The organism is Pseudomonas sp. B21-015, from assembly GCF_024749285.1.
Taxonomy (GTDB): domain Bacteria; phylum Pseudomonadota; class Gammaproteobacteria; order Pseudomonadales; family Pseudomonadaceae; genus Aquipseudomonas.
In genome coordinates, this window is sequence record NZ_CP087196.1 from 629896 (window position 1) to 687247 (window position 57352).

The following is a 57352-nucleotide window of genomic DNA, read 5'->3' on the forward strand; positions in this document are numbered from 1 at the left end:
CGAGCACGACCTGACCGAGAACATCATCCACCTGGTACTGGCCAAACTGCCGGATGCGCCAGCGGGACCGAAGGGTATTTCGCTGTTCCTGGTGCCGAAGTTCCTGGTCAATGCCGATGGTAGCCTCGGTGCGCGCAACCCGGCGACCTGTGGTTCGATCGAACACAAGATGGGCATCCAGGCGTCCGCGACCTGCGTGATGAACTTCGACGAAGCCTTGGGTTACCTGGTCGGCGAGCCGAATAAAGGTTTGGCGGCGATGTTCACCATGATGAACTACGAGCGTCTGGGTGTCGGCATCCAGGGCCTGGCCACTGGCGAGCGCTCCTACCAGAACGCGATCGAATACGCTCGTGACCGTCTGCAGAGCCGTTCGCCGACCGGCGCGCAGAACAAGGACAAAGTGGCTGACCCGATCATCGTCCACCCGGACGTGCGTCGCATGCTGCTGACCATGAAAGCCTCGAACGAAGGCGGTCGTGCCTTCTCCACTTATGTGGCAATGCAACTGGACACCGCCAAGTTCAGCGAAGACGGCACTACCCGCAAGCGCGCAGAAGATCTGGTCGCACTGCTGACCCCTGTGGCCAAGGCATTCCTGACCGACCTGGGGCTGGAAACCACTGTTCACGGCCAGCAGATTTTTGGCGGCCACGGCTACATCCGTGAGTGGGGCCAGGAACAACTGGTTCGAGACGTGCGCATTACCCAGATCTACGAAGGCACCAACGGCATTCAGGCGCTGGACCTTGTAGGACGCAAGATCGTTGGCAGCGGCGGGGCGTTCTACAAACTGTTCGCTGACGAGATTCGTCATTTCACCGCGACGGCCAGTGCTGACCTGGCGGAGTTCACCAAGCCGCTGAATGACGCGGTGGACACTCTCGACGAACTGACTGCGTGGTTGCTGGACCGTGCAAAAAACAACCCGAACGAAATCGGCGCTGCTTCGGTCGAGTATCTACAAGCATTCGGTTACACGGCTTACGCCTACATGTGGGCTCTGATGGCCAAGGCAGCTTTCGGTAAAGAAGCGCAGGACGATTTCTACGCGAGCAAACTCGGTACGGCACGGTTCTATTTCGCACGTTTGCTGCCGCGTATTCACTCGTTGAGCGCGTCGGTGAAGGCGGGTAGCGAGTCGCTGTTCCTGCTGGATGCAGGACAATTCTGACCCTGTAGTGTTATGTAAGCATTCTCTTACATGACGTGCTGCTGTTTTCCCATAGGCGCAGATTGGATCCAGAGCTAATCTACTTCACATGGACGTCGCGCAGGAAGCGCAAAGCAATAACACGGACACGTAGGATTCTGCCAGGACGGCGGAGTGAAATGGATGTCAGGGAAACAGTCTGCAAAGCCCCGCTTCGGCGGGGTTTTCTTTTGCCTGCAAAAAAGTTCAGCTCAACCCATCCAGGGCTGTCGGGCTGCGCAAGTGCTCATCCATCACCTCTTCCAGCAATGTCCGCAACAATGTCAGCGAAGCCTGTTGCCGCTGCACATCACGACACACCAACCCGACTTTCAGTGGCACCCGCGGTTCGCTCAGTGGTTTCCACAACAGTGCCTGGTCGCCATGGGTGTTTTTCGAGCGTCCGGGCAGCACGGTCGCCAGTCGCGTGTGCGGCAGGCTGTCGAGAATCCCCGCCATGTTGTTCAGTTCAGCCTGTACCTGCGGGCGACGTCCCAGATTGGCTAATTGGGCCTGCCAGATCTGCCGCACCTGGAACTCTTCACCCAGTAGCAACATGGGTAACTCGGCGGCCTGGCTCATGGAGACTTTCTTGAATTCCCGCAACGGGTGGTCCGCCGGGATGACGAGCGTCAGTTCATCTTCGTACAACTGCACGCCGTGCAAACCCGGCTGACGGGGCGGCAGGTAGCTGATGCCGATGTCCAGAGAGCCATTGAGTAGCCGCCGCTCGATTTCCAGGCCCGTCAATTCATAGATCTGCACCACCAAATGCGGCTGCGCCTTGCGCACGCGTTCGAGCATCTGCGGCACCAGGCTGGAATGGACGGTCTGCAGCACGCCGATGGCCAAGGTTCGCAGCGCCTTGCCTTTAAAGTTGCCCAAGGCTTCGCGCGCGCGTTGCAGGCCATCGAGCAAGGGCAGGGCATGGTTGTAAAGCGTGTGGGCCGCCAGGGTGGGCAGCAGACGTTTGCTGCTGCGTTCGAACAGGCTCACATCGAGGTTTTGTTCGAGTTGACGGATCTGCTGGGACAACGCCGGTTGGGAGATTGAAAGCCGCTCGGCGGCCCGACCGACGTGGCCTTCTTCGTAGACCGCGACGAAATAACGCAGTTGCTTGAAATCCATAACTAATACTTATCGAAAATGCTGAGAAATCGAAATGGCCCAGTGCCTTGCCTGCGCCTAGTCTAACCGCATTCACAGGGCTTACAGGGCCAGAAAGCACGATGAATACCGGTTACGACGATGGTGTTTACATAGGCAAGGCAAAAAACCTCGGACGAGGTTTTATCCGATGAATCTGTTCAACCTGCGACGCAAGGCTCCGAGCCTTGACGACCTGGCGATGGGCGCCTCCCTGCCGCCCGGAAGCGACAACTTTTCCAGCGAGTGCCTGATGCCCAGCGTCGAACGGCCGGAACAGATTTTCGTGCGGGGCCAAGGGTCCTGGTTGTGGGACAGCGATGATCGTGCTTATCTCGATTTCTCACAGGGTAGCGGCGCCAATAGCCTCGGACACAGCCCTTCAGTACTGGTCAAAGTGCTTTCGGAACAGGCTCAGTCGCTGATCAACCCAGGTTTCGGTTTGCACAACCGTGGCATGCACAACCTCGCCGAGCGGCTCTGCACCAGTACCGGCAGTGACCAGGCGTACCTGCTCAACAGTGGCAGCGAGGCCTGTGAAGCGGCTATCAAACTGGCGCGCAAATGGGGCCAGCGACATCGTGGCGGTGCTTCACGGATTATCGTCGCCAGTAAAGGTTGTCATGGCCGTAGTCTCGGGACGATTTCGGCGTCGGACAGTTCGAATCTGGTCAACCGATTCGAGCCGCAGCTGCCGGGCTTCAGTCATGTCCCGTTCAATGACCTGCCAGCCTTGCATGCAGCCGTGGACGCCCAGACTGTTGCGATCATGCTCGAACCGATCCAGAGCGAGGCCGGGGTGATTCCGGCCACCGAGCACTACCTCAAAGAGGTCGAGCGCCTGTGTCGTGAGCTTGGCATCTTGCTGATACTCGACGAAGTGCAAACCGGCGTCGGCCGCTGCGGCACCTTGCTCGCCGAACAGTCCTACGGCGTGCGGGCAGATATCGTCGTGCTCGGCAAAGGGCTCGGCGGTGGCGTGCCATTGGCGGCGTTGCTGGCGCGAGGCAAGGCCTGTTGTTTCGAAACCGGCGAAATGACCGGTACTCATCACGGCAACGTGTTGATGAGTGCGGCCGGTCTTGTCGTGCTCGACAACGTGCAGGACAAGGGTTTCCTCGATCATGTGCGGGAATCTGGTCAGCATCTGCGCGAAGGCTTGAGTCGTCTGGCTCATCGCTACGGTCACGGCGAATTGCGCGGCCAAGGGCTGCTCTGGGGTCTTGGTCTGTCCGACGACTCGGCTGACGCCGTAGTCAAAGCTGCGTTGTACGAAGGCTTGCTGCTCAACGCCCCGCAACCCGATTGCCTGCGCTTTACCCCGGCCCTCACTGTCAGCAAGGCCACTATCGACGAAATGCTCCTGCGCCTGGCCCGCGCCTTCTCCCGCGTACGCACCGCGCAACTGCAGTGCCGCAAAGGGATTGCAGTCTGATCAGACCCGCCTTACACGAGTTCCCGAACCGTCTCGCGGTATAACGCAGCGCCCTATGTCTGAATCTTTTGGCGTGGGGCGTTTTTTTGTCTTTATCAAGGTGCTTGGAGAGGGGCGTGATCCGACTCCACATATTCCGGGGATCGTGCATGCGGTGTATGTCATCGCCAAGCGCTGAGTTTTTCAGCATCAGGTAGATCGCCATCGCGAGCAGGCTCGCTCCCACATTGGAATGCGTTTCCCTTGTGGGAGCGAGCCTGCTCGCGAATGGGGCGCCACATTTTTGTGCCGAGCGCAGACTTCAGTCCACCAACGCCATTACCCGCCGATAAAACAACCATTCCTGCTCCAGCGCGTGGGCCTGATTGCCAGCCTTGCGAAAGCCATGGCGTTCGTCGGCGTAGTAATGGGCTTCGACCAGAATGCCGTTGTCCTGTAGCGCCTTGACCATGTCGCGGGTCTGTTGCGGCACCACCACGGCGTCCAGTTCACCCTGAAAGAAGATCATCGGAACGCTGATGTTGTTCGCGTGCAGCAACGGCGTGCGTGCGGCGTAGCGTTCAGCGTCCTGTACCGGGTCGCCGATCAACCAGTCCAGATAATCGCCTTCGAACTTGTGGGTGACACGGCCCAGCGCGACAGGATCGCTGACGCCATACAGGCTGGCGCCTGCGCGAAAAACTTTGTGAAAGGCCAGGGCGCATAACGTGGTGTACCCACCGGCGCTGCCGCCACGGATAAACGCCTTGTTGCCGTCGATCAGTCCGCGTTCGGCCAGGTAGCCGACCACCGCGCAGGCATCTTGCACATCCACCTCGCCCCAGCTCAAATGCAGCGCCTGGCGATAAGCGCGGCCGTAGCCGCTGCTGCCTCGGTAATTGAGGTCGGCCACGGCGAAGCCACGTTGTGCCCAATACTGGATTCGCGGGTCGAACATCGGGTAGCAGGCCGACGTCGGGCCGCCGTGGATGAACACCACCAAGGGCGGTTGCGTGTCGCCGGTCATCGCCGGGTAGAAGTACCCATGGGCCTCGCCCGAATCACTCGGATAGCGCAGGGTTTGCGGGCGGCTGATCTGTTCGGCGGGCAGCGGTGCAACGCCACCGGCGAGTGTCTTCACCTGCCGGGTTTTGCGGTCAATGGCAATCACCGCCGCCGAACTGAGCGGCGAAGCGGCGATGCAGTAGATGAACTGCTCATCCTGTGCGAGATGGCGGAAACGACTGTAGTCGCCCGTGAAATCGTCACAGGAACCCTCGCCGTGACGAAGCCCCAGTCGACCAAAACCGCCTTCGCTCCAACTCGCCAGATAAGTGTTGTCGCTCAACGGCAACCAAGTGCAACCACCCAGTTGCCAAGGTGCCGGTCCATGGTCGGCAGCAGCACTCGGGAGTGGGCTCAGACCGTTGGCCGATTCCACCCACGGCTGCCAGAAACCGCCGCGATCGGTCAGGCAAAACAGACGGCCGCTGTCATCGAATCTCGGTTGTTGCAGTGACTCCTGAGCATCGTCGCCGGCCACACAGCGTGGTTGCGCAAAGGTGTGATCGCTCTGGCGTTCGGCAACCATCAGGCGAGTCGCGGTCCAGGGCTGATGCGGGCGGTTCCACTCGATCCAGGCCAGCCGCCGACCGTCAGGACTCAGGGTCGGTGCCGCGTAGAAATCGGCACCCTCGGCCAGCAGATGGCGTCTGCCGTCAGCCAGATCGATAGCCACCAGGCGATGTCGATCGCGGTTCTCTTCAACCGCCAGCACCTGCCCGTTGGCGAATTGCAGATCGCCGTAACGGCATTCACTTGAAGTCAGCACCTCAGGCGTCTCATCTGTCAGCGATTGCCGATACAGCTGCTGATCGGCCTCGTTGACGAAAACCAGCCCGTCATCGGTCAGGCAAAATGCACCGCCGCCATATTCGTACACCCGGCTGCGCACACTGAAGGTGGGCGGTGTCAGGCAATGAGCCTGGCCGTCGCGCCACTGCCAGATTCGGCAGGCGGCATCCTCGGGGCGGTATTCGTTCCAGAACAGGCCATGCTTGCCGATTTGCAACTCGGCGAAGTCGATGCCGGCCGCGACAGCCCTGGCGGCGCTTAAGGGTTCAGCTTTTGGCGATGAGGCGTGAGTTTCGTTCATTGCGAAAGGCCAGTTGTTCGATGGTCTGGGTCGCGTGCTCGGCTTCTTCGCGGGCCTTGAGAATCACGCCGTGATGTTCCGACTTGCTGCACACCGGGTCGGCATTGCTCGCGTCACCCGTGAGCATGAATGCCTGGCAACGACAGCCGCCGAAGTCTTTTTCCTTCTCGTCGCAGGAACGGCACGGCTCGGGCATCCAGTCGTAACCGCGAAAGCGGTTGAAGCCGAACGAGTCGTACCAGATGTGCTGCATGCTGTGGTCGCGCACGTTGGGAAACTGCACCGGCAGTTGTCGGGCGCCGTGACAGGGTAGGGCGGTTCCGTCCGGTGTGACCGTCAGAAAAATACTGCCCCAGCCGTTCATGCAGGCTTTCGGGCGTTCTTCGTAATAGTCCGGCGTGACGAAAATCAGCTTGCAGGGATGCCCTTCGGCTTCAAGTTTTGCGCGGTATTCATTGGTGATGCGTTCAGCGCGAACCAGTTGTTCCTTGGTCGGCAACAGGCCGACCCGATTGAGCTGCGCCCAACCATAGAACTGGCACGTCGCGAGTTCGACGAAGTCCGCTTCAAGGGCGATGCACAGCTCGATGATCCGGTCGATCTTGTCGATGTTGTGCCGATGGGTGACGAAGTTCAGCACCATCGGATAACCGTGCGCCTTCACCGCGCGGGCCATTTCGAGTTTTTGCGCGAAAGCCTTTTTTGAGCCGGCCAAGAGGTTGTTCACCTGCTCGTCGCTGGCCTGAAAACTGATCTGGATGTGGTCCAGTCCGGCCTTCTTGAAGTCGCTGATTTTCTGTTCGGTGAGGCCGATACCGGAGGTGATCAGGTTGGTGTAGAAACCCAGCTTGCGCGCCTCGGCAATCAGCTCGGCGAGGTCTTGGCGCACCAGCGGCTCACCGCCGGAAAAACCCAACTGCGCCGCGCCCATCTCCCGGGCTTCGCGAAAGACTTTGATCCACTGCTCGGTGGACAACTCTTTGCCCTGCTCGGCGAAATCCAGCGGATTGGAGCAGTACGGGCATTGCAGCGGACAGCGATAGGTCAGCTCGGCCAGCAACCACAGTGGCAGGCCGATTTCAGGCTTGGGCGGTAACTTGTCTGACACGGAATCAGGCAAGTTCGATCCAGTGCTGAGCACGGGCGACCTCCATGAATTGTTCGATGTCGTCACCGAGCTCAGGCACGTCGGGAAACTGCGCGCCCAGTTCGGCGATGATTGCCGCGACATCCCGCTGACCATCAATCAAGCCGCCGATCAGCGCGGCGCTGTCGTTGAGTTTGATCATGCCTTCCGGGTAGAGCAGCACATGGCCTTTTTGCGCCGGTTCGTACTGGAAGCGGTAGCCGGTGCGCCATGTCGGGGTTTTGCTGCGATCGAAACTCATAAGGTGATTCCTTTGTGCCAGACCCGCTGCCCGGTCACGCTGTGGTACGGCGGGCGGTTCAGTTCGTAGGCCATGCTCATGGCATCGAGCATGCTCCAAAGAATGTCCAGTTTGAACTGGAGAATTTCCAGCATGCGCTCCTGGCCTTCTCGCGTGGTGTAGTGCTGCAACGTGATCGCCAGACCGTGCTCCACATCCCGGCGCGCTTGCCCCAGACGCGTGCGGAAATATTCGTAACCGGCCGGGTCGATCCACGGGTAATGCTGCGGCCAGCTGTCGAGACGCGATTGGTGGATCTGCGGCGCGAACAACTCGGTCAGCGAACTGCTGGCGGCTTCCTGCCAACAGGCCCGGCGGGCGAAGTTGACGTAGGCGTCCACGGCGAACCGAACGCCAGGCAGTACCAGTTCCTGAGAACGCAGCTGATCCGGGTCGAGGCCGACCGCTTGCCCTAGACGCAACCAGGCTTCGATACCGCCGTCTTCGCCAGGGGCACCGTCATGGTCCAGCAGGCGCTGAATCCACTCGCGACGAATCTCGCGGTCCGGGCAGTTGGCCAGGATAGCGGCGTCCTTGAGCGGGATGTTCACCTGGTAATAGAAACGGTTGGCGACCCAACCCTGAATCTGCTCGCGGGTCGCCCGGCCTTCATACATCGCCACGTGATACGGGTGATAGATATGGTAGTAGGCACCCTTGGCGCGCAGGGCCGCTTCGAATTCGGTGGGGGACATTGCGGTGTCAGTCATTGCGGTTCTCCGGGGGAACAACCGGTGGATTCTTTGGTGTCTGGTCGGACGTCTTCGCGGGCAAGCCTCGCTCCTACAAGGGGTAGCGCTATCTCTGTAGGAGCGAGGCTTGCTCGCGAAGAGGCCATCCGCTACAAAACAATACTCATGCCGTCATACGCCACTTCAACCTCGCGCCGAACCAACTCCGCACGCTCCGGCGAATCCTCGTCGAGAATCGGGTTGGTGTTGTTGATGTGGATAAGCACTTTGCGCTGTTTGGGCAACTGTTCCAGCACTTCGAGCATGCCGCCGGGGCCGTTCTGCGCCAGGTGGCCCATTTCCCGGCCAGTGCGCGTGCCGACGCCACGGCGCTGCATCTCGTCGTCATCCCACATCGTGCCATCCACCAACAGGCAATCGCTGCTGGCCATGATCGTCATCAGCGATGCGTCGACCTTGCCCAGGCCCGGTGCATAGAACAGTTTGCCGCCGGTGCCCAGGTCTTCGACGATCAGACCGATGTTGTCGCCCGGGTGCGGGTCAAAGCGATGTGGCGAGTACGGCGGGGCGGCACTACGCAGGGGCAGCGGGGTGAAGCGCAGGTTGGGGCAGGCCGGGACGGTGAAGCTCTGATCGAGTTCGATACGGTTCCAGTTCAACCCGCCGTTCCAGTGGGTCAGCATGGTGAACAACGGGAAACCGGTGCTCAGGTCTTCGTGGACCATGTCGGTGCACCAGACCTGATGCGGGCAGCCTTCGCGCAGGCTGAGCAGGCCGGTGGTGTGGTCGATCTGGCTGTCCATCAGGATGATTGCGCTGATGCCGGTATCACGCAGCGCGCGGCCCGGCTGCATTGGCGCGAAACTCTGGAGCTGGGCGCGGATGTCCGGCGAAGCATTGCACAGTACCCAGTTCACACCGTCATCGGAAATCGCGATGGACGATTGAGTACGTGCCTCGGCCCGCAGGCTGCCGTCGCGAAAACCTGCGCAGTTCACGCAGTTGCAGTTCCACTGGGGGAAACCGCCGCCGGCGGCAGAACCTAGAATCTGGACAAACATGGCCGCTCCATCATTGAAAGCTGAAAATAAAAACGCCCCGGCGAGCCGAGGCGTAGCACTGCATTCTCTACCAGACGGCAGAGCTTAGCGGCTTGCGAAGTACATGGTGACTTCGAAGCCGATACGCAGGTCGGTGTAAGCAGGTTTGGACCAGGACATAGAAGCGCTCCTTCAGGTGGATGGGACAGTCGAGACCTATACATATAGTCCACCTCCAGTCGGAGATGTTCAGATAGTTAGGCGGCTATGTTACTCAAAATTACACAGCGATTGGCCACGAATCTTTGAGAAAGCTAATTGCAGCGCCGGTAATGATCATTTTGCCACTTGCCAAAGCGTAGACGGGCACGGTCCGCTGGCCAGACAGCGCCATCCACCGTCGGCCCGATTCAGTCGTTGTGCCGCAGCCAGCAAGGCTTCACGGTCGATCATCAGAATCGCCTGAGGCAGATGTTTCAGGTAATCCGACGAGTGGCCGGCCAGTTTGCCCTGCCAGAGCAGTTCGGCGGCTTGGGCGTTGGGCAGGGCGGTATCGTCGAATTGATCGGCCAGGGCTTGGCGCTGAGCGATGAAGGTCGCGTCATCGATGCTTTCGATCATCCCTTCCAGTTCGCTGAGGAACTGTTCGATGTGCTCCAGCAAGTCCAGAGGTGCGACGCTCGGTGATTGCACGCCAAACAGCATCCCTGTCTGACCGTTTAACTGGCGTAGTCCGCTGAATACGGCGTAACCGAGTTGCAGCTCCACCCGCAGGCGCTGGTAGAACGGCGTCTGGCATACGTGTGCAAGCACACGCCAGGCGGCCTCATCGGCAATGTCATGGGTTGCTGTCGGACAAAAGAGTAACAGCGCGTGTTCGCTGGAGCCGGTATCGACGGAGTTCCACAGATGCTGCGAGCGAATCGACGGAGGCGGCGTCAGTTGACTGTCCGCAGTGCCGGGAATACGACTCAAGGCAAGCCCCATCGCTGCTTGAGTCTGGGCAGACAGGCCTGTCGCCAGGCCATCCCAGCGTGCGCTTGACCAGAGTTGCTGTAAGTCATCTGAGATCGCGGCGTGCTCAAGGCATAGATCGGGCAGTGCCTTGAGCAATTGTCGAATCGGCATCAACGCAATGGACGCCGGCTCTTCCTGTGAGAAATCGGCATCAGGTTTTGTCAGTTCTTTCAGCGCATGTTCGAGGATTGTCGGCATCGGTTCCTGCAGCCCCGTCATTTTCAGCAGCCATTCATTGCCCGATGCACTGAAGGAAACGTCGACACCGGCCTGATGTGCATCTTCGCGCAGCATCTGCAGGCTGTTTTCCAGATTCGACTGAAGGCGGCTGTGAGGTGCGAACTCCAGGCGCCAGCGCAGATAAACCGCACCTTCATCCGTGTTATCCGGCAACGCCTGACTGAACTGCATCGGCGATCGTTCGCGGCGACTGCGTGAGCGATCCTGGGCAAAAGTCCGCAGGCCGCGATGGGCGCTGGTCTGGCCGCGAATCAATCCGGCATTCGAGGCTGGAGTCTCGGCGCGCAAAAACGGGTTGGGTGTCGGCAGCTGCCACTGACCGGTGAAGTTATCCACAGCGCAAATTTGTTTCAGGATTGCCTTGAGGGCGACGACACCCTGTTTGGATAACCCCAATTCAAGTTGCCCGCTGTCCCATTGGGCCAGTTGCAAGGCGCTGCTGACTTGCTGCTGGCGCTGTAGCAGAACTGCATACTCTTCGCGCAGCTCGGTCCAATCCTGGCGGGAGGCAAAAAAAACCAGCCAATCCAGAAGCCGTTCGCGGATCATGCTGGCCGGTTGCGTGGTGTTGGCGGGCCGTGTGAATTCGATGTGCAGCAGGGCTTGCCCGGCGTAGTGATAGAGCGGCGCGGCTTTCAGGGTGTCCGCCAGACCGGAGTCTCGTAGCTGTGCCAACAGGCCGCCGGGTTTTGCGGCGTTCAACCAATGGCACAGGAACGCCAGCGCTTCGGGCGATGAGTCGGGCAGCGCTTCGAAGGTGAACAGCAAATCCAGCCGACGCGCTCCAGCCTGTTGATAACTATTGTCCGAAAAGTCCATCAACAGGGCAGGCTCTGTCTGGGGGACTTTCTCCCCGGCGGTAATGGCAACGGCAAACATCTGCGCCATCCCCTTCAATTCATCCAGACTCTGCGGGCCGGCCAGGCTCAACGTCATCTGCCCGGTCTGATAAAACTGCTGATAGAAGTCCTTCAACGCTTGCTGAAACTCGGGCTGCGGAACCGGCAGGCTGTAACGGTTTCCAGCATGAAATGCCCGTAATGGGTGAGCCGCCGAGAGCCCGTCAAACAGCGCAAATTGCTGTTGGGCCGTGGCGTCTCGCGACCAGGCGACAAATTCGGCGTGCAGCACTTCTCGTTCTCGCCGTTGATCGTCCGGATTCATACGCGGATGAGCGAGCATGTCTGACAAACGCTCCAGCCCACCGCTAAACGCCTGAGGCGGTAGTTCGAAAAAGAAGTCCGTCGTACGTTCGCTGGTGCGCGCATTCACCTGCCCGCCATGACCTTGTACGTAGGCCATCAGCCCTTGCTCTGCGGGAAAGCGCTCTGTACCCAGGAACAGCAAGTGCTCAAGAAAGTGCGCCAGCCCCGGCCAGGCCAATGGCACGTCGTGACTGCCGGCAGCGACCCGCAACGCGGCGGCGCAGCGCTTCAATTCCGGAGCATGACGCAGCGTCACCCGCAGGCCATTGGCGAGGGTTTCAGTGTGGAGGCGAGGGTGATTCGGCGCAGGCATGAGCACTTCCAGAGCAGAGAAGCGCTCATGCTAGCGGATTAGGCCTTGTTCAGCTCGCCGTATAGCTCGGGACGGCGGTCGAGGAAGTAACGATTGGCGGCGCGGGAATCGATCATCAGCTGACGATCCAGTGCACCGACAATCAGCGCTTCATCAAGTCCGGCCTGGGCGATGTGGCTGCCATCCGGCGCGGCGATGCTGCTCTGGCCGCAATACTGGATATCGCCTTCGTGCCCGCAGTAGTTGGCGTAAGCCACATAACACTGGTTTTCGAAGGCGCGTGCGCGGACGGTGACGTCGGCGATGAAGTCGTAGGGAATCATGTTCGCCGTCGGCACCAGAATCAGCTCGGCGCCGGCCAACGCCAGGCGCCGGGCGTTTTCCGGGAACTCCAGGTCGTAGCAGATCAAAAAGCCAAGCTTCCAGCCGTTGAGTTCAACCAGCGGAAACTCATCCGGCCCGGGGCTGAACATCGAGTGATCAAGGTCGCCGAACAAGTGAGTCTTGCGGTAGTTACACAGCCGCTCGCCATTGGCGTCGATCAACTGCACGGCGTTGTAGATCTGCCCGTCTTCGGTACGCTCCGGGTAGCCATACAAAATGGCGATCCCCGTCGCCTTGGCAATGCGCGCGATGTGCTGCGCCGATTCACCGTTGTGCACCTCCGCCAGCACGCTGACTGCATCGGCGCCGATGTTGTAGCCGGTCAGGAACATCTCCGGCAGCACCAGCAAATCCGCGCCCTTGGCCTCCAGCGCCAGTTGATGCAGGCGTTGCAGATTGCCTGCGACGTCCAGGGGTAGCGGTGGGCATTGGTAAAGGGCTACGCGCATTTCGGATTCCTCTTACTCGGGCAGGGCGATCGGACCGATCTCGTTGAACACATCGCCTGGACCCGGGTTTTCGGCGTGAGTTTCACCGCCGAAGTGTTTCATGATGCCCCACACCGCGTTGAGCGATGTCTGCACCGCGCCTTCGACCCAGGCCGGTGTCCACGAAACGTCGTCGCCGGCGATGAAAATCCCGCGCTGCTCGGGCGGCATGTCGTCCTGCATGAAGTGCGCGTACATGCGCTGATTGTAGCGATAGTGGCCGGGCAGGGCGCCTTTGAAGGCCCCGAGGAAATGCGGGTCGGCTTCCCACGACACGGTGATCGGATCGCCGATGATCCGCGCGGCGATATCGACTTTCGGGTAGATCTTCTTCAACGCATCCAGCGCCAGCTTCACGCGCTTTTCCACTGGCTGCGGAAGCATTTTCAGCGCGTCGCTCATCCACGAGTACGACAGGCAAATCACTCCAGGCTTGTCGTCGCCGTTATCGAATAGGTAGGTGCCACGGGTCAGGCGGTCGGTGAGGGTCATGCTCATCAGGTCGCGGCCGGTTTCCGGGTCCTTGTCCTTCCAGAATGGGCGATCGACCATCACGAAAGTCTTCGACGACTGCATGTAGCGGGTGCGGTCCAGAGCCATCCACATCTTTTGCGAGAACAGGGTTTCGTCGCATTCGATCTGGGTGGTCAGCAACCAGCTCTGGCAAGTGGTCAGCACCGCTGCGTATTCACGGGTGTCGCCCCAGTTGTCGGTGACGGCAAAGCGGCCGTCTGCCGCGTGGGCAATTTTCTTCACGCCGGTACGCGGCGCGCCGTTGTGCAGCGAGCTGAGGCTGGTGCCTTCAGGCCAGTGCACGCAACGCTCCGGCACATGGCGCCAGATTCCCTGTGGCACTTGTTCCACGCCGCCGACTACCAGGTGTTGGTGATCGTCGCAGTTGGTCATCACCACGCGGAAGATTTCCAGCATCGAGTTGGGGAAGTCCGAATCCCAGCCGCCGGTGCCGAAACCGACCTGGCCGAATACTTCGCGGTGATGGAACGAGAGCTTGGCGAAGGCTTTGGAGGTGGCGACGAAGTCGTAGAAGGTGCGGTCGTCCCACAGCGGCACCAAGGTGTTCCACAACTCCTTGAGGCGCGGTACGTCGCGGTCGCGAATGGCTTGCTGGATCTCGCCGAAACGCGAACCGTCTTCCAGGGCATCGGCCCAGGCATCAGCGACTTCCTGGAACAGTGCAGGAAGATCCGCCAGTTTCTGTGCGTAATGGGTTTTGCCTTCCAGATCGATCACCGTGCTGCCAGACGCGGGGGTCAGCGGGTTCGGGAAAGGCTTGGTCTCGAGGCCGAGCTTGTCGACATAGTGATAAAACGCCGTGGATGACACTGGAAAACGCATACCGCCGAGTTCGGCGATGATGCCGTCGGCGCCGTTGAACGCCTGGGAGCGCAAACGACCGCCCATTTTCGAGGCTTCGTAGACGACGGGTTTCAGGCCCAGTTTCATCAGTTCATAGGCGGCCACCAGGCCTGCAATGCCAGCCCCGACAATCGCCACCTCGGCGCCGTGATGGTGCGCCGGAATGCTGCCCAGCCCGGCCGGGTGCTCGATCCAGTCGTCGAAGGCGAAAGGAAAGTCCGGGCCGAAAATAGTGACCGGTTTTTTACCGTCTGCAGGATGGCGATTGTTCTTGTTCATGGCTGACCTTGCTGGCGACCCGACGCAGGATGCGCGTCTGAGTATAGGAAAAGATGGCAGCCATTCTAGAGAGCGTAGAACACGTTAATAAGACGCAATGTGTCGTCGTTTTGCTAATTGTATGAGCAATATGACGATACATCGCTACACACTGCCCGGTGTGGGAGCGAGCCTGCTCGCGATGAGGCCCGATCAGACAATCAAGAGTTATCGGTTGAAACTCAAACCGGCTGCCCCCGATCAATCTTGCTACTCAAGATGATCGACGTCGTCGTCTTCTCCACCCCATCCACACTGCCAATCTGATCCAGCAACTGATCCAGCTGCTCTGGCGAATCGGTGCGCAACCACGCCACATAGTCAAACTCGCCACTCACCGCGCACAGCTGCTGCACCTGAGCCATGGCGCCAAGACGCCGCAGCACTTCCTTGCCAGACCTCGGTTGCACCGTAATCCCCACGTACGCCTGCAACCCGCCATCTATCACGCGCTGACCCAGGCGCACACCGTAACCGGTGATCACCCTGGCCTTTTCCAGCCGCGCCAGGCGCGAAGTGACGGTCGTGCGGGCAATCCCCAATTGCCGGGCGAGCATGGCCACGCTTTCACGGGCATTGATCTGCAAGGCCGCGATCAATTGGCGGTCGATTTCGTCGAGAACGGGCGGGCGAGTGTCAGGCAAAGGTCGTCTCCAGCGGCACAGAGCAAGGGCCAAGCATGTTACAGGCACTCCACCTCAATTGGATGGACACAAACAGTCACTCGTAGTCGAATGTGCAACCAGGGACTGTGAAGCGAGAGGATCGAAATGAAGAGCATGCCTGCTGCTCTGCGAGACTATGCACTGCAGATTGCGAATCACGAAATGGCGCACTACGTCGTAGCCCGAGCCCTGGGCTTTGAAACCGGTGATGTGACCCTGAAAGTCACCGTGGCCTTGACGCACCATGGTGGGAGCTCCATTACCTTGACGCGGTCAATTTCGTCGATCGAAGCCATGAAGGAACATTTGGAAGCCCGGATGATGGTCCTCTTCGCCGGAGCGATGGGGCAGACATTACCTCCAAAGCATTCGCCCGAGAAACACGTCGATGAGCCGAAAGCGGGAGCCATCCTGAAAGGAGAGTTTGGAGCGGAACAGGATTACGCAAAAATAAGAGAGTTGCGGTACCTGCTTCGAAATATCTCCTACCCCGATACGGATCCAGCGTCGTCCGAGAGCATCATTGCTGAGCTGACAGAAATTAATGATCGCTTGTGGTTACGCACTCAAAAAATCGTAGAGGCATTGGCCGATACGATTACTGGATTGGCAGGGCTTTTGGTAGAGCGCATGGTCATCGCGGAGCAGTGGGGTAGGCCGGCGGATACGTATGAGGTTGTGTTGACGGGGGAAATGCTTGAGCGGTCGCAGCCGGTGCAGGCCATTCCCGCGTTGAGTGTTTGGGCGTAAACACCCAGAACGCCATCGGATGCGTTTCGGGCAGGTCGCGGTGCAAGCACCTTCACCACATCATCAATCGCCGCTTTGCCTATCGCCGCCAGATGAGACTACTGAGCGTAGTTCTGCGCGAAAGCGGCAATTGCCTGCGTAGCCTGGAAGTCGACCAACTGCAGACCGCGCTCCTGGATGCTGGTCTTGGCAAGCTGCACCGCTTTACGGTGGCGGGGCGATTCATTCTCGGCGGGAGTGCTGACAGGGATTAGTACGTTTTTTAGTTGAATAATCCCTTCTTGTTCGGCGCGTACGAACTTCATCAGCCACTGATCGCAGTGGTCGAGTATCGCGCTTGGTTCGGCCTGATCAAAAGCCAATGGTTTGATAGCGGCCACTACCTCGTTTCGGTGAACCAAGGGCAGGTGCAGTTTGGTCAAGTCGCCGATCAGGGTGTCATCACGGAAATTGCGGATCGATGCTTCCGAGAACATGGTTCGAATTTCTCGAACCATGAGCTCTTCGCGACGATCACGCCCCATGCCTTGGCGTTCGATATAGCGGCTATATAGCGTTCCGAGGGCCGCGTCGAAGTTTTCCACCAATATTGAGCGCATGGGGCTAAAGCGAATCAGTGACTCCTTCGGCTCGGTCAGGAAACGAAAGTGGTTAACGATCTGCGACTCTTGGGCTTCTGTTGTCATGAGGCGAACGTTATCCAATTCATTCTGGGCAATTTCCATGGCCTTGGCGAATAGGTTGCTGCACTCGAAGAAATGATTGACCCGTTTCAGGTTTTTACGGGCGAGCCTGTACTCCATGCGCCCTATGGCTGGAGCCGAGAGAACGATGCCGACATTGGCAAATTCTTCGGTTTCGGCAAAAGGCGCGAAGCGCACGATGCTGTAAAGGCAGGTGTATTTCATTGCAGGACGCTCCAGAATTCGTCCGATTGGCAGAGCATCAGGTTACTTTTGATTTCTTCGAGCAGAATGTCGAGCCCCGGTTTGCCGATGGATTCACACCATTCATCGGGAATGTCCAAGCATAGGTCACGAAACCGCATAGCAGTGTCGTGCATCCGCTGGCCGTATTCAACTTTGTCGACCAGATCCAGCTGCCATGTCCGATTGCTTGGGCCAAACACATGGCTTTGTGCGAATTTTTGAGCATCCAGCGGCCATTTGAACGCTTGATTGTGATCGATCAGCTGCAGCTGATTGTCGAGGCCGCACATCAGTAGGTTGGGTCGGCCGCCGAATGGCCCTAACTGACGATCACCGTTACCTACCCAGTAATCAAAGATGAAGACGGCTTTTTGCAGGTCGCTTGGAACCTGCTGTACTTGCGAATACAACATATCTGCAGCGTCCGCGACATAGGCTAGGGCGTAGCTATCTCCAGGCCCAAGATCGTTTCGTGCTTCCAGGTTGTAGCGCAGTAGGGCTGGGTCAATATAGATATAGCCATGCTCGGGGATCGGTAAGCCGAATTGAGCTGCCAGCCGGGCGCAGAGCAGCTCGGCAATCCGCTCGGTGGGCGGTAATTCCAATCCCTTGGCCACATAGTGCTTGTCATTGCTGGCTCGGCACAGAAAGGGGCGCGTGATGCCTCCCTCCAGTCGCCGGATGATCTCAACCGCTTCGATGTAGTTACCCACGGCCATTACCGGTTCCCTTATAAATCAGCTTGCCAGACGATACTGGTCTACATTGTGCTGCACCACGCCCCGCAATGTTTTTTTAGGAGAATTGCGTAGGTAAGATCCGTACGTGAAATCGGTAACACATTCGGAATACTCTGCTGCATTTACAAGAAGCCCTGATGCGAAAACATCGGGGCTTTTTGTTGTCTCTCAAACGGATTTGCCCGCGTTAACATTTTTAGGATCTAGCGCACCCAGGGCTTTGTACCGCATGCACCGGTGTATTTCACAGCTTATCAACCGCTATTCCTCGGACTCCGTCGCCGTCCGGACAGGTCGCGGTGTCAGCCCCTTCACCACATCATCAATCACCGCTTTGCTCATCGCCGTCAGGTAGTGTGCGGCCCACGCGTGGCGGTCGGTGTCTTTTGCGTAGGCTGCGTCTTCGGCAAATGATTTGGCGAGGGATAGCAGGTCGGAAGCTTGAGTCAATGCGTCGACGATGGGGACGCCAGCACTGACGTGAAACAGTGGCTGATCCGAGTGGTATATGAGCGGCGTGAAGCCGATGGTTTTCAGTTCTGCGGTTGTTTTGCTCATTGTTGCGCTCCTTAACTCGAGGAGCTGCCGCATTCGTTACCACACGAATGGGTGGCAGCTGTACGCAGGGTGGTAAACCGGGAGTCAAGGAACCGGCAGACCCGAAGGTCTCCTACGCACAGCCGCCATAACACAGGATTGCAGGCGTAAAAAACGCCTGAAGTCGTGATGGGGGCGCTGTTGCGCTTAGCCTCGCCGGGTTACCACACCCAATCGCTACATTGGCAGCGACGTCCGGAGAGTATCCCGTCGAAGAAAAGCCCAACAAGGCGGCAAGGTGCCCAAATGCACCCATTACGCAATTCTCGGAGTTTGCCTACAACCTTGGCGGGCGTCATCCGATAACCCACCGTCCGCGCAAAATATAACCTGGACGGCAGACAGGAAAAATGACGCACGACCCGCCTCGGAGCCGCGCACAAGGCGCGACCCGAGCGATCCTGTTGCCGTTTGGACTCGGCGCTGCGCTGGCTCTGGTGGCTTTTGTTGTCGTCGCCTTAGTGGCTCGGTTGGTCTGATCTCTTTGCCCAAACGTCAATCTCAGAAAGCAAAAAGCCGCGTATTTACGCGGCTTTTTTGTTTGGTGGGCCCACACGGACTTGAACCGTGGACCAAAGGATTATGAGTTGCCGGGCGAGTTGCTATGCCTAGAGAAATCGTTCGTAGGTGAACGTTAGGTTGGCATAGCTGGAGGCCTTGTATTTCGTGGGTTTGAACGTAATTGGGGGGAGGTTATCCAAGCTACTCAGTGTACCGTGGATGTACTGATTCGTGCCTGGTGTGAGCTCATCTGGAAGATTTCACTCGGCATTGTCGCAAATCTTATGCCGCCCGAATTGAGTACTGTGAGCAATGGCCTGTTTGTAGGTCATATCGCAGGCGTCAGCGGCGGCACAGGCCCTCAGCACTCCGGATCGTCCATGATCATCAAGAATCAAGGCGGATAAGACCATGAACGAATATGGCCTTTACGCCGTGGCTTACGCGGTGTTCCTGCTATTGTTCTTCTCTCTGAAATCCTACCGCATCAGAAAATGGCTGGGCATCGCCCTGGTCGCTCTGGGGTTTGCGAGTATTTTTATGCTGGCGCCTTTCATCGCTGGCTTCGATCCGGGCATCGCATTCAACCAATGCTGTCGGCATCGGGGCTACGCTGTTTTTTAGTCGGGCGCGGTATGCGGCGTGAGCCACGCGCTCGCTGAGCGCCACGATAGGGGGCTTACCCTGCCTTATGTGCCAGAGGTCGCCCGCATACTGATTGCCATGGCCCCGGCCTGCGGCTCCCTCGATTCTGAGACCATCTACACCTAAAAAGGAATTTCAATATCATGAGTTACTGCAACATCTTGACTGCCGTGCAGTTCGTTCAAAGGTACAGCAATGACTGTGCCGTGTTGGCAAAAATGCTGAACGTACCGGTTGAAAATATACTTGGCTTGGCGGCGCATGAAAGCCAACATGGCATAGGGCGCATTGCTGTGGAAGACAATAACTATTTTTCGATGCACGCGCCTGCACCGCTTCAGATTGGAGAGGATGTGGCAAGGAAAGACCCCCACGTCAGAGTCGCCAAATTCTCATCATTTCTTCAGTCTGGCCAATCTTTTGTTGCGCGGTACGGCCAGGCTGTCAAAGGCAAGGCCGATCCGAGGGAGTTCGCTCAAGCCCTTGTCCGAGTGCATTTCAATACGGGAAACCCTAAAACGGGCGGAGCTGCAAACTATGCACAGAAGGTTGTCGACGCGATTGCTATGGTGAAATTACGAATGGTATGCCAATGAAGCACCTTTTATTTGGCGTAATTATTGCGCTGGCCTCGGCGGTGGCAGCGGCTGGAACGCTTCCTTTTGGAGCCGACGATGTTGCGCTGAGCGGTTTGACAACGGAGCAGGCGAAGAAGGTACTTATTGTTGTGCTGAAGCACGAGAAGTACCGTTTGTCAGACAAGGGCATGTTTATTGACGATAACCTTCTGCCTCCAAGCGGCAAACCTGATCGTCCAGGGTATATCGATTTTTCTCTTTCCTGGGATAACCCGAAGGCAGGAGCAACAGCCTATCTTGGTTATTACTCGGTAAACATCAAAACCGGGGACGTGTGGGAGGTTGAAAGTTGCATTCATTACCGGTTCGCATCGTTGCGTGCGTTACAGCGCAAAATCGTTCAACGCACCGGGACACCTTTGGCTAATGAGGATGTTGCACGTAGCGAAGTTGGCTGTCCTGCAACAAAGTAAAGGCTTCATCAATCCGCAGCAGAGCGGTGACCAGATCGGGTTGTGCCAAAGCAGACTCATACGGCGGTCTCTGTCGTCGCCGGGGCTTTGGGGTTGCGATTGTTCAACACTGGGTTGAATGTCAGTCCCCACTCTTGAATGGTCACCGTGTAGGGGTGGCTCAAAAGGGCGCGGTTCCAAGCGCACGGTATGTTGTTGATGTTTCCGCCGTGCCCTGGCTCCCTCAAGCGCTTGTCGCGGTAGCCAGCGATGATCTCAGCGGAGAGGGAGTATTTGCCCAGGTGCTCGAAGAGATTCTGGACTTTGGACATTTCACCACGCAGCGTGGCGGGTTTTTGGTGTGGGCTGTATCAGAGGTGGTAGATCCAAAAACGCGAAAGCCGCGCAATGCGCGGCTTTGAGTATGGTGGGCCCACACGGACTTGAACCGTGGACCAAAGGATTATGAGTCCTCTGCTCTAACCAACTGAGCTATAGGCCCTCAGTAGGCCGCGGATTATAGCGACGGTTTCTCAGCTGTGCTATCCGAAAAGTCTGAAATAGCTATACGAAGAAACGTCGCGGCGAATTCGTCGGGGCAAAGCGGCAGGCTGACGATGTAGCCCTGGATCTGTTCGCAGCCTTCGGCGGTGAGGAATTGTTGCTGGGCCTGGGTTTCGACGCCCTCGGCGATGACGGTGAATTGCATGCTGCGGCCCAGGGCGATGATCGCGCGCACAATCGCCGCGTCGTGCGGGTCGTCCGGCAGGCCGCGGACGAAGGACTGGTCGATCTTGAGGATGTCCAGCGGCAGGCGTTTGAGGTAGCTCAGGGACGAATAGCCGGTGCCGAAGTCGTCGATTGCCAGTTGCACGCCCAGGCGTTTGAGTTGGTGCAGCACCGCCAGTGCTTCTTCGGCCTGGCTCATGATGAAGTTTTCAGTGATCTCCAGTTGCAGGAGGTCGGGTTTGAGGCGGTTGTCCTTGAGCAATTGCTCGATCCGGCCAAGCAGGTTCGGTTGGCGCAATTGAGCACCCGCGAGGTTGACCGAGAGCGGGCCGAGGCACTCATAGACCTGATTCCATTCGTACATCTGCCGGCAGGCGGTCTCTAGGACCCAATCGCCGATTTGCAGGATCATGCCGTTTTCTTCGGCCAGGGGAATGAAGTGCTCGGGTGGCACATCGCCGAAGGTGGGGTGATGCCAGCGAATGAGGGCTTCGGCGCCGACCAGTCGATGATCGTCGAGACTGATTTTGGGCTGGTAGTACAGAAACAGCTCATTGCGCTCGATGGCCCGCCGCAGTTCATGTTCCAGCGCCACGCGCTCGCTGGCTTGGGCGGTAAGGTCGCGGGTGTAGCTTTCAACCCGGTTGCGACCCTTGGCCTTGGAGCGGTACATGGCGGCGTCGGCGTTTTTGATCAGTGTGGCAACATCGCCGCCGTCCTTGGGATACAGGCTGGTGCCGATGCTCGCGCTGATGAAAAACTCGTGTTCGCCGGCCTGGAAGGGGGCGGCGAAGCAATTCAGCAGCTTGGTGGCAATGTTATCGGCATCGCTGGACTGTTGCAGGCCGGGGAGCAGGATGATGAATTCGTCGCCACCCAGGCGCGCCACGGTATCGATATCGCGCAACTGCTCCTTGAGGCGCACGGCGATGCCTTTGAGCAGCAGATCGCCGACCGGGTGGCCGAGGCTGTCGTTGATGTGTTTGAAGCGGTCCAGGTCCAGGAACAGCACCGCGCCTTGGCCGCCGTTATCCTGCGGGCTGTTCAACGCGGTCAGCAATCGACTTTCGAACAGCGTGCGGTTTGGCAGGCCGGTCAGCGGGTCGTGGTGCGCCTGGTAGTCGAGTTTGGCCTGCGCGTGCTTGAGACTGGAAATGTCCGCGAACACCGCAACAAAGTGGGTGATGGATTTGTCCCGGTTGCGCACCGCGCTGATGGTCAGCCAGCTCGGGTAGAGCTCGCCATTCTTGCGCCGGTTGGAAATTTCGCCTTGCCAATGACCTTCGGCCGTCAGTTGATGCCACATCGCCGCATAAAATGCGCTGTCGTGCAGGCCCGAGGCGAGCAGGCGAGGGGTGTGGCCCAGTGCTTCTGTCTCGCTGTAGCCGGTGATTTCGGTGAAGGCACGATTGACCGCGCTGATGTGTTGTTGGGTGTCGGTGATCAATACACCCTCGGCGGTGCTTTCGAACACCGTCGCGGCCTGTTGCAGCTTCTCCTGCATCAGGTGCCGTTCGGTAATGTCCCGGGCAATGGTCAACATGCAGTCTTCATCGCCGATGGGCAGCGGACGGCTTGAGACCTCGCAGAGCCGGATCTGCCCGTCGTTGCGGCGGATGTGGCAACTGAAGTCGCGGACAAAACCATCCCGGTGCAGCAGCTCGAGCATCTGTTTGCGTTCGTTGAGATTGACCCAGATTCCCAGGTCCAGGGCTGAGCGATCCACGGACATCGCGCTGTTGAAGCCGGTAATGCGACTGAAGCCTTCGTTGACCTCCAGCAGCAGGCCGTCGCTCTGCCGGGACAGCAGCAAGCCGTCGGGGGAGGCATGAAAGGCCTTGGCGAATTTCTCTTCGGAGGTTTGCAGTTGTTGCTGGGTTTCCTTGAGCTGACTGATGTCGCGCACGACGACCACCAGGGCCGGGGTCGTATCGAGATCGAAAGGTTCGGCGGAAATCAGGCCGGTAAACACTTGGCCATTGCTGCGGCGAAAGGGCATCTCCAGGTTGCGGATGCTGCCGGCCTGCAGCCGCTGCAACAAACCCGGCCCCACGTCATGCACGCCCCAGATGTTCAGGTCGGTGGCGGTGTGGCCTATGACCTCTTCGGCCTTGAGGCCGATCTGTTCTTCGAACGCTTCGTTGACCTCCAGCAGGCAGCCGTCGGAAAGCCGCGCAATGACCAGAATATCCGGGCATTGCTGGAACACCGAGGCGAATTTCTGTTCCGACAGGCGCAGCGCCTCTTCGGTGCGCTTGGCTTCGCTGATGTCGATCATCAGCCCACGCAATACCGGCTCATGGCCGTGCTCGATCAGGCTGACGATATCGCGCACCCACAGGCAGCGGCCGTCAGCGGTGATGACCCGGTAATCGACACTGTGGTCGCGCCCGGCCGCCACTTCACGGTCGCAGAAGGTCTGGGCCCGAGTCAGGTCCGCGGGGTGGATGATGTTGCGCCAGAAGCCCGGAATCAGCCAATGGGACAGGGGATAACCGAGGAGGTCCTGGGCATGGGGTGACACGTAGCTGTAGGTGTAATCGCTGATCTGCGCTTCCCAGGCGATGGCTGAAAGGCTCTCCACCAGCCCGCGGTAATGGTATTCGCTGCTGCGCAGCTCCTGTTCCAGATCGACCCTGCGGGCAATTTCCGAACTCAGTCGGCGGTTGATCCGGATAACCACTGCCAGCACGATCATCAGAAACAGTAATCCTGGCAGGCCGTAAATCAGCACATCGGACCAGAAGGTCCGATGATCCAGGACGTTACCGACCCAATGTTCCTGGATGGCACTGATTTCACTCGGGCTCATGTCTGCCAGGACTTTGTCCAGGATACTGACCAACAGCTTGTTGTTCGGGGGCACGGCCATCGCCAATTGATAGCGATAGGGTGTTTCACCGCTGACGTAGAGCCCGTCGAGCTTGAGCTGACGCAGGCTCCAGACGCTGGAGGCAAGATCGCCCACGACCGCGTCCACTTCGTCGGTAGCCAGTGCCTGCAGCGCCGAGCTGACGTTGGGCATCGCCACCAGATTCAGGTCGGGATGGTGGGTGCGCAACAGTTCATGGGGGGCGTAGTTTTCCACCACAGCGATCTTCAACCCGTACAGGTCGTCGAGTTTGCGCGGTTGGGGGCCTCCGACATGAGCCAGAATGACAATCGGAAAGTCCAGGTAGGGGCGGGTGAACGACAGATACGTCTGGCGCTCGGGGGTCGACATGATGCCCGGCAAGATGTCTAGCTTGCCTTGTTTGGCCTGCTGCAAGACTTCAGTCCAGCTGACCGGTTCGATGGGGGTGAGTTTGATGGCCAGCCGTTGCCGGATGACGTTGATATAGTCCGCTGCCAGGCCCTGATAACGCCCCTGTTCGTCACGAAATTCAAACGGCGGCCAGGACGCGTCGACACCCAGGCGCAATTCCGGGTGAGCCGCCAGCCAGCCACGTTCTTCGTCGGTCAGAGTCAGCGCGCCAGCCGTTGCGGTCCAAGTCATCAGCGACAGCAAAAAAAGCACGGTCGACCATCTGGGCATAACGGTCTCGTTATGGCTTGGGGGAATGTTTCGAGTGTAGACGGGCTATTCGGCGGGAGGGGGTCGCGGGGCATTTAATCTGCATAAAGCAAAACCCCCGGCCTGGGCCGGGGGTTTTGTGATCACTCGTCGAGGAAGGAGCGCAAATGCTCGCTTCTCGTCGGGTGGCGCAGCTTGCGCAGCGCCTTGGCTTCGATCTGACGAATCCGTTCACGGGTCACGTCGAACTGCTTACCAACCTCCTCGAGGGTGTGGTCAGTATTCATGTCGATACCGAAACGCATGCGTAGAACCTTGGCTTCACGGGCAGTGAGGCCAGACAGGACTTCGCGAGTCGCTTCTTTAAGGCTCTCAACAGTGGCGACATCGATTGGCGACTGCATGGTCGAGTCTTCGATGAAGTCACCCAGATGGGAGTCTTCGTCATCACCGATCGGGGTTTCCATGGAGATCGGCTCTTTAGCGATCTTCAATACCTTGCGGATCTTGTCCTCAGGCATTTCCATGCGTTCGCCCAGCTCTTCCGGGGTCGGTTCGCGACCCATTTCCTGCAACATCTGCCGGGAAATACGGTTGAGCTTGTTGATCGTCTCGATCATGTGCACCGGAATACGGATGGTGCGGGCCTGGTCGGCGATCGAGCGAGTGATCGCCTGACGGATCCACCAGGTGGCATAAGTCGAGAACTTGTAGCCGCGGCGGTATTCGAACTTGTCTACCGCTTTCATCAGACCGATGTTGCCTTCCTGGATCAGATCGAGGAACTGCAGGCCACGGTTGGTGTACTTCTTGGCGATGGAGATCACCAGACGCAAGTTCGCTTCGACCATCTCTTTCTTCGCGCGGCGGGCCTTGGCCTCACCGATCGACATGCGACGGTTGATGTCCTTGATCTCGGCGATCGTCAAACCGGTTTCGGTTTCCAGCGCGGTCAGCTTCTGCTGGCAACGAATGATGTCCGGCTGCAGGCGACCAATGGCTTCAGCGTATTTGCTTTTGCCTTTGGCCAGTGCATCGCTCCAGCTTTCGTCGACTTCGTTACCCGGGAACTGGCGCAGGAAGTCGGCACGCGGCATGCGGGCATCACGAACGCACAGTTGCATGATCGCGCGCTCTTGTTGACGCAGACGATCCAGGGCACTGCGAACACGCTCGACCAGGCCTTCGAATTGCTTCGGCACCAGTTTGATCGGCATGAACAGCTCAGCCAGGGCCAACAGCTCGGCAATCGCTGCCTTGTTGTGGCGACCGTGCTTTTTCAGCGCCTTGCGGGTGATTTCCATCTGGTCGGCGACAGCGCCAAAGCGCTGTGCGGCGATGACCGGATCCGGGCCGCTTTCGGCTTCTTCTTCGTCATCGCTTGCTTCGGCGTCATCGTCGTCGGTGTCGTCGGCAGCTGGAGCGGCTTTCGGGTCGACAGGCGGTGGCACTTCGGCTGCAGGCGGCGCAATGCCGTCGTCCGGGTCGATATAACCGCTCAGGACGTCGGACAGGCGGCCACCTTCGGTGGTGACGCGAGTGTACTCGGAGAGAATATGGTCAACCGTGCCAGGGAAGTGCGCGATTGCGCCCATCACTTCGCGGATGCCCTCTTCAATACGCTTGGCGATTTCAATTTCGCCTTCGCGTGTGAGGAGCTCTACCGTACCCATTTCACGCATGTACATGCGCACTGGGTCGGTGGTGCGACCAATGTCGGTCTCGACCGCTGCCAACGCTGCTGCTGCCTCTTCGGCCGCGGCTTCGTCGGTATCGGCGTCGGCCAGCATAAGGGAATCCTTATCTGGCGCAACCTCGAATACGTTGATCCCCATGTCATTGATCATGCGGATGATGTCTTCCACCTGTTCCGGATCTGAAATATCCTCCGGCAGGTGGTCGTTGACCTCCGCGTAAGTCAGGTAGCCCTGCTCACGACCAAGTGTGATCAACTCTTTGATACGAGACTGCTGTTGCGCTTTTCCGGACATAACACCCTATCCACTGAAGGTCTTGGCGGGCAAAAAACAAGCCGAGGATTATACCTGAGCTATGACCTCACGCGCCAGTTGAGGTCGGGCTTGATGCGGAAACATTGCGACTTAAAAGGTCGCGCAGTTGGTTTTTCTCTTCGGTACTCAATTCGCTTTGACGCGCTTTTCGAAGAAGTTGTTCCAGGTTTCGCTCGCGTTGGCGGGCTGACAAGCTAGTAATGGTGTCGAAAAACTGTTGTTCAAGGTTATCTCCATCAATCAGCCATTCCTTTTCTGCCAGCGCTCTGAGCAGTCGGCCCTGTTCGGTGCCGTGCCAGCGCGCAATTAACTGAAATGAGTTTAGCTTGGGATTCTTCTGTACGGCTTCGAGCAGGGCGACCAGCAGTTGCGTGTTGGTATGGTCTTCGGCTGCGAAGTGCCCGGCGTCTTCGACTTTTTCGGCCAGTTGCGGGTGATGCAGCAACGTGCGCAAGGCCGCCAGGGTGGGTGGCTCTACAGCGGCCGGTACCCGTGGCGCGCGAGGCTGATCGCGATCGCCGCCGCGCTTGCCATTCTTGTCCCAGGGCTTCTTGTCCCATTTTTTGCCGCCTGCGCCGGGTTTCTTCGGCGTCCATTCCTGCTGCGGCACATACATCTCTTGTGCCTGCGGCTGATGGTAGTCGCTGTAATCCGGCATGGCATCGTAATCGATGCCCGGGTCGTACGCCGGCGGCGCTTCCTGGGGCGCGCTGTGCACCAGCTGGCTCACGGCTTCGCCGCTTAGACCGGTAATTTCGGTCAGGCGCTGACGCATCAGGATGCGCAGGTTGGCTCCTGGGACTTTGTCGATGAGCGGCGCGGCGAGGGTGGCCATGTGGGCCTTGCCTTCAAGCGAGCGCGGGTCCGATTCCTCGGTCAGCTGTTGGAAAAAATAATCGGCCAGCGGCTGGGCGTGCTGATTGATTCGCGCGCGGAAGGCGTCAGTGCCCTCGGAGCGGACCAGGGTGTCCGGGTCTTCACCCTCGGGCAGAAACAGAAAGCGCGCCCGGCGCCCGTCCTGCAGGCACGGCAGGGCCGCTTCCAGTGCTCGCCAGGCGGCATTTCGGCCGGCCTGGTCGCCATCAAAGCAGAACAGCACGCTGGGCACGACGCGAAACAGGCGCTTCAAGTGCTCTTCGCTGGTGGCGGTGCCCAGGGTGGCGACGGCATTGCGCAGGCCTTGCTGGGCGAGGGCGATGACGTCCATATAGCCTTCGACGACGATGATTTCGTCGAGGTTGCGATTGTTCTTGCGCGCCTCATAAAGGCCGTAAAGTTCCTGGCCTTTATGAAAAACCGGGGTTTCCGGTGAGTTCAGGTATTTCGGCTTGTCATCGCCCAATACCCGGCCGCCGAAGGCAATGATGCGCCCGCGACTGTCGCGGATCGGGAACATCACGCGATCGCGGAAACGGTCATAACGCTTGCCGGTTTCGGCGTTCTCGATCAGCAGGCCGGCATCGATCATGGCTTTTTGTTGCAGGGTGTCGCTGCTCAGATGTTTGAACAGATTGTCCCAGCCGGGCGGGGCAAAGCCGAGGCCGAAGTCCCGGGCGATCTCGCCGGTCAGGCCGCGACCTTTCAAGTAATCCACAGCGGCTTTGCGCGCTGGATGGCTTTTCAGGGCCTGGCGGTAAAAGTCGGCAGCGGCGGTGAGCAGCGGATACAGCGGCGAATCGGTGGGCTGCCGCGGCTTGTGCGGTCGGCCGCTTTCTTCGCGGGGAATTTCCATGCCGGCGGCTTTGGCCAGCTCTTCGACAGCCTGGGGGAAGTCCAGGTTGTCGTGGTCCATGATGAAGCCGAGGGCATTGCCGCCAGCGCCGCAGCCGAAGCAGTAATAGAACTGTTTGTCGGGGCTGACGCTGAAGGAAGGGGTTTTCTCTTTATGAAACGGGCAGCAAGCGGTGTAGTTCTTGCCGGCTTTTTTCATTTGCAGGCGCGAGCTGACCACGTCGACGATGTCGGTGCGGTTCAGAAGGTCGTCAATGAAGCTCTGGGGAATTAGCCCGGCCATGGCGTTCTCGTCATCTGCGCTGAAATGGACCCAAAACGAAGGGCGGCCGAACGCTGGTCGTTGTTTGAGGTGCACAAGGTGTGCGGCTCGACCGGTGTCGTCTGCGTAATCGCTGTCGGGAAGTGTATCTGCCGAAAATCCACTGACGTTAGTAACAATCAGTATTCGACTATTTGAAAGTGTTTCGCTGAATCCGGCGACGGCCAATCAATGGCCACGGATAGCTCATAAGCGGGCACGCAAGCGGGTGCCTTGGGCTGATCGTCGTGAGAGGAATCAGTGGGTGTGCTCGTCAGTAGCCTTGGAAGGCTCGTCAGAAAAGACGTGCACCGCTGGCAAAAGAGCCAGGTCTGACGCTGTGAAGCAGGTTTGTCTCGGTCGCGTCTGCGGCTTTGACGGTGAAGCATCAAGCGTTGTCCGCAAATGCCATTAGCCCGGCTGAGGGCCGGGCTTGGCAGAAGCTTGCTACGATCGTCTGTGTATTAGTACAGACGAACGGCGCGGCGCTGTTCGCGCTGTACTTTCTTGGCGTGACGCTTAACAGCGGCTGCTGCTTTGCGCTTACGCTCAGAAGTAGGCTTCTCGTAAAATTCGCGGCTACGAACTTCAGCCAGTACACCGGCTTTTTCGCAGGAGCGCTTGAAACGACGCAGAGCTACGTCGAAGGGTTCGTTCTCTTTAACTTTGACGGCTGGCATCCAGAGCTACCTTCATTCATTACCGGGGTCAACATCCTCGCGGCAAAAGAGCACTTGAAGACGTCGGTTTTTAAGGGTTGCGGATGTTAACCCCTCATCGCTCGGAATGCAAAGCCTCTGATCGAAAACCGCTGGTCGGGGCATCACGCGACGACTATTATGCGCGCCTTCGAATTCAGCCTCTACAAGGCGCAAACCCATGCTAGTACTGGGATTAGAAACCTCCTGCGACGAAACCGGTGTCGCACTTTACGACAGTGAACGCGGGTTGTTGGCCGACGCGCTGTTCAGTCAGATCGACCTGCATCGCGCCTATGGCGGTGTGGTGCCGGAGCTGGCTTCGCGCGATCACGTCAAACGCATGCTGCCCTTGATCCGTCAGGTGCTGGCCGAGGCCGACTGCGTGTCGACCGAGATCGATGCCATCGCTTATACCGCAGGTCCTGGCCTGGTCGGAGCCTTGCTGGTGGGGGCCTCCTGCGCCCAGGCGCTGGCTTTTGCCTGGGGTATCCCGGCGTTGGGCGTGCACCATATGGAAGGTCACTTGCTGGCGCCGATGCTGGAGCCGCAACCACCGGAGTTCCCGTTCGTCGCTTTGTTGGTGTCGGGTGGTCATACGCAACTGGTTCAGGTCGACGGCATCGGTCAATACACGCTCTTGGGCGAGACCCTCGACGATGCCGCCGGCGAAGCTTTCGACAAGACCGCGAAAATGATGGGCCTCAATTATCCGGGCGGTCCGGAGATCGCTCGTCTGGCGGCGCAAGGCGTTGACGGGCGTTTCGTCTTCCCGCGTCCGATGTGTGATCGTCCGGGCCTGGCGTTTAGCTTCAGCGGTTTGAAAACCTTCGCCTTGAACACCTGGCAGCAATGCGTCAGCGCCGGGGACGACGGTGAGCAAGCCCGTTGCGACATCTCGCTGGCGTTCCAGCAGGCCGTGGTGGAGACTTTGACCATCAAGTGCAAGCGTGCCCTGAAACAAGCCGGCATGAAGCGCCTGGTGATCGCTGGCGGCGTCAGCGCCAACAAGGCGTTGCGCACGTCACTGGAAAAAATGCTCGGCGACATGAAGGGCGATGTGTTTTATGCCCGTCCGGAGTTCTGCACCGACAACGGCGCGATGATTGCGTTTGCCGGCTGTCAGCGCTTGCAGGCCGGTCAGCACGAAAGCTTGGCGATCAGCGTGCAGGCGCGCTGGCCGATGGAGCAGTTGTCGGCGCTGTGATGAGCGGCGCTCACGTGCGGTATTTAAAAATGCCGTTCGCGCCCGGCAAACAGGTCGCGTAGATTGCCGCGATGGCGCCAGACGATCAGCCCCGTGAGCGCGCTCATGGGCAGCAGTGCCGCCGGTTCTTGCCAGGCCAGCAGCGGCAGGGTCAGGGGGGTGGCGATCAGGGCAGCGAGGGAGCTGGTGCGGGTCAGGTAGAACGTCAGCAGCCAGGCGCAGACCGCCAGCAGCGCGGCGGGCGGGTAGAGCCCCAGCAGCATGCCGGCGGCGGTGGCGACACCCTTGCCACCGCGAAAGCGGAAGTACAGCGGAAACAGGTGGCCGATGACGGCACAGACGCCGATCCAGGCTTGTTCCTGCAACGAAAGACCTGCCACGCCTGCGATCAGTACTGGCAGCAGGCCTTTGCAGAGGTCGCCGAGCAAGGTCAGGATGGCGAGTTTCTTGCCGGCCAGGCGCAACATGTTGGTGGCACCGGCATTGCCCGAGCCACTCATTCGCGGATCGGGGTTACCGGTCAGGCGGCTGAGCAAGATGGCGAAGGACAGCGAGCCGAGCAGGTAGGCGAAGATCGCCAGTGACCAAAACATGCTAACTATTCCGGGCGAGGACGCCCTGATTCTAACGGCGCATTGCGCCCTTGTCGTGCAGCGGAGAGAAGTGCTTGGACAGAGTGTTTATCGAGGGCCTGGAAGTCGACACCGTGATTGGTGCCTACGACTGGGAACGAGGCATCCGACAGTGTCTGCGACTTGATCTGAGTTTCGCCTGGGACAATCGACCGGCCGCCGCCGGTGATGACCTGACCCTGGCGCTCGACTACGCGAGCGTTTCGTCACGCATCCAGGCGTTCGCCGAGCAGGCGCAGTTCCAACTGGTCGAGACCTTTGCCGAGCGTCTGGCTGAAGTCCTGATGAGTGAATTCAAGATCACCTGGATGCACCTCAAGTTGACCAAGCCAGGTGCCATCCCGGCGGCCAAGGGCGTGGGTGTGGAGATCGAGCGCGGATGTCGCTGACTCAGGTGTATCTCGGGTTCGGTAGCAATATCGAGCGCGAATCCCATTTGCAGGCTGGCCTGGACGCCGTGGCGGCTTTCCTGGTGGATATGCGCTGCTCGGCGGTGTTCGAAAGCCAGCCGGTGGGGATCAAGAGCGGGCCGTTTTTCAATTTTGTGGTCTCTGCCTTCACCGATCTGTCGCTGATGGAGCTGGATCGACGGCTGAAATTCATCGAGGCGGATAACGGTCGTTATGCGCCCGACCGCAAAGGCTTGCCACTGGATATCGACGTGCTGCTGTTCGGCGATCTGGTGGGCAACTTCGATGGTTTGATCTTGCCGCGAGCAGAGATTCTGAAAAATGCCTTCGTACTGTGGCCGTTGTCGCTGATTGCGCCGGACAGAGTGCATCCAGGCGTAGGCAAGAGCTTTGCGACCCTGTGGCGTGAGGCGCAGATCGATCAGGTGTTGGCACCCGTGGCTTTTGAATGGCGCGGCCAGCAGTTGACCCCCTCCGATATGCTTTAAAGCAAAAGATCGCAGCCTTCGGCAGCTCCTGCGCTGATCTCTGTAGGGGGCTGCCGCAGGCTGCGATCTTTCGCTCTTGCTTACGCTTGTTCTTTGTAAGTCTTCAACGCCTTGAGCCGTTCGCGCTTGATCGCCTCGCCCAATTCCGGTCCCTTGAATCCCTTCTCCAGCAACGGCTGCACGGCAATACTTCGCGCCGCAGTCGCCGCTCCGCGCAAATAATCCGCCTGTGGATAACTTCTCTGTTCCAGGCCTTTGCGCCCCCGAGCGTCCATCTCGCACGCTGCAATAAACTCTTCAAAGCGCTGTGGTCGACGATAAACGTCGAAACTTTGCAGCAACTCCAGCAAGGTCGAGGGCTTCAGCTCCAGGGCGCGATGCCCGTGGGTGTGATACTCGCCCACCAGCAGCGCCAGTTCCTGACAGTCTTTCGGTGCCTTGAAGCGCTCGTTGACCGCTTTGATCAACTTCAGGCCTTTGTGCTCGTGGGCGATATGGCGGGGCCACTCTTCTTTGGGCGTCAATCCTTTGCCCAGGTCATGCAGCAGGCACGCCCAGCGTACGGTCAGCGGTTGTTTGTGCAGCGCCGCTTGCTCCAGCACGCTCAGGGTATGTACGCCCGTATCGATTTCCGGGTGATGGGCTTCGGGTTGTGGTACGCCGAACAACGCATCGACTTCTGGCATCAGCACCTTGAGTGCGCCGCACTCGCGCAGCACCTGGATGAACACCTGGGGCTGGTCTTCCATCAGTGCACGGGAGATTTCTTTCCAGCTGCGCTCCGCGGTCAGGGCCTCCAATTCGCCCGACTCGCTGAGTTGTCGCATCAGCTCCAGTGTCTCGGGAGCGACGGTGAAACCCAGTCCCGTATAACGCGCGGCGAAGCGGGCAACGCGTAGAACACGGAGTGGATCTTCGGCGAACGCGGGGGAAACGTGACGAAGCAGGCGAGCTTCGAGATCCCGCTGGCCATGATAGGGATCAGTCAGGTTTTGCTGATCGTCTTCGGCCATGGCGTTGATCGTCAGGTCGCGACGAATCAGGTCTTCTTCGAGCGTGACTTCAGGGCTGGCGTGGAAGGTGAACCCGCCGTAACCGCGTCCGCTTTTGCGCTCGGTGCGGGCGAGGGCGTATTCCTCACCGCTTTCGGGATGAAGGAACACTGGGAAGTCCGCACCCACGGGGCGAAAGCCCTTGGCGAGCATTTCTTCGGTGGTGGCGCCTACCACGACCCAGTCGATATCGGTGACAGGCTTGCCCAGCAGGCGATCGCGTACCGCCCCCCCGACTTTATAAATCTGCATAAAAAACCTCCGTTAGCCCGACAGAATAACCTTTGCGTCGAACTTCCGGAGGCAGAAACAGGATCAAAGATGAATGACCGCCAGGTCTAGCCGGCCGTAGTCCCCCTCGCCGTGTTCGCTTCTGGGTGGAACATGGTGGGTTTTCACCACCTGATCCCCTTGCAGGGTTTCCAGGTGAATGTCGAAGCCCCAGAGCCGGTGCAGGTGCTTGAGCACTTCCTCGGTTGAGTCGCCCAGTGGTTTGCGGTCGTGCTGCTGGTGACGCAAGGTCAGGGAGCGGTCGCCACGCCGATCGATGCTGTAGATCTGAATGTTGGGTTCGCGATTGCCCAGGTTGTATTGCGCCGCCAGGGTTTCGCGAATGGTTCGATAGCCGTCTTCGTCGTGTATCGCCGGAACCAGCAGATCGTCTTTCTGATCGTCATCGAGGATGCTGAACAGCTTCAGGTCGCGGATCACCTTGGGTGACAGGTACTGCAGGATGAAGCTTTCGTCCTTGAAGCTGCTCATGGCGAATTTGATGCTGGACAGCCAGTCGGTGCCGGCGATTTCCGGGAACCAGCGGTAGTCCTCTTCGGTGGGCTGTTCGCATATCCGCCGGATATCGCGATACATGGCAAAACCCAGGGTGTAGGGGTTGATGCCGTTGTAGTAGGGGCTGTCGAAGCCAGGTTGAAAGACCACGCTGGTATGAGAAGTCAGGAATTCCATCATGAAACCGTCGGTGACCAGGCCTTCGTCATACAAGTCGTTCATCAAGGTGTAGTGCCAGAACGTGGCCCAGCCTTCGTTCATTACCTGGGTCTGGCGCTGTGGGTAAAAATACTGGGCGATCTTGCGCACGATCCGCACGATTTCGCGCTGCCAGGGCTCCAGCAGCGGGGCGTGTTTTTCGATGAAGTACAGAATGTTTTCCTGAGGTTCGGCTGGGAAGCGCGCGTTGTCCTTGTCGCTGTATTTATCCGCGCCTTTTGGAATGGTCCGCCACAAATCGTTGATCTGCTTCTGCAAATGCTCTTCCCGATCTTTCTGCCGACGGCGTTCTTCTTCGGCGGAAATCGGATAAGGGCGTTTGTAACGGTCGACCCCGTAATTCATCAGTGCATGGCAGGAGTCAAGCAGGTCCTCCACCGCGTCGATGCCATGGCGTTCTTCGCACTGCATGATGTACTGCTTGGCGAACACCAGGTAATCGATGATCGAACTGGCGTCGGTCCAGGTGCGGAACAGGTAGTTGCCCTTGAAGAAGCTGTTATGGCCATAGCAGGCGTGTGCCACCACCAGGGCCTGCATGCAGATGGTGTTTTCTTCCATCAGATAGGCGATGCAGGGGTCCGAGTTGATCACAATCTCGTAGGCCAGCCCCATCTGGCCACGGCTGTAGGATTTTTCGGTGCTGAGGAAGTGCTTGCCGTAGGACCAATGGTGATAACCCAAGGGCATGCCGACAGAGGCGTAGGCGTCCATCATCTGCTCGGCGGTGATCACTTCGATCTGGTTGGGGTACGTATCCAGCGCGTAGCGGGCCGCGAGACGACTGATTTCGCGGTCGTAGGCCTGGATCAGCTCGAACGTCCATTCGGAGCCGGTGGAAATGGGTTGGCGCTTCTGCTCTTTGGCGGTCATGTCACTAACCTGCGCTGGAAGAGTTCACGGAAGACCGGGTAGATATCTCCGGCCGAAACCAGTTGCTGCTGGGCAAACGTGTCAGAGAAGGCTTCGGCGATGCGTTCGTACTCGAACCACAGGGCCTGGTGTTCGCGCGGAGTAATCTCAACATAAGTGTAGTACTGCACGAACGGCATGATCTGGTTGATCAGGATGTCGCGGCAGATCGGCGAGTCGTCGTTCCAGTTGTCACCGTCGGATGCCTGGGCGGCATAGATGTTCCACTCGTTGCTCGAATAACGCTCGGCCATGATCTCCTGCATCAGTTTCAGGGCGCTGGAGACGATGGTGCCGCCGGTTTCCCGGGAGTAGAAAAACTCCTCCTCATCCACTTCACGGGCGCTGGTGTGGTGGCGGATGAACACGACGTCGATTTTGTCGTAGTTCCGCTTGAGGAACAGGTACAGCAGGATGAAGAAGCGTTTGGCGATGTCCTTGGTCGCCTGGGTCATGGAGCCGGACACGTCCATCAGGCAGAACATCACTGCTTTGGAGCTGGGGTTCGGCTGCTTGATGAGCAGGTTGTACTTGAGGTCGAAGGTGTCGAGAAATGGCACCCGGTGGATGCGCGCGCTGAGTTTCTCGATTTCTGCTTCGAGTTCCTGAATATCGCCGAAGTTATCCGGCTCTTCCCGTTTAAGTCGCGCCAGTTCCTCTTTGACTTCACGCAATTTTGCCCGGCTGCTGCCGGACAGGGCGATTCGCCGGGCATGGGCCGAACGCAGCGTGCGGATAATGTTGATCCGTGACGGGTTGCCCTCGTTGCTGATGCCCGCGCGTACGGTCTTGAAGGTGTCGGTGCCGGTCAGGTGGCGTTTGACCAGGTTAGGCAGTTCAAGGTCCTCGAACATGAATTCGAGAAATTCCTCCTGGGTGATCTGGAAGACGAACTCGTCCATCCCTTCACCCGAGTTGCCGGCCTTGCCGGGGCCCCTGCCGCCGCCACCTCCGGGCGGACGGGCAATGTGCTCGCCGCTGGTGAACTCCTTGTTGCCCGGGTGCACGATGGTCTGCTTGCCGCCACGGCCGTGGTGAAGCACCGGCTCATCAATGTCGCGACCGGGAATGCTGATCTGCTCGCCGTGTTCCATATCGGTAATGGAACGCCGGCTGACCGCCTCTTCGACGGCCTTTTTGATGTGATCACGGTAGCGCCGCAGAAACCGCTGGCGGTTTACCGTGCTCTTGTTCTTGCCATTGAGACGTCGGTCGATCACATAGCTCATGACTGCTCCTTAGAAGATGTCCTGAAAGGGGCGAGCGGTTATGCAGCATCGACTGTGCCGGGGGATGTTCACGCTCCCCCAAGCGCTTCTGGATGCTGCCTGAACCTCGTTACCGACTTTCGAACACCTCCCAGAGGTCTGTGTAACAGAAAAAGCGTACACAGGCCTCTGGCTAACGACAACCGGTCTGACCGGCAGCGGGTTACTGTGATTTTCTGACTCGCAGATACCACTCGGACAGCAGTCGTACCTGTTTGTCGGTGTAGCCCCGTTCGACCATCCGTGTGACGAAGTCGTTGTGTTTCTGCTGGTCCTCTTTGCTGGCCTTGGCATTGAAGCTGATGACTGGCAGCAGGTCCTCGGTGTTGGAGAACATTTTCTTCTCGATGACCACCCGCAGTTTTTCGTAGCTGAGCCAGGTTGGGTTTTTGCCGTTGTTGTTGGCACGGGCGCGCAGTACGAAGTTGACGATTTCGTTGCGGAAATCCTTCGGATTGCTGATGCCGGCCGGTTTCTCGATTTTCTCCAGTTCCTCGTTCAGTGCCACGCGGTTGAGGATCTCGCCGGTTTCCGGGTCGCGGTATTCCTGATCCTGAATCCAGAAGTCGGCGTACAGCACGTAGCGATCGAAGATGTTCTGGCCGTACTCGCTGTAAGACTCGAGGTAGGCAGTCTGGATCTCCTTGCCGATGAATTCGATATAACGCGGCGCCAGGTACTCTTTCAGGAAGCGCAGATAGCGTTCGCGGGTCTCGGCCTGGAATTGTTCCTGTTCGATCTGCTGTTCCAGCACGTAGAGCAGATGCACCGGGTTGGCGGCGATTTCGTGCGGATCGAAGTTGAAGACCTTCGACAGAATCTTGAAGGCGAAGCGGGTCGACAGGCCGTTCATGCCTTCATCGACACCCGCGGCGTCACGGTATTCCTGGATCGACTTGGCCTTCGGATCGGTATCCTTGAGGTTTTCGCCGTCATACACGCGCATCTTGGAGTAGATGTTGGAGTTTTCCGGCTCTTTGAGGCGCGAGAGCACCGTGAACTGAGCGAGCATTTTCAGGGTGTCGGGCGCGCAATGGGCCTTGGCCAGCGAACTGTTGAACAGAAGCTTGTCGTAGATCTTCACTTCGTCGCTGACGCGCAGGCAGTACGGCACTTTGACGATATAGATCCGGTCGATGAACGCTTCGTTGTTCTTGTTGTTCCGGAAGGTGTGCCATTCCGATTCGTTGGAGTGGGCCAGCAGGATCCCGGTAAACGGAATCGCCCCCAGGCCTTCGGTACTGTTGTAGTTACCTTCCTGGGTGGCGGTCAGCAATGGGTGCAGCACCTTGATCGGTGCCTTGAACATTTCGACGAACTCCATCAGGCCCTGGTTGGCCCGGCACAGTGCCCCCGAGTAGCTGTAGGCATCGGCATCGTTCTGCGGGAACTCTTCCAGTTTGCGAATATCGACCTTGCCCACCAGTGCCGAGATGTCCTGGTTGTTTTCATCTCCCGGCTCGGTTTTCGCGACCGCAATCTGGTTGAGGATCGACGGATAGAGTTTCACCACGCGGAACTGACTGATGTCGCCGCCGAATTCGGCCAGGCGCTTGGTGGCCCATGGCGACATGATGGTATTGAGATAGCGCCGGGGAATGCCGAAGTCTTCCTCGAGGATCGCGCCATCTTCCGTGGCGTTGAACAAACCCAGAGGCGATTCGAAAACCGGCGAGCCCTTGATTGCGTAGAAGGGCACTTTCTCGATCAGCTGTTTGAGCTTTTCGGCCAGGGACGACTTACCGCCACCGACAGGGCCGAGCAGATAGAGGATCTGTTTCTTTTCTTCCAGGCCCTGAGCGGCATGGCGGAAATACGACACGATCTGGTCGATGCATTCTTCCATCCCGTGGAAGTCTTCAAAGGCCGGATAGCGGCGGATCACCTTGTTGGAAAAGATTCGTGACAGCCTCGAGTTGGTGGAGGTGTCGAGCAGCTCCGGTTCACCGATGGCCAGCAAGAGACGCTCGGCCGCGGAAACGTAGGCGCTGCGGTCCTTTTTGCACAGCTCCAGGTACTCTTGCAGCGAGAGTTCTTCCTGGCGCGTGGACTCGAAGCGTTGTTGGAAGTGGCTAAAGATACTCATGACGTCACCTCGCTCGATACGTGGAGCCGACGCCGGATCAGTCAGTCGATGCTGGCAAGCAACTGAATATGCAGTTGCTGTTTACCCCCCAGAACACCTCCGGGGTATAAACCCCGAAAGCTACTCCCGATGACCCGTGCGCCGGTGTACCGGCTCTCCCCTGTTTTGGATGGCCTGCGCTTAAGGATAGTTGGGAATTCGGGAGGTAAAGGCGAGATACGTAATTAGTTGTGGCAGACCGTTCGTCTGCCACCGCGCGAGCCCGCAGTAGCCGGGGCTTGCGCGTTACAAAAAAATTATTCGGAAGTGCCTTGCGCCGTTTCCGAAGGATAAGTCGTACGCCACAGCTCAAAACCGCCGTCCATGCTGTAGACGTCGGAGAAGCCCTGGCTGATCAGGTAAGCGGCGGCACTTTGGCTGGAATTACCGTGGTAGCAGACCACCACAGTCGGCGCGTCGAGGTCGGCGGCACGGATGAAATCCGCGATGGAATGGTTGTCCAGATGCTTCGAGCCGGCGATGTGCAGCGCGGCAAAAGTTGCCGGGTCGCGGATATCGACTACCACCGCGCCTTGTTCGCGCAGGGTCTGGGCCTGTTCTGGGGGGATGCGTTTGAATTCGCTCATGGCGGGCTCCTGTGGCTCGGCTGAAAGCGCAGTCTAGCGCGGGGCGCTGGCTGACGTTTGTTCGGGAATAGAGGTGGCGACTGGCGGTCGAACGTGGCCATGGGCGTCGCATTTGCATTGCAGGCGCTCAAAGGTGTCGACGTTCATCAGGGTCATGGCACCGCCCCAGACGCATCCGGTATCGAGTGCAAACAGACCGGGCTCGTTGCACTGGCCTTCGAGTGCAGCCCAATGGCCGAAGATGATCTTCAGGCCTTTGGTCTTGCGCTCCTTGTGCCTGAACCACGGCGCATAACCCGGCGGTGCAGTGTCGATGCCTTCCTTGCCTTTGAGATCGAGTTTGCCGTCGCTGGTGCAAAAACGCATCCGGGTTAAATAGTTGGTGATGACTCGCAGGCGGGCCGCGCCTTTGAGGTCGTTGTCCCATTTCACCGGTTCGTTGCCATACATACCGTCAAGGTAAGGCGCGAAGCGGTTGTCGTCGCGCAGGGCTTCTTCGACTTCGGCGGCGCATTTCAAGGCTTTGCGCAGCGACCATTGTGGCGGGATGCCGGCATGGACCAGGGCGATTTCGCGTTGTTCATCGTAGTGCATGAGCTTTTGCTGGCGAACCCACTCCAACAGATCCGCGCTATCGGGCGCTTCGAGGATCTCACGCAAGGTGTCGGCTTTCTTCAGGCGTTCGATGTTTTGCCCGACTGCCAGCAAGTGCAGGTCATGGTTGCCGAGTACGCAGATCAGCGATTCGCGGATGCTATAGAGGAAACGCAAGGTTTCCAGCGACTGTGGGCCTCGGTTGACCAGATCGCCCACCAGCCACAAACGGTCCCGGGCAGGGTCGAAGGCGACTTGCTTGAGCAGGCATTGCAGCGGTTCAAGGCAACCTTGCACATCGCCGACGGCGTACGTCGCCATCAGTGCAGGGCTCCGGGTACCGCCAGACGGAACGGTGCGATGATGGCGTCGAAGTGTTTACCATCGTCGGCGACCATCTGGTAGGTGCCCTGCATGGTGCCGACCTTGGATGTCATGACGGTACCGCTGCTGTAAGTGTGGCTCTGGCCCACATCGATCAATGGTTGTTGGCCGACAACGCCTGCGCCGCGAACCTCCTCGACATGCCCGTCGCCATCGGTGATCACCCAATGCCGTGAAAGCAGCTTGGCGGGTAGCAGGCCATTGTTCTGCACGGTGATGGTGTAGGCGAAGGCAAAGCGGTTGTGCTCGGGTTGCGATTGTTCTGCCAGATAGCGGGTGACGACGCTGACGTCGACCTGATAACGAGGATCGGACATGCAAAAGGCCTTAGAAACGAAGCGGGACGCGGGGCGTAACTGATAGAACTCAGTCTAGGCCAAGTATCGGGTAGTAAACCAGAGTAGCGTCCTACCCGATAGCGCTCATCGCCTGTCAGTCGGTGGCAGGCTTTTGTAGGGCTTGTTCGCTGAGCTTGTCGGCCAGCCGCACGAAGGCAGCCAGGTCGAGCTGCTCGGGGCGCAGGCTGCCATCGACGCCGGCGGCTTCGATTTCGTCATTGCTCAGCAGCAGTTTCAGCGTATTGCGCAGGGTTTTGCGGCGCTGGTTGAAGGCTTCGCGCACAACGCGCTCCAGCAGACGATGATCCTTGGCCGGGTGAGGCAGCACCGCGTGGGGCACCAGGCGCACGATCGCGGAGTCGACTTTGGGCGGAGGATTGAACGCGCCCGGGCCGACATTGAACAGATGCTCGACCCGACAATGGTACTGAACCATGATCGACAGGCGACCCCAGTCACCGCCGCCAGGCCCCGCCGCCAGGCGCTCGACCACTTCCTTTTGCAGCATGAAGTGCATGTCGCGTATCAGGTTGGCGTTGTGCAACAGGTGAAAGATCAGCGGGGTAGAGATGTTGTACGGCAGGTTGCCGACCACTCGCAGGCTGTTCGGCGCGGCGTTCAGGCTGTTGAAGTCAAACTTCAGCGCGTCGCCCTGATGCAGGTTGAAGTTGCTCTTGCTGGCGAACTGCTGGTTGAGGATCGGGATCAGGTCCTTGTCCAGCTCTACGACGTCCAGTTGGGCGCCGCTGTTGAGCAGGCCTGCGGTCAATGCACCCTGGCCCGGGCCGATTTCCAGCAGGCGGTCTTCGGGTTTGGCGTGAATGGAGCGCAGGATGCGGTCGATAACGCCGGCATCGTGCAGGAAATTCTGGCCGAAGCGCTTGCGCGCCCGGTGCTGGTAATGCTCGGTCATAAATGGGTCTCGGCCATCTGGTAGGCGGTTTCCAGGGCGACTTGCAGGCTGCCGGTGTCGATGTTGCCGCTACCGGCCAGATCCAGGGCGGTGCCGTGGTCGACCGACGTGCGGATGATCGGCAAGCCGAGGGTCACGTTGACTGCCGCGCCGAAGCCTTTGTATTTCAGCACGGGCAGGCCCTGGTCGTGGTACATCGCCAGCACTGCGTCGCAGTGCTCCAGATATTTGGGGGTAAACAGAGTGTCGGCGGGCAGGGGGCCGCGAAGGTCCATGCCCTCGCCGCGCAGGCGCTCTAACGTAGGTTCGATGATGTCGATTTCTTCATGGCCCAGGTGGCCGCCTTCACCGGCGTGCGGGTTAAGCCCGCAGACCAGGATGCGTGGCTGGGCGATGCCGAATTTTTCTTGCAGGTCGGTATGCAGAATCCGCGTGACCCGCTCCAGGCGCTCCGGCGTGATTGCGTCGGCGATCTCGCGCAGGGGCAGGTGAGTGGTGACCAGCGCCACGCGCAAGCCGCGGGTGGCAAGCATCATCACCACTTGCTCGGTGTGGGTCAGGTCAGCAAGAAATTCGGTGTGCCCGGAAAAGGCGATCCCGGATTCATTGATCACGCCCTTATGGACAGGGGCGGTGATCATGCCGGCGAAATGCCCATCAAGGCAGCCTTGGCCTGCGCGGGTCAGGGTTTCCAGGACGAAAGCCGCATTGGCCTTGTCCAGTTGCCCGGCGGTGACCCTGGCGTTGAGCGGCGTATCCCATACATACAGGCTGTTGGCCGGTGCAGGAACATCCGGCCAGCTGTCCGGCGCTACCGGCAGCAGATCGACAACCACGCCCAGCTGCGCGGCCCGCTCGATGAGCAGGTCGCGGCTGGTAATGGCAATCAGAGGGTGTGGCTGGGCTTGCGAGGCGAGCAGCAGGCACAGGTCAGGACCTATGCCGGCCGGCTCGCCGGGGGTCAGCGCGAAACGCTTGGGTTTCACTGCGTTGCCTGGTCTGCACCAGGGAGTTTGATCTCTACATACGCTTCGTCACGGATCTGACGCAGCCAGGTTTGCAGCTCTTCATCGTATTTGCGGTTACGCAGTACGGTCATCGCTTGTTGCTCGCGGGCCTGGGTGGTGCTGTCAGTGGCGCGACGGCCAAGGACTTCCAGAACGTGCCAGCCATATTGGGTCTTGAATGGTTTGGACAACTGACCTTGTGGGGTCTTGGCCATCACTTCGCGGAACTCAGGTACCAGGGCATTCGGGTCGATCCAGTTCAGGTCGCCACCGTTGAGGGCGGAACCCGGATCTTCCGAGAAGCTTTTCGCCAGTTCGCCGAAATCTTCGCCCGCTTCGATACGGGAGTAGAGCGATTGAGCCAGGGCTTTGGTTTTTTCTTCGTCGCGGATCGGGCTTGGTTTGACCAGGATGTGACGCACATGCACTTCGTCACGCACCTGGGCTTCGCCGCCACGCTTGTCGAGGATCTTCAGGATAATGAAGCCGCCCGGGGTGCGCATTGGCTGGGTCACATCGCCAACCGCCATGGTGCTCAGCAGGCGATCGAACGGAGGTGGCAGTTGAGCGGCTTTACGCCAGCCCATGTCGCCGCCTTCCAGCGCGGTTTCGCTGGCGGATTTGGCGATTGCCAACTGACCGAAGTCAGCGCCTTGCTTGAGTTGCTGGTAAACCGCGTCGGCTTGTTTGGCGGCATTCTGAATGGCGTCGGAGTTAGCGCTTTCCGGCGTAGGAATCAGGATGTTGGCCAGACGAAACTCTTCGGACAGCTGCATTTTGCCCAGATCGGATGCCAGGAAGTTCTTCACTTCCTGTTCGGAAACCTGGATGCGCTCGGCCACACGACGCTGACGCACGCGGCTGATGATCATCTCGCGACGAATCTGGTCACGGGCGTCTTCATAAGACAGGCCGTCGCGAGTCAGGGCGGCGCGGAATTGATCCAAAGACATGTTGTTGCGCTGGGCAATGGTGCCGACAGCCTGGTTCAGTTCTTCATCGGTAATGCGGATGCCAGAACGCTCGCCAATCTGCAATTGCAGGTTTTCGACGATCAGACGCTCAAGCACCTGCTGATCCAGTACGCCGGCAGGCGGTACGGCAGCGCCGCGTTTGGCGATGGTTTGCTGAACTTCATGGACACGCTGGTCCAGCTGGCTCTGCATGACCACGTCGTTATCGACGATGGCCACCACTTTATCGATGGACTGTACCGCGGCGTTGGCCGCGGTACCCAGGAACAGCGCGCCCAGCATCAGCGGGCGCAGACAATCAGAAAGCTTGGTCTTCACGTTCACGATAACCTTGGATGCCTTTGTCGAGGAAGCTCTCTACTTTGGCGCCGGTGAGGCCGCCGAGTCCCTTCAGAACAATTTGGAGGAAGACGCCGTGGTCGCCTTTTTCGTTTTCCGGAGCGTTTTGACTGTTTTCGTCATAAGCAACCCAGTAACGGTTGATCAGGCGCAGTTTCCAGCAGCAGTTGTCGTACTCGAAACCACCGAAGGCTTCCAGGGTACGGTTACGGTTGTAGTCATACTGCCAGCGGCTGATGGCGTTCCACTGCGGCACGATCGGCCAGATCACCGAGAAGTCGTGCTGTTTGATCTTGTAGTAGTCCTTCACATAGTTCGCGTCGCCCGGAGAACCGTAGTCGCCACCGCCCACCGACCATCTACCGGTGTTCTGGTCATAACGGACCTGGTCATTGCGATAGCGATAACCGGCGTTGATAACCTTGTTCGGGTTGTCTTCAGGCTGATAGTGGAACATCGCGCTGCCCGAGCGAGGGCTGCGGCTGTCCGGGTCCCAGTTGTAGTCGGCAGTGGTGCGCCAGTCGCGGTTCCAGCGGTATTCGTATTCCAGTGCATACGGCGAAACGTTGGCCTTGGCGTCATCCCGGTCATCGAAAGCGACACCCGGCAGTTGGACTTTACGGTCCTTGAAGTACAAGGCCTGGCCGACGCTGATGCGTTGACGTTCGAAGCCGTTGTCTTCAATCCAGCGGTTGGTCACGCCCAGCGACAGTTTGTTCTCGTCGCCGACACGGTCGGAGCCGGAGAAACGGTTGTCACGGAACAGCGACGCGTAGTTGAAGGTGTATTCGCCGGTGTCAAAGACTGGAATATCGGTCTGATCCTTCTCTGGAACATAGAGATAGAACAGGCGCGGTTCCAGGGTTTGGCGATAATTCTTGCCGAACCATTGAGTGTTGCGATCGAAATACAGGCCGCTGTCGATACTGGCAATCGGTACGCCACGGTTCTGATTACGGCTGTAGCTCTCATCTGCAAGTAGAGTGTTTTTGCCCCGCTGATCCAGGTCCAGATCGTACTGGGTGTACTGGTACTTCAGGGACGGTTTCAAGAAACCATAAGTCCAGTTCAACGGCAGGCTGACACCCGGCTTGAGGTTCAAGCGGTTGCCATTGGCGCGTGCCAGGCCCTGTACGTTGTTATCAAGGCGCGATTCGACAGTGCCATCTTCGTTTACGAAGTTACCGTTCTTCAAATCACGGTCGAACCGGACGGCCTCTGTCTCGTAATCGAAATTCAGGCCTTCCGGATGATACGGCAGCTGACCATTGAAGGTGATCTGCGGCAAACGATCATACGGCGTGATGTTCGAAACGGTCGCCAGCTGATAAGCCTGGGCGTTCAAGCGAGCGGTGTAGCTGTCGCCACGATAGGTGACAGAACCCTGCTGGTTTACGTAATCAGCGCTTTTCACACCAATCTGGTCGGTCTGCAGATCCTGGAAGTAATACGGATCGCTGATCTTGGTGTAGTCGACCTGTGTGAAGACCCGCGAATCCAACCCGCCCTTGTGCTGCCAGTTATACATGTAGCGGTTTTTCTGGTAGTCGGTTTGCTTGCTGCGATCGGTGTCTTCGTCGTTGAGGTACGCTGCGCCGAACTGACCTTCGCTGGACTTGGTCAGGTAGCGGAATTCGCCTTCCATCAACAGCCCGTGCTTGCTCATGTAGCGCGGGTACAACGTGGCATCGTAGTTCGGTGCCAGGTTGAAGTAGTACGGAGTGACCAGCATGAAGCCGGTATCGCTGCCGGTGCCGATGGTCGGCGGCAGGAAGCCGGACTGGCGACGGTCGTCGATCGGGAAATAGATGTACGGCGTGTACAGAACCGGAATGTCCTTGACCCGCAGCGTCACGTTGGTCGCGGTACCGAAACCGGTCGCCGGGTTCAAGGTGATGTTGTTGCCCTTGAGCTGCCAGGCATTGCTGTTCGGTTCGCACGTGGTGTACGTACCATCCTTGAGACGGATGATCGCGTTCTCGGCACGTTTGGCGTACAGCGCGTTACCGCGGATACGCGACTTGTGCATCACGTATTCGGCGTTGTCGACCTTGGCTTCACCGGTGTCGAGCTGCACGTCGGCGTGGTCGCCCACGATCAGTGCGCCATTGTCGCGAATGCGCACGTTGCCGCTCAATTCGCCACGGCTCTCGGCCTGGTACAGGTTCGCTTCGTCGGCTTCGACCTGCATGCTGCCCTGACGCATGACCACGTCACCGGCCAGGGCAGCGACCTGCTCTTCCTGCTTATAGCGGGAGGCCTTGGCACCGATAAAGGTCGGAGCGTCACTTTTATTCGTCTTGTCATTCATGCCAGGACGAATCGGTTCGATATAGGAACCAGAGCAGTAAGGACCGGTTTCGGCCAATTGCGCTGCAGTGAGCTTCTCGCGTGGAACCCAGTCGAGGTGGCTGTAGTCTTCACTACGCGACTTCAGGCCGCGGCCCTTGGACTCGGTAACCAGCACAGGCTTGGCGCCGGTGTCTTCACTGGAGCCGGTGCCTGCCGGGGTTTCGCCAGTGGCGGAAACTGCGCTGCCATCATGGACAGGACGCGGTGGCAATGCGGCTGCCGGCGCTTTTGGCGCACAGTCCCAGGCACCCGAAGCAGAGACTGAGCAGTCATACTGTTCCGCGGCGACCACGAACGACGTGGCCAAGGGTTGGAGGGCCAGCAGACTGCCGGTGACCAACAACGGAAATTTTTTACGAAACGCGGGGGATTTCAATGCCATCTTATTAGTCCGGGCTTCCTGCGTGCCATCTGCCCGCGGTGTGGGCCGCACGCCTCTCGATGGTCTGAAAAAGATGCTGGATAATAAAGCATGACCCGCTTGACGGCTAGCGCCGTCGGAGACCCTTGCAATGCCTGACCAAGATGTACGCTTGCAACACCTGAAAGTTTGGCTCGATGAACAGTTGGCTATCCTCTTTGCAGAACAGGGCTGGGGTGCCGTACCCCCGGCCACGTTGACCGCGGCCAGTAGCGACGCGAGTTTTCGGCGCTATTTCCGCTGGGACGGCGCAGGCAGAAGCTTCGTCGTGATGGACGCGCCGCCCCCCCAGGAAAACTGCAAGCCCTTCGTGGATATTGCTTTTCTGCTGGCGAAATCCGGAATAAATGTGCCAAAAATTTATGCCGAAGACCTTGAGCGTGGTTTTCTTTTGCTCAATGACCTGGGCAACAAGACTTACCTGGACGTGATCGACAGCGAAAATGCCGACGATTTGTTCAAGGATGCCCTGCAAGCACTGCTGGCTTTTCAGCAGTTGCCGATGGTGGCGCCGTTGCCGAGTTATGACGTGGCGTTGCTGCGTCGCGAGCTGGAGCTGTTTCCCGAGTGGTACGTGAAACGTGAGTTGGGCATCGAGTTCGACCCGGCGCAGCAAGTGCTCTGGCAGCAGGTCAGCGACCTGCTGATCGACAGCGCTCTGGCCCAGCCCAAAGTCTTGGTGCATCGCGACTACATGCCGCGCAACCTGATGCTCAGCGAGCCGAATCCCGGCGTGCTGGATTTCCAGGACGCGGTCTACGGGCCGGTGACTTATGACGTGACCTGCCTGTTCAAGGACGCGTTCCTCAGCTGGCCTGAAGAGCGCGTGCGCGGTTGGCTGGCTGATTACTGGCAGCAAGCCGGCGCGCTCGACATCCCGGTCCAGCCTGACTTCGAAGACTTCCTGCGCGCCAGCGACCTGATGGGCGTGCAGCGTCACTTGAAAGTCATCGGCATCTTCGCCCGCATCTGTCATCGCGATGGCAAGCCACGCTATCTCGGCGATGTGCCGCGCTTCTTCGCTTATATAGACGCGGTCATCGCCCGTCGCCCTGAACTGGCGGAGCTGGATGTGTTGCTGGCCAGTCTGCGTGCCGGAGCAAAGGCATGAAGGCAATGATTCTGGCAGCGGGTAAGGGCGAACGCATGCGCCCGCTGACCCTGACCACGCCAAAACCGCTGGTTCGTGCCGGCGGAGTGCCCCTGATCGAGTATCACCTGCGCGCTTTGGCAGCAGCAGGGTTTACCGAGATCGTGATCAACCATGCCTGGCTCGGTCAGCAGATAGAAGATTATCTGGGGGATGGCTCGCAATATGGCGTGAGCATTCAGTACTCGCCGGAAGGTGAACCGCTGGAAACCGGCGGCGGAATATTCCGCGCATTACCATTGTTGGGGGGCGAGGCCTTCGTGGTGGTCAACGGCGATATCTGGACCGACTACGACTTCAGCGTGTTGCACCAGCCTATCGTCGGGCTCGCTCATTTGGTACTGGCGGATAACCCGGCGCATCACCCGAGCGGAGATTTCACCCTGGTCGATGGCCATGTGCGGGATGGTCAGCCGGATACATCAACCCTGACCTACAGTGGCATCGCCGTGCTGCACCCGCAGCTGTTTGACGGTTGCTCGGCCGGGGCCTTCAAGCTTGCGCCGCTGCTGCGCAAAGCCATGGCTGAGGGGCAGGTGACCGGCGAACGCCTGAGAGGGCATTGGGTGGATGTCGGCACGCATGAGCGCCTGGCTGAAGTAGACACTCTGATAGAAGCGAGACGCTGACATGTTGTGGCCAGGGACTCTGATTGGAGCCGGAGCGGGCTTTGCCATAGCCAGCATTCCGGGGGCCATGCTCGGCGCTTTGTTGGGACAGGCGCTGGATCGGCGCTTGCACCTGCAGAGCTGGGCGCATTTATGGGAAAAATTCGGTGGCCGCTCGGTGCTGCGCAACGATGAACTGCTGTTCGTGCTGCTGGGCCGATTGGCCAAAAGCGATGGGCGGGTAGTGGATGGGCACATCCAGCAGGCGCGGCAGGAAATGCGTTCGTTGGAGATGACCGAATCGGCGCAACGTCGCGCCATTGCCGCCTTCAACCGCGGTAAGTCGGGACACGACCGGTTGCGTAGTTATCTGCGACGCTTGAGTGCTCAACCCCATGCGGCGGAAGGCGTGTTGCGTGCCTGTTGGCGGATGGTCTGGGCCGATGGCCGTGCTGGTAGCAGTGAGCGCGAACTGATTGCCCAGTGGGGCAAGTGGTTGGGCTGGACGTCACAACAGGTGCAGGCCTTGGCGGCAGACTATGAGCCGCAGAAACGCCCATTGGTCAACGCCGCCCTGACTTACCAGGATGCCTTGCGGTTATTGGGAGTCTCGGCGACCAGCGAGCCTGCGCAAATCAAACGCGCCTATCGACGCCTGCTCAGTCGCCATCACCCGGACAAGATTGCCGGCAGTGGCGCGACGGCGTTGCAGGTTCGTGAGGCGACGGACAAGACTCGTGAACTGCACAATGCCTACACGTTGATTCGTGAGCGGCGGGATTTCCGGTAGCAGGATAGGTATGTGTTGTTTGTGATGCCGCCATCGCGAGCAGGCTCGCGATTGGGGCGACGCGATCTGTCAGTTCGCCGCAGGCTGCGGATTCAACCATCCCCGCACCCGGCGAACCAACTGCTCTTGCTCTGCCTTGGCATTCCCCGGCAGGGCCTTGAGCGATACCTGGCTGAACGCCGAAGTCTTCAAACGTTTGTTGGCCTGCAAGCGTTCCAGTGCCGCGTTTCGATCCAGCGGTTTGTCGATGTAGAACATGTCGGCGACGGGCAGCTTGATCGTCGGCGTCAATTCGGCCAGCCCGGGCTTCGCCGTAATGGGTGTCTGGGCGGCGACCATCACGAATTTGCCGACTTGCGATGGCTGCTTTTCGCTCAGATAACGCGCGGCCCAGTAAGCGCCGGTACCATGGCCCAGCACAACGATACTGCGAGCGCTTTGCTGTTCGGCGTAGGCGATGGCTGCATCGATGCGAGCGAAGATTCGCTCGGCGTTGGCTTTGGCCTGTTCTTCGGTGGTTTCGGCGATGGCCTTGTCGGCCACCTCCGCTTCGCCGCCGGCCGCCTGTTCGATGGGTGCCGCGGTCGTGGAGTCTTTGCTGCCGGCATCAGGCGATTTGGGTGCTGGCGCCACTTCGACGATACGTGGCGCAATGGCTTCGCCTTGCAGGTCTGGCAAGGTGATACTCAGGCTGCTCCACTCGGCGTCTGGCAATTGGCGGCGCAATGGGCTGATCGCTTGCGGCCAGTCAACGGTTTCGCCAGCGCCCGGGATGATAATCACCGCGCCTTTGGGTTCGGCGGTATTGGCCGGTTTCCACAAGGCGAGAAAGCTATCGGTGCCGGCTTGCAGTTGTTGCTGTTCCTGAGCAGGGATTTTTCGCTCAAGTGCTGTCGCTTCTTCCTGACTACGCTCAAGCAGCGGCTGGCGTTCGACCGGTTTTTCTTCGGCGGGCTTTTCCGCAGCGGCAGGTGCGGGGTCGGCCGCCTCGACGGAAAAGGCGCACGGCAGGATCAGCGACAGGCACAATGCTGGCAGCGCCAGGCGGTAGACAGGGGGCATCGGATATTCCAGGCCAGAAGTTATTCCGGCAGCCTAATGGGTTGGTCAGTATTTGTCAGTGTGTGAGACTTCGATGATGCATTTTCGCTGCCTGTGGGTTATCGGCTGTTTGTGGTTTCCCTTGATGGGCTGGGCGGCGCCCGCGCCACCGGCGCATGTCGCGCAACTGTCGCCAGCGCAACAGCAATGGCTGGCGCAGCATGGCGAATTGCGGGTCGGGGTGGTGTTGCAAGCGCCCTATGCCCAATACGATCGCCGCTTGCAGCGACTGTCCGGGGTTAACGTCGAGTTGATGAAATGGCTGGCCAAGGCGCTCAAGGTCGAGCTGAGCTGGCGTAATTATCCTGATCTTGCGCAACTGGAAACCGCCGCGCGAGAAGGCGATATCGATATCGCGCCGGGGCTGACGCAAACCCCTGCCGGTTTGCGGTTCTGGCAGTTTTCCGATCCCTATATGCGGGTATCGCAACTGGTCGTCAGCGACCAGAAGAGCACCGGCACGGTGGAACTGGAAAAGCTCGACAGCCAGACCCGCGTCGCCGTGCGCATGCCCAGCGTCACCGCCGATTTCTTGCGTAGCAATTATCCTCATCTGAACCTGCAAGGCGTGCCTCTGGAGCGCCAGGCGCTGCAATTGTTGTTGAGTCAGCAGGCCGGCTACGCGGTGGTCGATGAAGCGCAATTCGGGCGTCTGTCGGCCGAGCCCGAATTCTCCGGGCTGGTCGTGGTGGGCGACATCGGTTTCCCGCAATTGCTGCGAGTGGCCACGCGTCGGGACTGGCCGGAACTGGCCGGCATCGTCGAGAGCGCGCTGCGGGCGATCCCGGCCAAGGACCTGGAGCACCTGCACAATCAGTGGCTGCAACCCAAGTACCCGCGGCTGTCCGAGTCGCCGGGATTCTGGAAAAACCTCTGCCTGCTCTTGCTGGTGTTGTTGCTGAGCAGCATGGCCATTGTGTTCTGGCAGCGTCGTCAGCAACACAGTCTGGAGCAACGACTGCTGGCGGCGCGCGAAGACATTGCCCTGCGCGAGGCCAGTGAAGAGGCCTTGCGCCTCACGCAGTTTTCCATCGACCAAAGCACCGTCGGCATCCTTTGGGTCAACTGGGACAGCCATGTGCGCTACGCCAACCGCGCAGCCGAAACCATGCTCGGCTACCCGGTGGGCGGGATCATTGATCGGCCATTGATCGATTTCGAGCCCGGCTTGCACATGGACCGCTGGCTGAACCTGTGGAAGCGCGCCCGAGCCAGCGAGGAAGGGCCGCTAAGTTTCGAAACCAATTGCGTGCGGGCCGATGGCAGTGTTCTGCCGGCGGATGTTTCGTTGAGCTTCTTGCGTTTTCGCGAGGGCGAATACCTGGTGGTTTACCTCAATGACGTCACCGAGCGTCGGCGTGCCCTGGCCGCCTTGCAGGAAAGCGAAGCGCGGCTGCAAGGGATCGCCGCCAATGTCCCCGGACTGGTCTTTCGTCTGGAGCGCGCGCCGGTGACAGGGCAGATCGACTTTGCCTACATCAGTGAAGGCAGCGAGAGCCTGGTGGGGTACTCGCCGGCCACCCTGGCCCATCGGGACAAAGGCCTGCGCAGCCTGGTGCATCCGGATGACAAGGCCAGTTACCACCAGACTCAGGATCATGCGCTGGATACCGACAGCGACTGGTCGTGGCAGGGGCGGATTCTGACCCGTCAGGGCGAACAGCGCTGGGCCGAGATCAAGGCCATCACCCGTCGACTTGAAGACGGCACCTATGTCTGGGACGGGATTGTCTGGGACATCACCGAGAGCAAACGCATCGAACTGGAGCTGGCCAGTTCCCGTGAGCAATTGCGCGAGTTGTCCGCGCACCTGGAGAGCGTGCGGGAAGAGGAAAAGGCCCGGATTGCCCGGGAAGTTCATGACGAGCTGGGGCAGATGCTGACCGTGCTGAAGCTGGAAACGTCAATGTGCGAACTGGCTTACGCCCAGCTCGATCCGGGCCTGCACGAGCGCTTGAACAGCATGAAGCGTTTGATCGCTCAGCTGTTTCAACTGGTGCGCGATGTGGCCACGGCGCTGCGGCCGCCGATTCTCGATGCCGGGATCGCCTCGGCCATCGAGTGGCAGGCGCGGCGGTTCGAGGCGCGCACGCAGATCCCGTGCCTGGTGCAGGTGCCGGATAACTTGCCGGTGCTCAGCGACGCCAAGGCCATCGGGCTGTTCCGGATCCTTCAGGAGGCGCTGACCAATGTCATGCGCCACGCCCAGGCGCATACTGTTGAACTGACGCTGGCCCTCGAGGGCGATGAACTCTGCCTGACGGTCAGCGATGATGGCGTAGGATTTGTCGCTGCTCCTGGCAGGCCGACATCGTTTGGCGTGGTTGGTATGCGTGAGCGGGTGTTGATCATGGGCGGGCAGTTGTCACTCGAGAGTGAGCCGGGGGAGGGGACGACCCTGAGTGTGCGAGTGCCGCTGGATGAAGCCTGAAGAGTTTGTGGTGTCTGTGCTGACGCCTTCGCGAGCAGGCTCGCTCCCACGGGGATGGGGTAATTACACAGATCTTTGACACACCGAAATCCAATGTGGGAGCGAGCCTGCTCGCGATGATCTTGGCTCTGACATAAGAAGAATGGAGAAGAACGTGATCCGTGTACTGGTAGCCGAAGACCACACCATCGTTCGCGAAGGCATCAAGCAATTGATCGGCCTGGCCAAGGACTTGCTGGTGGTAGGGGAGGCGAGCAATGGCGAGCAGTTACTCGAGACCTTGCGCCATGTTCCCTGCGAAGTGGTGTTGCTGGACATCTCCATGCCTGGGGTCAACGGTCTGGAAGCGATTCCGCGGATTCGCGCCTTGAACAACCCGCCGGCGATTCTGGTGCTGTCGATGCACGACGAGGCGCAGATGGCCGCCCGGGCATTGAAGGTCGGTGCCGCTGGCTACGCCACCAAGGACAGCGATCCGGCATTGCTGCTGACGGCGATCCGCAAGGTGGCGGCGGGCGGGCGCTACATCGACCCGGACCTGGCCGACCGCATGGTCTTCGAAGTCGGCCTGACCGATGCGCGGCCGTTGCACTCGTTGCTGTCGGAACGTGAATTCTCGGTGTTCGAACGCCTGGCCCAGGGCGCCAACGTCAACGACATCGCCCAGCAACTGGCCCTGAGCAGCAAAACCATCAGTACCCACAAGGCGCGGCTGATGCAGAAACTCAACATCACCTCCCTGGCCGAACTGGTGAAGTACGCGATGGAACACAAACTCCTCTAAAGAACACCGCCGTCCCCTGTGGGAGCGAGCTTGCTCGCGATGAGGCCGTATCAGTCAACATTGATATTGGCAGACAATCCGCTATCGCGAGCAAGCTCGCTCCCACAGGTATTTCCATCAACCGTCCAGTCGTGGACATATCCGATAACGACAAGCGCTACTGAACACTTTTACCGGTTATTGCGGCTTGCAGCTCACCGCCTGTCGCCATCACGAATCGACATATCCATCCCCGCCATCCTTGTAGGGCAATCCCTACCCCCATTCTTCCATCCGGCTGAGGCGATTCTCTCCTGCGCCCCGATTTGCGCGGCTCCCAGCGTCCACTAGGCTTAGTCCACAGCAGTCATCAATAACAAAGGTGTGGGTATGAGCCAGGTTGATTCAAGCGCAGGGGCCAGCGACATTCTGGTCAGCTTTCGTGGAGTGCAAAAGAGCTACGACGGCGAGAACCTGATCGTCAAAGACCTCAACCTGGAAATTCGCAAAGGCGAATTCCTCACCTTGCTCGGGCCATCCGGCTCCGGCAAGACCACCAGTCTGATGATGCTCGCCGGTTTTGAAACGCCAACCGCCGGGGAGATTCAACTGGCCGGGCGTTCCATCAACAACGTGCCGCCGCATAAACGCGATATCGGCATGGTGTTCCAGAACTATGCGTTGTTTCCGCACATGACTGTGGCCGAGAACCTGGCGTTCCCGCTGACCGTACGCGGCTTGAACAAAAGCGACGTCAGTGACCGGGTCAAACGTGTGCTGAGCATGGTTCAGCTCGACGCCTTCGCCCAGCGCTATCCGGCGCAACTGTCCGGCGGTCAGCAGCAGCGTGTGGCCCTGGCTCGCGCCCTGGTGTTCGAACCGCAATTGGTGCTGATGGACGAACCCCTCGGCGCACTGGACAAACAACTGCGCGAACACATGCAGATGGAAATCAAGCACCTGCACCAGCGCCTCGGCGTGACCGTGGTCTACGTGACCCACGACCAGGGCGAAGCCCTGACCATGTCCGACCGCGTCGCCGTGTTCCACCAGGGCGAGATTCAGCAAATTGCACCGCCGCGCACGCTCTACGAAGAGCCGAAAAATACCTTCGTTGCCAACTTCATCGGCGAGAACAACCGCCTCAACGGTCGCTTGCACAGCCATACCGGCGACCGCTGCGTGGTCGAGCTCGGTCGCGGTGAAAAGGTCGAGGCGCTGGCGGTCAACGTCGGCAAGACCGGCGAACCCGTCACGCTGTCGATTCGTCCGGAGCGCGTGAGCCTTAATGGCTCGAGCGAGTCCTGTGTCAACCGCTTCTCAGGGAGGGTGGCGGAATTCATCTATCTGGGCGACCACGTCCGGGTTCGCCTGGAAGTCTGCGGCAAGACCGACTTCTTCGTGAAACAACCGATTGCCGAGCTCGATCCCGCGCTGGCTGTCGGCGACGTGGTACCGCTTGGCTGGCAGGTCGAACACGTTCGCGCGCTCGACCCACTTCTAGAGGCGCACTGATCGCCCCCGCTTCACCAACACTAACCCTGCAGTTGGAGAACAATAAATGTTGAGATCCCTGAAATTCACCGCCCTGGTCGTGGGCATGATGGGTGCGGCGCACGCGATGGCGGCGGGTCCGGACCTGACTGTGGTTTCCTTTGGCGGGGCGAACAAGGCGGCGCAGGTCAAAGCCTTCTACGCACCGTGGGAAGCGGCTGGCCACGGCAAAATCGTCGCTGGCGAATACAACGGCGAGATGGCCAAGGTCAAAGCCATGGTCGATACCAAGAGCGTGTCCTGGGACCTGGTGGAAGTTGAATCGCCAGAACTGTCCCGTGGTTGCGACGAAGACATGTTCGAGCAGCTGGATCCGAAGCTGTTCGGCAAGTCCGAAGACTACGTCAAAGGTGCTATCCAGCCTTGCGGCGTAGGCTTCTTCGTGTGGTCGACAGTGTTGGCCTACAACGCCGACAAGCTGGCATCCGCACCGACCAGTTGGGTCGACTTCTGGGACACCAAGAAATTCCCGGGCAAGCGCGGCCTGCGTAAAGGCGCCAAGTACACCCTGGAATTCGCCTTGATGGCCGATGGTGTGGCGCCCAAAGACGTCTACAAAGTGCTGGCCGGCAAGGACGGTCAGGATCGTGCGTTCAAGAAACTCGATGAGCTCAAACCAAACATTCAGTGGTGGGAAGCCGGCGCACAACCGCCGCAATACCTCGCCTCCGGTGACGTGGTCATGAGCTCGGCCTACAACGGCCGGATCGCGGCGGTACAGAAAGAAAGCAACCTGAAAGTGGTGTGGAACGGCGGCATCTACGACTTCGACGCGTGGGCGATTCCAAAAGGTCTGGATAAGACCCGTGCCGAAGCGGCGAAAAAATTCATCGCGTTCTCGGTGCAACCGCAGCAACAGAAGACCTACTCGGAAAACATCGCCTACGGCCCGGCCAACATCCAAGCCGTGCCGTTGCTGGCCAAGGATGTCCTGAAAGACATGCCGACCACCCCGGAAAACATCGCCAACCAGGTGCAGATCGACGTCAGCTTCTGGGCTGACAACGGCGAGCAACTGGAGCAGCGCTTCAATTCCTGGGCTGCGAAGTAACCACAACTAATGTGGGAGCGGGCTTGCCCGCGATGGCGTCATCACATTCAGCATTCATGTTGACTGATACATCGTCATCGCGGGCAAGCTCGCCCCCACAGGTTGTTCGAATTAGAAAGATCGATTTTCGGAGTACGCCATGGCTATCGCCGTTCCCGTGAACGCGGGCACCGACCCCACCTTGAAGCAGCGGCTCAAGCACGCCGAGCGTGTCAACCGCTGGAAAGCACAAGCCTTGATCGCGCCGTTGGTGCTGTTTCTGTTGCTGGTGTTCCTGGTGCCGATCGTGGCGCTGCTCTTCAAAAGCGTCGGCAACCCGGAAGTGGTCGGCGTCATGCCGCGCACCGTGGCGGCCATCGCCAGCTGGGATGGCCGCGGCCTGCCCGCTGAGCCAGTCTATAAGGCAGCCAGCGAAGACCTTGCCGAAGCCCGCAAGAATCAGACCTTGGGCGACTTGTCCAAGCGCTTGAACATGGAGTTGGCCGGCTACCGCAGCCTGTTGACCAAAACCGCACGCGCCTTGCCGTTCGCCACGGAGCCGGCCTCTTATAAAGCTGCGCTTGAAGGGCTCGACGAGCGCTGGGGCGATCCGGCCTATTGGCAGGTCGTGCGTCGCAACACCAGTGGCGTGACGCCTTATTACCTGCTGGCCGCCGTCGACCACCGTATCGACGACCTCGGCGAACTGGCCCGGGCCACTCCCGATCAGGCGATCTACCTCGATATCTTTGCCCGGACCTTCTGGATGGGCCTGATCATTACCATGATCTGCCTGGTGCTGGCCTACCCGTTGGCCTACCTGCTGGCGAACCTGCCATCGCGGCAAAGCAACCTGTTGATGATTCTGGTGCTGTTGCCATTCTGGACCTCGATTCTGGTGCGGGTCGCGGCGTGGATCGTGCTACTGCAATCGGGTGGCCTCATCAACAGTGGTCTGATGGCCATGGGTGTCATCGATAAGCCGCTGGAGCTGGTATTCAACCGCACCGGGGTTTATATCTCGATGGTGCACATCCTGCTGCCATTCATGATTCTGCCGATCTACAGCGTGATGAAAGGCATTTCGCCGACCTACATGCGAGCAGCGATTTCCCTCGGCTGCCACCCGTTCGCCAGTTTCTGGCGGGTGTACTTCCCGCAAACCTATGCCGGTGTCGGCGCCGGTTGCCTGTTGGTGTTCATCCTCGCCATCGGCTACTACATCACCCCGGCGTTGCTGGGCAGCCCGAACGATCAGATGGTCAGCTATTTCGTCGCCTTCTACACCAACACCAGCATCAACTGGGGCATGGCGACCGCACTCGGTGGGCTGTTGCTGCTGGCGACCGTGGTGCTTTATCTGATTTACAGCTGGCTGGTGGGCGCCAGTCGCCTGCGCCTGAGCTAAGGGGAGAGTGAAATGCTGAGTCCTTATATGTCGCCCATCGAACGGGTGTGGTTCTACAGCTTGCGGATTCTCTGCGGCTTGATTTTGTTGTTCCTGATCCTGCCGGTGCTGGTGATCATTCCGTTGTCGTTCAACTCGGGGAGTTTTCTGGTCTATCCGCTGCAAGGCTTCTCGCTGCACTGGTACCAGGACTTCTTTGCTTCGGCCGAATGGATGCGTTCGTTGAAGAACAGCATGATCGTCGCCCCGGCAGCGACGG

Annotated in this window: 50 protein-coding genes, 1 tRNA gene and 1 pseudogene (2 of these 52 running past the window's edge); 19 read left to right on the plus strand and 33 right to left on the minus strand. The window is 59.1% G+C overall.

Going from position 1 to position 57352, the window contains the following annotated elements; translation table 11 throughout:
• On the plus strand, positions 1–1174 hold the 3' portion of the coding sequence (locus tag LOY38_RS02810) for an acyl-CoA dehydrogenase C-terminal domain-containing protein (protein WP_258698764.1). It extends 605 nt beyond the left edge of the window; 1174 of the gene's 1779 nt are visible here — the last part of the coding sequence; its start codon lies off the left edge, out of view; its stop codon occupies positions 1172–1174.
• 225 nt (positions 1175–1399) lie between these two features.
• Here the strand turns inward: LOY38_RS02810 and LOY38_RS02815 are convergent, their stop codons facing one another.
• Complete coding sequence (locus LOY38_RS02815) at positions 1400–2320, minus strand: LysR family transcriptional regulator (RefSeq protein ID WP_258698765.1); 921 nt, start codon at positions 2318–2320, stop codon at positions 1400–1402.
• 169 nt (positions 2321–2489) lie between these two features.
• Between LOY38_RS02815 and LOY38_RS02820 the strand changes: the two genes are divergently transcribed.
• Positions 2490–3773 carry an aspartate aminotransferase family protein gene (locus tag LOY38_RS02820; protein WP_258698766.1) on the plus strand — a complete coding sequence of 428 codons (1284 nt, stop codon included), beginning with the start codon at positions 2490–2492 and terminating at the stop codon, positions 3771–3773.
• A gap of 55 nt (positions 3774–3828) precedes the next feature.
• Positions 3829–3951: a hypothetical protein gene (locus tag LOY38_RS02825; protein WP_258698767.1), complete on the plus strand. Its 123-nt coding sequence runs from the start codon at positions 3829–3831 to the stop codon at positions 3949–3951.
• A 123-nt stretch (positions 3952–4074) separates the two neighbouring features.
• On the opposite strand, the gene LOY38_RS02830 is transcribed toward LOY38_RS02825, so the two are convergent.
• The 10 genes from LOY38_RS02830 to LOY38_RS02875 form a co-directional block, all read right to left on the minus strand.
• On the minus strand, positions 4075–5907 hold the full coding sequence (locus LOY38_RS02830) for a S9 family peptidase (protein WP_258698768.1): 1833 nt from the start codon (positions 5905–5907) through the stop codon (positions 4075–4077).
• Positions 5873–7015, minus strand: coding sequence for a pyrroloquinoline quinone biosynthesis protein PqqE (pqqE, locus tag LOY38_RS02835; RefSeq protein ID WP_223487585.1), 1143 nt, complete (start codon positions 7013–7015; stop codon positions 5873–5875). The genes LOY38_RS02830 and pqqE overlap by 35 nt, the downstream gene beginning before the upstream one ends.
• A gap of 4 nt (positions 7016–7019) precedes the next feature.
• On the minus strand, positions 7020–7295 hold the full coding sequence (gene pqqD / locus LOY38_RS02840; RefSeq protein WP_052967135.1) for a pyrroloquinoline quinone biosynthesis peptide chaperone PqqD: 276 nt from the start codon (positions 7293–7295) through the stop codon (positions 7020–7022).
• Entirely contained in the window at positions 7292–8044 is a 753-nt protein-coding gene (gene pqqC, locus LOY38_RS02845; RefSeq protein ID WP_258698769.1) for a pyrroloquinoline-quinone synthase PqqC, read from the minus strand. The genes pqqD and pqqC overlap by 4 nt, the downstream gene beginning before the upstream one ends.
• Positions 8045–8175: 131 nt before the next feature.
• Entirely contained in the window at positions 8176–9087 is a 912-nt protein-coding gene (gene pqqB / locus LOY38_RS02850) for a pyrroloquinoline quinone biosynthesis protein PqqB (RefSeq protein WP_258698770.1), read from the minus strand.
• 84 nt (positions 9088–9171) lie between these two features.
• On the minus strand, positions 9172–9246 hold the full coding sequence (pqqA, locus tag LOY38_RS02855; protein ID WP_009045898.1) for a pyrroloquinoline quinone precursor peptide PqqA: 75 nt from the start codon (positions 9244–9246) through the stop codon (positions 9172–9174).
• A gap of 156 nt (positions 9247–9402) precedes the next feature.
• The gene (pqqF, locus tag LOY38_RS02860) at positions 9403–11841 is read right to left on the minus strand and encodes a pyrroloquinoline quinone biosynthesis protein PqqF (protein ID WP_258698771.1); all 2439 of its coding nucleotides are present in this window, start codon (positions 11839–11841) and stop codon (positions 9403–9405) included.
• 38 nt (positions 11842–11879) lie between these two features.
• Positions 11880–12674 carry a carbon-nitrogen hydrolase family protein gene (locus LOY38_RS02865; protein WP_258698772.1) on the minus strand — a complete coding sequence of 265 codons (795 nt, stop codon included), beginning with the start codon at positions 12672–12674 and terminating at the stop codon, positions 11880–11882.
• 12 nt (positions 12675–12686) lie between these two features.
• Entirely contained in the window at positions 12687–14369 is a 1683-nt protein-coding gene (locus LOY38_RS02870; RefSeq protein WP_258698773.1) for an NAD(P)/FAD-dependent oxidoreductase, read from the minus strand.
• A 221-nt stretch (positions 14370–14590) separates the two neighbouring features.
• Positions 14591–15052 carry an Lrp/AsnC family transcriptional regulator gene (locus tag LOY38_RS02875; protein ID WP_258698774.1) on the minus strand — a complete coding sequence of 154 codons (462 nt, stop codon included), beginning with the start codon at positions 15050–15052 and terminating at the stop codon, positions 14591–14593.
• 126 nt (positions 15053–15178) lie between these two features.
• Between LOY38_RS02875 and LOY38_RS02880 the strand changes: the two genes are divergently transcribed.
• Positions 15179–15823, plus strand: coding sequence for a peptidase M41 (locus tag LOY38_RS02880; protein ID WP_258698775.1), 645 nt, complete (start codon positions 15179–15181; stop codon positions 15821–15823).
• A gap of 98 nt (positions 15824–15921) precedes the next feature.
• Here LOY38_RS02880 and LOY38_RS02885 read toward each other — a convergent pair whose 3' ends face one another.
• The 3 genes from LOY38_RS02885 to LOY38_RS02895 all read right to left on the minus strand — a co-directional run bounded on the left by LOY38_RS02885 (position 15922) and on the right by LOY38_RS02895 (position 18050).
• The gene (locus LOY38_RS02885) at positions 15922–16731 is read right to left on the minus strand and encodes a DUF3037 domain-containing protein (RefSeq protein WP_258698776.1); all 810 of its coding nucleotides are present in this window, start codon (positions 16729–16731) and stop codon (positions 15922–15924) included.
• The gene (locus LOY38_RS02890; RefSeq protein WP_258698777.1) at positions 16728–17471 is read right to left on the minus strand and encodes a HipA family kinase; all 744 of its coding nucleotides are present in this window, start codon (positions 17469–17471) and stop codon (positions 16728–16730) included. Before LOY38_RS02890 ends, LOY38_RS02885 begins: the two co-directional genes overlap by 4 nt.
• Positions 17472–17753: 282 nt before the next feature.
• Complete coding sequence (locus tag LOY38_RS02895) at positions 17754–18050, minus strand: DUF3077 domain-containing protein (protein ID WP_258698778.1); 297 nt, start codon at positions 18048–18050, stop codon at positions 17754–17756.
• Positions 18051–19001: 951 nt separating this feature from the next.
• On the opposite strand from LOY38_RS02895, the gene LOY38_RS02900 reads away from it, so the two are divergent.
• From LOY38_RS02900 to LOY38_RS02910, 3 genes are all read left to right on the plus strand, one after another.
• A complete protein-coding gene (locus LOY38_RS02900; RefSeq protein WP_258698779.1) occupies positions 19002–19214 on the plus strand; it encodes a hypothetical protein in 213 nt (70 codons plus the stop codon).
• Positions 19215–19378: 164 nt separating this feature from the next.
• Positions 19379–19831, plus strand: a complete 453-nt coding sequence (locus tag LOY38_RS02905; protein ID WP_258698780.1) for a glucosaminidase domain-containing protein — start codon at positions 19379–19381, stop codon at positions 19829–19831.
• Positions 19828–20286 carry a hypothetical protein gene (locus LOY38_RS02910; protein WP_258698781.1) on the plus strand — a complete coding sequence of 153 codons (459 nt, stop codon included), beginning with the start codon at positions 19828–19830 and terminating at the stop codon, positions 20284–20286. Before LOY38_RS02905 ends, LOY38_RS02910 begins: the two co-directional genes overlap by 4 nt.
• Positions 20287–20340: 54 nt before the next feature.
• Here LOY38_RS02910 and LOY38_RS02915 read toward each other — a convergent pair.
• The 6 genes and pseudogenes from LOY38_RS02915 to rpsU form a co-directional block, all read right to left on the minus strand.
• Positions 20341–20633, minus strand: a pseudogene (locus tag LOY38_RS02915) (site-specific integrase); the annotation flags it as partial.
• A 57-nt stretch (positions 20634–20690) separates the two neighbouring features.
• A tRNA-Ile gene (locus LOY38_RS02920) sits at positions 20691–20767 on the minus strand.
• A 15-nt stretch (positions 20768–20782) separates the two neighbouring features.
• Positions 20783–24529, minus strand: coding sequence for a bifunctional diguanylate cyclase/phosphodiesterase (locus LOY38_RS02925; protein WP_258698782.1), 3747 nt, complete (start codon positions 24527–24529; stop codon positions 20783–20785).
• A 122-nt stretch (positions 24530–24651) separates the two neighbouring features.
• The gene (gene rpoD / locus LOY38_RS02930; protein WP_258698783.1) at positions 24652–26499 is read right to left on the minus strand and encodes an RNA polymerase sigma factor RpoD; all 1848 of its coding nucleotides are present in this window, start codon (positions 26497–26499) and stop codon (positions 24652–24654) included.
• A 67-nt stretch (positions 26500–26566) separates the two neighbouring features.
• Entirely contained in the window at positions 26567–28534 is a 1968-nt protein-coding gene (dnaG, locus tag LOY38_RS02935; RefSeq protein WP_258698784.1) for a DNA primase, read from the minus strand.
• A 482-nt stretch (positions 28535–29016) separates the two neighbouring features.
• Positions 29017–29232: a 30S ribosomal protein S21 gene (gene rpsU / locus LOY38_RS02940; RefSeq protein WP_002551877.1), complete on the minus strand. Its 216-nt coding sequence runs from the start codon at positions 29230–29232 to the stop codon at positions 29017–29019.
• Between the two features lie 199 nt (positions 29233–29431).
• Here rpsU and tsaD point away from each other — a divergent pair, with 199 nt between their 5' ends.
• On the plus strand, positions 29432–30457 hold the full coding sequence (gene tsaD, locus LOY38_RS02945) for a tRNA (adenosine(37)-N6)-threonylcarbamoyltransferase complex transferase subunit TsaD (RefSeq protein ID WP_258698785.1): 1026 nt from the start codon (positions 29432–29434) through the stop codon (positions 30455–30457).
• A gap of 23 nt (positions 30458–30480) precedes the next feature.
• Here tsaD and plsY read toward each other — a convergent pair whose 3' ends face one another.
• The gene (gene plsY / locus LOY38_RS02950; protein ID WP_258698786.1) at positions 30481–31050 is read right to left on the minus strand and encodes a glycerol-3-phosphate 1-O-acyltransferase PlsY; all 570 of its coding nucleotides are present in this window, start codon (positions 31048–31050) and stop codon (positions 30481–30483) included.
• Between the two features lie 74 nt (positions 31051–31124).
• Between plsY and folB the strand changes: the two genes are divergently transcribed.
• Both folB and folK read left to right on the plus strand, forming a co-directional pair.
• Positions 31125–31478 (plus strand): dihydroneopterin aldolase, encoded by a 354-nt coding sequence (gene folB, locus LOY38_RS02955; protein ID WP_258698787.1) that lies wholly within the window; start codon positions 31125–31127, stop codon positions 31476–31478.
• Positions 31469–31987, plus strand: coding sequence for a 2-amino-4-hydroxy-6-hydroxymethyldihydropteridine diphosphokinase (gene folK, locus LOY38_RS02960; protein ID WP_258698788.1), 519 nt, complete (start codon positions 31469–31471; stop codon positions 31985–31987). The genes folB and folK overlap by 10 nt, the downstream gene beginning before the upstream one ends.
• 80 nt (positions 31988–32067) lie before the next feature.
• On the opposite strand, the gene LOY38_RS02965 is transcribed toward folK, so the two are convergent.
• The 11 genes from LOY38_RS02965 to LOY38_RS03015 all read right to left on the minus strand — a co-directional run bounded on the left by LOY38_RS02965 (position 32068) and on the right by LOY38_RS03015 (position 46219).
• Entirely contained in the window at positions 32068–33291 is a 1224-nt protein-coding gene (locus tag LOY38_RS02965) for a multifunctional CCA addition/repair protein (RefSeq protein ID WP_258698789.1), read from the minus strand.
• A 63-nt stretch (positions 33292–33354) separates the two neighbouring features.
• On the minus strand, positions 33355–34917 hold the full coding sequence (locus LOY38_RS02970) for a SpoVR family protein (protein WP_258698790.1): 1563 nt from the start codon (positions 34915–34917) through the stop codon (positions 33355–33357).
• Complete coding sequence (locus LOY38_RS02975; protein ID WP_258698791.1) at positions 34914–36185, minus strand: YeaH/YhbH family protein; 1272 nt, start codon at positions 36183–36185, stop codon at positions 34914–34916. The genes LOY38_RS02970 and LOY38_RS02975 overlap by 4 nt, the downstream gene beginning before the upstream one ends.
• 202 nt (positions 36186–36387) lie before the next feature.
• The gene (locus LOY38_RS02980; RefSeq protein ID WP_007904259.1) at positions 36388–38310 is read right to left on the minus strand and encodes a PrkA family serine protein kinase; all 1923 of its coding nucleotides are present in this window, start codon (positions 38308–38310) and stop codon (positions 36388–36390) included.
• Between the two features lie 296 nt (positions 38311–38606).
• On the minus strand, positions 38607–38936 hold the full coding sequence (glpE, locus tag LOY38_RS02985) for a thiosulfate sulfurtransferase GlpE (RefSeq protein WP_258698792.1): 330 nt from the start codon (positions 38934–38936) through the stop codon (positions 38607–38609).
• 33 nt (positions 38937–38969) lie between these two features.
• Positions 38970–39851 (minus strand): symmetrical bis(5'-nucleosyl)-tetraphosphatase, encoded by an 882-nt coding sequence (locus LOY38_RS02990; RefSeq protein ID WP_258698793.1) that lies wholly within the window; start codon positions 39849–39851, stop codon positions 38970–38972.
• Positions 39851–40231: a Co2+/Mg2+ efflux protein ApaG gene (gene apaG, locus LOY38_RS02995; RefSeq protein WP_258698794.1), complete on the minus strand. Its 381-nt coding sequence runs from the start codon at positions 40229–40231 to the stop codon at positions 39851–39853. Before apaG ends, LOY38_RS02990 begins: the two co-directional genes overlap by 1 nt.
• Before the next feature lie 115 nt (positions 40232–40346).
• On the minus strand, positions 40347–41165 hold the full coding sequence (gene rsmA / locus LOY38_RS03000) for a 16S rRNA (adenine(1518)-N(6)/adenine(1519)-N(6))-dimethyltransferase RsmA (RefSeq protein WP_258698795.1): 819 nt from the start codon (positions 41163–41165) through the stop codon (positions 40347–40349).
• Positions 41162–42151, minus strand: a complete 990-nt coding sequence (gene pdxA / locus LOY38_RS03005; RefSeq protein WP_258698796.1) for a 4-hydroxythreonine-4-phosphate dehydrogenase PdxA — start codon at positions 42149–42151, stop codon at positions 41162–41164. Before pdxA ends, rsmA begins: the two co-directional genes overlap by 4 nt.
• Positions 42148–43464, minus strand: coding sequence for a peptidylprolyl isomerase SurA (gene surA / locus LOY38_RS03010; RefSeq protein ID WP_258698797.1), 1317 nt, complete (start codon positions 43462–43464; stop codon positions 42148–42150). Before surA ends, pdxA begins: the two co-directional genes overlap by 4 nt.
• The gene (locus LOY38_RS03015) at positions 43445–46219 is read right to left on the minus strand and encodes an LPS-assembly protein LptD (protein WP_258698798.1); all 2775 of its coding nucleotides are present in this window, start codon (positions 46217–46219) and stop codon (positions 43445–43447) included. The genes surA and LOY38_RS03015 overlap by 20 nt, the downstream gene beginning before the upstream one ends.
• A 130-nt stretch (positions 46220–46349) precedes the next feature.
• Between LOY38_RS03015 and LOY38_RS03020 the strand changes: the two genes are divergently transcribed.
• The 3 genes from LOY38_RS03020 to LOY38_RS03030 are packed head-to-tail and all read left to right on the plus strand — an operon-like array spanning position 46350 to position 48806.
• Positions 46350–47369 carry an aminoglycoside phosphotransferase family protein gene (locus LOY38_RS03020; protein ID WP_258698799.1) on the plus strand — a complete coding sequence of 340 codons (1020 nt, stop codon included), beginning with the start codon at positions 46350–46352 and terminating at the stop codon, positions 47367–47369.
• The gene (gene murU, locus LOY38_RS03025; protein WP_258698800.1) at positions 47366–48037 is read left to right on the plus strand and encodes an N-acetylmuramate alpha-1-phosphate uridylyltransferase MurU; all 672 of its coding nucleotides are present in this window, start codon (positions 47366–47368) and stop codon (positions 48035–48037) included. The genes LOY38_RS03020 and murU overlap by 4 nt, the downstream gene beginning before the upstream one ends.
• A 1-nt stretch (position 48038) precedes the next feature.
• Positions 48039–48806 carry a TerB family tellurite resistance protein gene (locus LOY38_RS03030; RefSeq protein WP_258698801.1) on the plus strand — a complete coding sequence of 256 codons (768 nt, stop codon included), beginning with the start codon at positions 48039–48041 and terminating at the stop codon, positions 48804–48806.
• Between the two features lie 69 nt (positions 48807–48875).
• Here the strand turns inward: LOY38_RS03030 and LOY38_RS03035 are convergent, their stop codons facing one another.
• A complete protein-coding gene (locus tag LOY38_RS03035; RefSeq protein ID WP_258698802.1) occupies positions 48876–49868 on the minus strand; it encodes an alpha/beta hydrolase family protein in 993 nt (330 codons plus the stop codon).
• 73 nt (positions 49869–49941) lie between these two features.
• On the opposite strand from LOY38_RS03035, the gene LOY38_RS03040 reads away from it, so the two are divergent.
• The 6 genes from LOY38_RS03040 to LOY38_RS03065 form a co-directional block, all read left to right on the plus strand.
• Positions 49942–52338 (plus strand): PAS domain S-box protein, encoded by a 2397-nt coding sequence (locus LOY38_RS03040; RefSeq protein ID WP_258698803.1) that lies wholly within the window; start codon positions 49942–49944, stop codon positions 52336–52338.
• A 142-nt stretch (positions 52339–52480) separates the two neighbouring features.
• Positions 52481–53122: a response regulator transcription factor gene (locus LOY38_RS03045; RefSeq protein WP_258698804.1), complete on the plus strand. Its 642-nt coding sequence runs from the start codon at positions 52481–52483 to the stop codon at positions 53120–53122.
• A gap of 369 nt (positions 53123–53491) precedes the next feature.
• Positions 53492–54616: an ABC transporter ATP-binding protein gene (locus LOY38_RS03050; protein WP_258698805.1), complete on the plus strand. Its 1125-nt coding sequence runs from the start codon at positions 53492–53494 to the stop codon at positions 54614–54616.
• A gap of 46 nt (positions 54617–54662) precedes the next feature.
• Positions 54663–55706 carry an ABC transporter substrate-binding protein gene (locus LOY38_RS03055; RefSeq protein ID WP_258698806.1) on the plus strand — a complete coding sequence of 348 codons (1044 nt, stop codon included), beginning with the start codon at positions 54663–54665 and terminating at the stop codon, positions 55704–55706.
• 139 nt (positions 55707–55845) lie between these two features.
• A complete protein-coding gene (locus LOY38_RS03060) occupies positions 55846–57093 on the plus strand; it encodes an ABC transporter permease (protein WP_258698807.1) in 1248 nt (415 codons plus the stop codon).
• 12 nt (positions 57094–57105) lie between these two features.
• Positions 57106–57352: the start of an ABC transporter permease gene (locus LOY38_RS03065; protein WP_258698808.1), read on the plus strand. 578 nt of this gene lie beyond the right edge of the window; only the first 247 of its 825 coding nucleotides appear in the window; the start codon lies at positions 57106–57108; the stop codon falls past the right edge of the window.

What these genes read in the sequence shown, in the direction of transcription:
- pqqD (WP_052967135.1), bottom strand. Translation starts at nt 7,295, where the DNA reads ATGAGTTTCGATCGCAGCAAAACCCCGACATGGCGCACCGGCTACCGC.
- LOY38_RS02975 (WP_258698791.1), bottom strand. Translation starts at nt 36,185, where the DNA reads ATGAGCTATGTGATCGACCGACGTCTCAATGGCAAGAACAAGAGCACG.
- tsaD (WP_258698785.1), top strand. Translation starts at nt 29,432, where the DNA reads ATGCTAGTACTGGGATTAGAAACCTCCTGCGACGAAACCGGTGTCGCA.
- LOY38_RS02870 (WP_258698773.1), bottom strand. Translation starts at nt 14,369, where the DNA reads ATGAACAAGAACAATCGCCATCCTGCAGACGGTAAAAAACCGGTCACT.
- LOY38_RS02885 (WP_258698776.1), bottom strand. Translation starts at nt 16,731, where the DNA reads ATGAAATACACCTGCCTTTACAGCATCGTGCGCTTCGCGCCTTTTGCC.
- LOY38_RS02925 (WP_258698782.1), bottom strand. Translation starts at nt 24,529, where the DNA reads ATGCCCAGATGGTCGACCGTGCTTTTTTTGCTGTCGCTGATGACTTGG.
- LOY38_RS02990 (WP_258698793.1), bottom strand. Translation starts at nt 39,851, where the DNA reads ATGGCGACGTACGCCGTCGGCGATGTGCAAGGTTGCCTTGAACCGCTG.
- LOY38_RS02900 (WP_258698779.1), top strand. Translation starts at nt 19,002, where the DNA reads ATGAACGAATATGGCCTTTACGCCGTGGCTTACGCGGTGTTCCTGCTA.
- apaG (WP_258698794.1), bottom strand. Translation starts at nt 40,231, where the DNA reads ATGTCCGATCCTCGTTATCAGGTCGACGTCAGCGTCGTCACCCGCTAT.
- pqqF (WP_258698771.1), bottom strand. Translation starts at nt 11,841, where the DNA reads ATGCCTGCGCCGAATCACCCTCGCCTCCACACTGAAACCCTCGCCAAT.
- LOY38_RS03045 (WP_258698804.1), top strand. Translation starts at nt 52,481, where the DNA reads ATGGAGAAGAACGTGATCCGTGTACTGGTAGCCGAAGACCACACCATC.
- rsmA (WP_258698795.1), bottom strand. Translation starts at nt 41,165, where the DNA reads ATGACCGAGCATTACCAGCACCGGGCGCGCAAGCGCTTCGGCCAGAAT.
- LOY38_RS03035 (WP_258698802.1), bottom strand. Translation starts at nt 49,868, where the DNA reads ATGCCCCCTGTCTACCGCCTGGCGCTGCCAGCATTGTGCCTGTCGCTG.
- LOY38_RS02815 (WP_258698765.1), bottom strand. Translation starts at nt 2,320, where the DNA reads ATGGATTTCAAGCAACTGCGTTATTTCGTCGCGGTCTACGAAGAAGGC.
- LOY38_RS02830 (WP_258698768.1), bottom strand. Translation starts at nt 5,907, where the DNA reads ATGAACGAAACTCACGCCTCATCGCCAAAAGCTGAACCCTTAAGCGCC.
- LOY38_RS02825 (WP_258698767.1), top strand. Translation starts at nt 3,829, where the DNA reads ATGTCTGAATCTTTTGGCGTGGGGCGTTTTTTTGTCTTTATCAAGGTG.
- pqqB (WP_258698770.1), bottom strand. Translation starts at nt 9,087, where the DNA reads ATGTTTGTCCAGATTCTAGGTTCTGCCGCCGGCGGCGGTTTCCCCCAG.
- LOY38_RS02895 (WP_258698778.1), bottom strand. Translation starts at nt 18,050, where the DNA reads ATGAGCAAAACAACCGCAGAACTGAAAACCATCGGCTTCACGCCGCTC.
- LOY38_RS03050 (WP_258698805.1), top strand. Translation starts at nt 53,492, where the DNA reads ATGAGCCAGGTTGATTCAAGCGCAGGGGCCAGCGACATTCTGGTCAGC.
- plsY (WP_258698786.1), bottom strand. Translation starts at nt 31,050, where the DNA reads ATGTTTTGGTCACTGGCGATCTTCGCCTACCTGCTCGGCTCGCTGTCC.
- murU (WP_258698800.1), top strand. Translation starts at nt 47,366, where the DNA reads ATGAAGGCAATGATTCTGGCAGCGGGTAAGGGCGAACGCATGCGCCCG.
- LOY38_RS02970 (WP_258698790.1), bottom strand. Translation starts at nt 34,917, where the DNA reads ATGACCGCCAAAGAGCAGAAGCGCCAACCCATTTCCACCGGCTCCGAA.
- pqqC (WP_258698769.1), bottom strand. Translation starts at nt 8,044, where the DNA reads ATGACTGACACCGCAATGTCCCCCACCGAATTCGAAGCGGCCCTGCGC.
- LOY38_RS03060 (WP_258698807.1), top strand. Translation starts at nt 55,846, where the DNA reads ATGGCTATCGCCGTTCCCGTGAACGCGGGCACCGACCCCACCTTGAAG.
- LOY38_RS03020 (WP_258698799.1), top strand. Translation starts at nt 46,350, where the DNA reads ATGCCTGACCAAGATGTACGCTTGCAACACCTGAAAGTTTGGCTCGAT.
- rpsU (WP_002551877.1), bottom strand. Translation starts at nt 29,232, where the DNA reads ATGCCAGCCGTCAAAGTTAAAGAGAACGAACCCTTCGACGTAGCTCTG.
- rpoD (WP_258698783.1), bottom strand. Translation starts at nt 26,499, where the DNA reads ATGTCCGGAAAAGCGCAACAGCAGTCTCGTATCAAAGAGTTGATCACA.
- glpE (WP_258698792.1), bottom strand. Translation starts at nt 38,936, where the DNA reads ATGAGCGAATTCAAACGCATCCCCCCAGAACAGGCCCAGACCCTGCGC.
- LOY38_RS02880 (WP_258698775.1), top strand. Translation starts at nt 15,179, where the DNA reads ATGAAGAGCATGCCTGCTGCTCTGCGAGACTATGCACTGCAGATTGCG.
- folK (WP_258698788.1), top strand. Translation starts at nt 31,469, where the DNA reads ATGTCGCTGACTCAGGTGTATCTCGGGTTCGGTAGCAATATCGAGCGC.
- LOY38_RS03040 (WP_258698803.1), top strand. Translation starts at nt 49,942, where the DNA reads ATGATGCATTTTCGCTGCCTGTGGGTTATCGGCTGTTTGTGGTTTCCC.
- LOY38_RS02865 (WP_258698772.1), bottom strand. Translation starts at nt 12,674, where the DNA reads ATGCGCGTAGCCCTTTACCAATGCCCACCGCTACCCCTGGACGTCGCA.
- LOY38_RS02890 (WP_258698777.1), bottom strand. Translation starts at nt 17,471, where the DNA reads ATGGCCGTGGGTAACTACATCGAAGCGGTTGAGATCATCCGGCGACTG.
- LOY38_RS02980 (WP_007904259.1), bottom strand. Translation starts at nt 38,310, where the DNA reads ATGAGTATCTTTAGCCACTTCCAACAACGCTTCGAGTCCACGCGCCAG.
- LOY38_RS03015 (WP_258698798.1), bottom strand. Translation starts at nt 46,219, where the DNA reads ATGGCATTGAAATCCCCCGCGTTTCGTAAAAAATTTCCGTTGTTGGTC.
- LOY38_RS02820 (WP_258698766.1), top strand. Translation starts at nt 2,490, where the DNA reads ATGAATCTGTTCAACCTGCGACGCAAGGCTCCGAGCCTTGACGACCTG.
- LOY38_RS03030 (WP_258698801.1), top strand. Translation starts at nt 48,039, where the DNA reads ATGTTGTGGCCAGGGACTCTGATTGGAGCCGGAGCGGGCTTTGCCATA.
- LOY38_RS02965 (WP_258698789.1), bottom strand. Translation starts at nt 33,291, where the DNA reads ATGCAGATTTATAAAGTCGGGGGGGCGGTACGCGATCGCCTGCTGGGC.
- dnaG (WP_258698784.1), bottom strand. Translation starts at nt 28,534, where the DNA reads ATGGCCGGGCTAATTCCCCAGAGCTTCATTGACGACCTTCTGAACCGC.
- LOY38_RS02905 (WP_258698780.1), top strand. Translation starts at nt 19,379, where the DNA reads ATGAGTTACTGCAACATCTTGACTGCCGTGCAGTTCGTTCAAAGGTAC.
- LOY38_RS02910 (WP_258698781.1), top strand. Translation starts at nt 19,828, where the DNA reads ATGAAGCACCTTTTATTTGGCGTAATTATTGCGCTGGCCTCGGCGGTG.
- LOY38_RS03055 (WP_258698806.1), top strand. Translation starts at nt 54,663, where the DNA reads ATGTTGAGATCCCTGAAATTCACCGCCCTGGTCGTGGGCATGATGGGT.